The 56,122-nt window shown below is 72.1% G+C and carries 58 protein-coding genes, 2 tRNA genes and 1 pseudogene (1 of these 61 cut by a window edge); 23 read left to right on the top strand and 38 right to left on the bottom strand.

Features of this window, described 5'->3' with window-relative positions; translation table 11 throughout:
• Positions 1–21: 21 nt before the first annotated feature.
• From RB614_RS31780 to rsmD, 9 genes are all read right to left on the bottom strand, one after another.
• Positions 22–1,734, bottom strand: a complete 1,713-nt coding sequence (locus RB614_RS31780) for an IS1182 family transposase (RefSeq protein WP_308716377.1) — start codon at positions 1,732–1,734, stop codon at positions 22–24.
• Between the two features lie 322 nt (positions 1,735–2,056).
• Entirely contained in the window at positions 2,057–2,920 is an 864-nt protein-coding gene (gene mutM, locus RB614_RS31785) for a bifunctional DNA-formamidopyrimidine glycosylase/DNA-(apurinic or apyrimidinic site) lyase (protein WP_308716378.1), read from the bottom strand.
• Entirely contained in the window at positions 2,904–3,662 is a 759-nt protein-coding gene (gene rnc, locus RB614_RS31790; RefSeq protein WP_308716379.1) for a ribonuclease III, read from the bottom strand. Before rnc ends, mutM begins: the two co-directional genes overlap by 17 nt.
• Positions 3,655–4,584 (bottom strand): phosphate acyltransferase PlsX, encoded by a 930-nt coding sequence (locus tag RB614_RS31795; protein WP_308716455.1) that lies wholly within the window; start codon positions 4,582–4,584, stop codon positions 3,655–3,657. Before RB614_RS31795 ends, rnc begins: the two co-directional genes overlap by 8 nt.
• A gap of 96 nt (positions 4,585–4,680) precedes the next feature.
• Positions 4,681–4,854: a 50S ribosomal protein L32 gene (rpmF, locus tag RB614_RS31800; RefSeq protein WP_173055984.1), complete on the bottom strand. Its 174-nt coding sequence runs from the start codon at positions 4,852–4,854 to the stop codon at positions 4,681–4,683.
• A gap of 12 nt (positions 4,855–4,866) precedes the next feature.
• Positions 4,867–5,442, bottom strand: a complete 576-nt coding sequence (locus RB614_RS31805; protein ID WP_308716380.1) for a YceD family protein — start codon at positions 5,440–5,442, stop codon at positions 4,867–4,869.
• Between the two features lie 59 nt (positions 5,443–5,501).
• Entirely contained in the window at positions 5,502–5,999 is a 498-nt protein-coding gene (locus RB614_RS31810; protein WP_308716381.1) for an ATP synthase subunit B family protein, read from the bottom strand.
• Between the two features lie 142 nt (positions 6,000–6,141).
• Complete coding sequence (gene coaD, locus RB614_RS31815) at positions 6,142–6,618, bottom strand: pantetheine-phosphate adenylyltransferase (protein ID WP_308716382.1); 477 nt, start codon at positions 6,616–6,618, stop codon at positions 6,142–6,144.
• Positions 6,615–7,178: a 16S rRNA (guanine(966)-N(2))-methyltransferase RsmD gene (gene rsmD, locus RB614_RS31820; protein ID WP_308716383.1), complete on the bottom strand. Its 564-nt coding sequence runs from the start codon at positions 7,176–7,178 to the stop codon at positions 6,615–6,617. Before rsmD ends, coaD begins: the two co-directional genes overlap by 4 nt.
• A 308-nt stretch (positions 7,179–7,486) precedes the next feature.
• Between rsmD and RB614_RS31825 the strand changes: the two genes are divergently transcribed.
• Positions 7,487–8,527 (top strand): hypothetical protein, encoded by a 1,041-nt coding sequence (locus RB614_RS31825; protein ID WP_308716384.1) that lies wholly within the window; start codon positions 7,487–7,489, stop codon positions 8,525–8,527.
• Positions 8,528–8,618: 91 nt separating this feature from the next.
• On the opposite strand, the gene recG is transcribed toward RB614_RS31825, so the two are convergent.
• From recG to RB614_RS31845, 4 genes are all read right to left on the bottom strand, one after another.
• Positions 8,619–10,808 carry an ATP-dependent DNA helicase RecG gene (recG, locus tag RB614_RS31830; RefSeq protein WP_308716385.1) on the bottom strand — a complete coding sequence of 730 codons (2,190 nt, stop codon included), beginning with the start codon at positions 10,806–10,808 and terminating at the stop codon, positions 8,619–8,621.
• Entirely contained in the window at positions 10,805–12,382 is a 1,578-nt protein-coding gene (locus RB614_RS31835) for a DAK2 domain-containing protein (RefSeq protein WP_308716386.1), read from the bottom strand. The genes recG and RB614_RS31835 overlap by 4 nt, the downstream gene beginning before the upstream one ends.
• Positions 12,383–12,573: 191 nt before the next feature.
• Complete coding sequence (rpmB, locus tag RB614_RS31840) at positions 12,574–12,765, bottom strand: 50S ribosomal protein L28 (RefSeq protein WP_173041788.1); 192 nt, start codon at positions 12,763–12,765, stop codon at positions 12,574–12,576.
• A 98-nt stretch (positions 12,766–12,863) separates the two neighbouring features.
• Positions 12,864–13,799 (bottom strand): thiamine-phosphate kinase, encoded by a 936-nt coding sequence (locus tag RB614_RS31845; protein WP_308716387.1) that lies wholly within the window; start codon positions 13,797–13,799, stop codon positions 12,864–12,866.
• A 91-nt stretch (positions 13,800–13,890) separates the two neighbouring features.
• Between RB614_RS31845 and RB614_RS31850 the strand changes: the two genes are divergently transcribed.
• Both RB614_RS31850 and RB614_RS31855 read left to right on the top strand, forming a co-directional pair.
• Entirely contained in the window at positions 13,891–14,124 is a 234-nt protein-coding gene (locus RB614_RS31850) for an Lrp/AsnC ligand binding domain-containing protein (RefSeq protein ID WP_173056002.1), read from the top strand.
• Positions 14,125–14,688 carry a DUF3515 family protein gene (locus tag RB614_RS31855; protein ID WP_308716388.1) on the top strand — a complete coding sequence of 188 codons (564 nt, stop codon included), beginning with the start codon at positions 14,125–14,127 and terminating at the stop codon, positions 14,686–14,688.
• A gap of 1,037 nt (positions 14,689–15,725) precedes the next feature.
• Here the strand turns inward: RB614_RS31855 and RB614_RS31860 are convergent.
• The gene (locus RB614_RS31860) at positions 15,726–16,826 is read right to left on the bottom strand and encodes a D-alanine--D-alanine ligase family protein (RefSeq protein ID WP_308716389.1); all 1,101 of its coding nucleotides are present in this window, start codon (positions 16,824–16,826) and stop codon (positions 15,726–15,728) included.
• Positions 16,827–16,880: 54 nt separating this feature from the next.
• Between RB614_RS31860 and RB614_RS31865 the strand changes: the two genes are divergently transcribed.
• Positions 16,881–17,471 (top strand): protein-tyrosine phosphatase family protein, encoded by a 591-nt coding sequence (locus RB614_RS31865; protein ID WP_308716390.1) that lies wholly within the window; start codon positions 16,881–16,883, stop codon positions 17,469–17,471.
• Positions 17,472–17,478: 7 nt separating this feature from the next.
• Here the strand turns inward: RB614_RS31865 and RB614_RS31870 are convergent, their stop codons facing one another.
• Positions 17,479–17,763, bottom strand: a complete 285-nt coding sequence (locus RB614_RS31870) for a hypothetical protein (RefSeq protein ID WP_308716391.1) — start codon at positions 17,761–17,763, stop codon at positions 17,479–17,481.
• 89 nt (positions 17,764–17,852) lie between these two features.
• Between RB614_RS31870 and RB614_RS31875 the strand changes: the two genes are divergently transcribed.
• Both RB614_RS31875 and RB614_RS31880 read left to right on the top strand, forming a co-directional pair.
• Positions 17,853–18,089, top strand: a complete 237-nt coding sequence (locus RB614_RS31875; RefSeq protein ID WP_173041778.1) for a helix-turn-helix domain-containing protein — start codon at positions 17,853–17,855, stop codon at positions 18,087–18,089.
• Positions 18,089–18,673: pseudogene (locus RB614_RS31880) on the top strand (Clp protease N-terminal domain-containing protein); the annotation flags it as partial. The gene RB614_RS31875 and the pseudogene RB614_RS31880, both read left to right, overlap by 1 nt.
• Before the next feature lie 27 nt (positions 18,674–18,700).
• Here the strand turns inward: RB614_RS31880 and RB614_RS31885 are convergent.
• Genes RB614_RS31885 through RB614_RS31895 form a run of 3 tightly spaced genes read right to left on the bottom strand, consistent with a single transcriptional unit; the run spans position 18,701 to position 21,512 of the window.
• The gene (locus tag RB614_RS31885; protein WP_308716393.1) at positions 18,701–19,813 is read right to left on the bottom strand and encodes a cystathionine gamma-lyase; all 1,113 of its coding nucleotides are present in this window, start codon (positions 19,811–19,813) and stop codon (positions 18,701–18,703) included.
• Positions 19,810–20,805 (bottom strand): NAD(P)H-dependent glycerol-3-phosphate dehydrogenase, encoded by a 996-nt coding sequence (locus RB614_RS31890; protein WP_308716394.1) that lies wholly within the window; start codon positions 20,803–20,805, stop codon positions 19,810–19,812. The genes RB614_RS31885 and RB614_RS31890 overlap by 4 nt, the downstream gene beginning before the upstream one ends.
• Positions 20,802–21,512, bottom strand: coding sequence for a lysophospholipid acyltransferase family protein (locus RB614_RS31895; RefSeq protein WP_308716395.1), 711 nt, complete (start codon positions 21,510–21,512; stop codon positions 20,802–20,804). Before RB614_RS31895 ends, RB614_RS31890 begins: the two co-directional genes overlap by 4 nt.
• Before the next feature lie 133 nt (positions 21,513–21,645).
• Between RB614_RS31895 and cofC the strand changes: the two genes are divergently transcribed.
• From cofC to RB614_RS31935, 8 genes are all read left to right on the top strand, one after another.
• Positions 21,646–22,278: a 2-phospho-L-lactate guanylyltransferase gene (cofC, locus tag RB614_RS31900; protein ID WP_308716396.1), complete on the top strand. Its 633-nt coding sequence runs from the start codon at positions 21,646–21,648 to the stop codon at positions 22,276–22,278.
• 31 nt (positions 22,279–22,309) lie between these two features.
• A complete protein-coding gene (locus tag RB614_RS31905) occupies positions 22,310–22,507 on the top strand; it encodes a cold-shock protein (protein WP_308716397.1) in 198 nt (65 codons plus the stop codon).
• A gap of 55 nt (positions 22,508–22,562) precedes the next feature.
• Positions 22,563–24,821: an RNA degradosome polyphosphate kinase gene (locus tag RB614_RS31910; protein WP_428983150.1), complete on the top strand. Its 2,259-nt coding sequence runs from the start codon at positions 22,563–22,565 to the stop codon at positions 24,819–24,821.
• A 9-nt stretch (positions 24,822–24,830) separates the two neighbouring features.
• Complete coding sequence (locus tag RB614_RS31915; RefSeq protein ID WP_308716398.1) at positions 24,831–26,360, top strand: CYTH and CHAD domain-containing protein; 1,530 nt, start codon at positions 24,831–24,833, stop codon at positions 26,358–26,360.
• A complete protein-coding gene (locus RB614_RS31920) occupies positions 26,348–27,238 on the top strand; it encodes an NUDIX hydrolase (RefSeq protein WP_308716399.1) in 891 nt (296 codons plus the stop codon). Before RB614_RS31915 ends, RB614_RS31920 begins: the two co-directional genes overlap by 13 nt.
• A gap of 65 nt (positions 27,239–27,303) precedes the next feature.
• Positions 27,304–28,428 (top strand): sensor histidine kinase, encoded by a 1,125-nt coding sequence (locus RB614_RS31925; RefSeq protein WP_308716400.1) that lies wholly within the window; start codon positions 27,304–27,306, stop codon positions 28,426–28,428.
• Positions 28,421–29,158, top strand: coding sequence for a response regulator (locus tag RB614_RS31930; protein ID WP_308716401.1), 738 nt, complete (start codon positions 28,421–28,423; stop codon positions 29,156–29,158). Before RB614_RS31925 ends, RB614_RS31930 begins: the two co-directional genes overlap by 8 nt.
• A gap of 61 nt (positions 29,159–29,219) precedes the next feature.
• A complete protein-coding gene (locus tag RB614_RS31935; RefSeq protein ID WP_308716402.1) occupies positions 29,220–31,307 on the top strand; it encodes an MMPL family transporter in 2,088 nt (695 codons plus the stop codon).
• Between the two features lie 57 nt (positions 31,308–31,364).
• On the opposite strand, the gene RB614_RS31940 is transcribed toward RB614_RS31935, so the two are convergent.
• The 3 genes from RB614_RS31940 to leuC all read right to left on the bottom strand — a co-directional run bounded on the left by RB614_RS31940 (position 31,365) and on the right by leuC (position 34,103).
• On the bottom strand, positions 31,365–31,874 hold the full coding sequence (locus tag RB614_RS31940) for an HU family DNA-binding protein (RefSeq protein WP_308716457.1): 510 nt from the start codon (positions 31,872–31,874) through the stop codon (positions 31,365–31,367).
• 177 nt (positions 31,875–32,051) lie between these two features.
• A complete protein-coding gene (gene leuD / locus RB614_RS31945; RefSeq protein WP_308716403.1) occupies positions 32,052–32,639 on the bottom strand; it encodes a 3-isopropylmalate dehydratase small subunit in 588 nt (195 codons plus the stop codon).
• A gap of 15 nt (positions 32,640–32,654) precedes the next feature.
• Positions 32,655–34,103, bottom strand: coding sequence for a 3-isopropylmalate dehydratase large subunit (gene leuC / locus RB614_RS31950; protein WP_308716404.1), 1,449 nt, complete (start codon positions 34,101–34,103; stop codon positions 32,655–32,657).
• A 49-nt stretch (positions 34,104–34,152) separates the two neighbouring features.
• Between leuC and RB614_RS31955 the strand changes: the two genes are divergently transcribed.
• Complete coding sequence (locus RB614_RS31955) at positions 34,153–34,839, top strand: IclR family transcriptional regulator (RefSeq protein WP_173159014.1); 687 nt, start codon at positions 34,153–34,155, stop codon at positions 34,837–34,839.
• Positions 34,840–35,337: 498 nt separating this feature from the next.
• Here the strand turns inward: RB614_RS31955 and RB614_RS31960 are convergent.
• The 3 genes from RB614_RS31960 to RB614_RS31970 form a co-directional block, all read right to left on the bottom strand.
• Positions 35,338–35,410: transfer RNA gene (locus RB614_RS31960), tRNA-Glu, on the bottom strand.
• Positions 35,411–35,500: 90 nt separating this feature from the next.
• Positions 35,501–35,572, bottom strand: a tRNA-Gln gene (locus RB614_RS31965).
• Between the two features lie 77 nt (positions 35,573–35,649).
• On the bottom strand, positions 35,650–36,426 hold the full coding sequence (locus RB614_RS31970) for a fumarylacetoacetate hydrolase family protein (protein ID WP_308716405.1): 777 nt from the start codon (positions 36,424–36,426) through the stop codon (positions 35,650–35,652).
• Between the two features lie 23 nt (positions 36,427–36,449).
• Here RB614_RS31970 and RB614_RS31975 point away from each other — a divergent pair, with 23 nt between their 5' ends.
• A complete protein-coding gene (locus RB614_RS31975) occupies positions 36,450–37,289 on the top strand; it encodes a 3-methyladenine DNA glycosylase (RefSeq protein WP_308716406.1) in 840 nt (279 codons plus the stop codon).
• On the opposite strand, the gene arfB is transcribed toward RB614_RS31975, so the two are convergent.
• Both arfB and RB614_RS31985 read right to left on the bottom strand, forming a co-directional pair.
• Entirely contained in the window at positions 37,252–37,683 is a 432-nt protein-coding gene (gene arfB / locus RB614_RS31980; RefSeq protein ID WP_308716407.1) for an alternative ribosome rescue aminoacyl-tRNA hydrolase ArfB, read from the bottom strand. The genes RB614_RS31975 and arfB overlap by 38 nt on opposite strands.
• Before the next feature lie 4 nt (positions 37,684–37,687).
• Positions 37,688–38,353 carry a hypothetical protein gene (locus tag RB614_RS31985; protein WP_308716408.1) on the bottom strand — a complete coding sequence of 222 codons (666 nt, stop codon included), beginning with the start codon at positions 38,351–38,353 and terminating at the stop codon, positions 37,688–37,690.
• A gap of 123 nt (positions 38,354–38,476) precedes the next feature.
• On the opposite strand from RB614_RS31985, the gene RB614_RS31990 reads away from it, so the two are divergent.
• Together RB614_RS31990 and RB614_RS31995 are read left to right on the top strand one after the other, a co-directional pair.
• Positions 38,477–39,538, top strand: a complete 1,062-nt coding sequence (locus RB614_RS31990) for a pectate lyase family protein (protein WP_308716409.1) — start codon at positions 38,477–38,479, stop codon at positions 39,536–39,538.
• 10 nt (positions 39,539–39,548) lie between these two features.
• Positions 39,549–40,568: a pectate lyase family protein gene (locus RB614_RS31995; protein ID WP_308716410.1), complete on the top strand. Its 1,020-nt coding sequence runs from the start codon at positions 39,549–39,551 to the stop codon at positions 40,566–40,568.
• Here the strand turns inward: RB614_RS31995 and RB614_RS32000 are convergent.
• The 10 genes from RB614_RS32000 to RB614_RS32045 form a co-directional block, all read right to left on the bottom strand.
• Complete coding sequence (locus tag RB614_RS32000; protein WP_308716411.1) at positions 40,561–41,745, bottom strand: sensor histidine kinase; 1,185 nt, start codon at positions 41,743–41,745, stop codon at positions 40,561–40,563. The genes RB614_RS31995 and RB614_RS32000 overlap by 8 nt on opposite strands.
• Positions 41,745–42,422 carry a response regulator transcription factor gene (locus RB614_RS32005; RefSeq protein WP_308716412.1) on the bottom strand — a complete coding sequence of 226 codons (678 nt, stop codon included), beginning with the start codon at positions 42,420–42,422 and terminating at the stop codon, positions 41,745–41,747. Before RB614_RS32005 ends, RB614_RS32000 begins: the two co-directional genes overlap by 1 nt.
• 9 nt (positions 42,423–42,431) lie before the next feature.
• Positions 42,432–43,313, bottom strand: a complete 882-nt coding sequence (locus tag RB614_RS32010) for a S1C family serine protease (RefSeq protein WP_308716413.1) — start codon at positions 43,311–43,313, stop codon at positions 42,432–42,434.
• Between the two features lie 11 nt (positions 43,314–43,324).
• Positions 43,325–44,284: a VWA domain-containing protein gene (locus RB614_RS32015; protein ID WP_308716414.1), complete on the bottom strand. Its 960-nt coding sequence runs from the start codon at positions 44,282–44,284 to the stop codon at positions 43,325–43,327.
• Positions 44,281–45,261 (bottom strand): DUF58 domain-containing protein, encoded by a 981-nt coding sequence (locus RB614_RS32020; protein ID WP_308716415.1) that lies wholly within the window; start codon positions 45,259–45,261, stop codon positions 44,281–44,283. The genes RB614_RS32015 and RB614_RS32020 overlap by 4 nt, the downstream gene beginning before the upstream one ends.
• A gap of 34 nt (positions 45,262–45,295) precedes the next feature.
• Positions 45,296–46,321, bottom strand: coding sequence for an AAA family ATPase (locus RB614_RS32025; RefSeq protein WP_428983151.1), 1,026 nt, complete (start codon positions 46,319–46,321; stop codon positions 45,296–45,298).
• Positions 46,318–46,530 carry a hypothetical protein gene (locus tag RB614_RS32030; RefSeq protein WP_308716416.1) on the bottom strand — a complete coding sequence of 71 codons (213 nt, stop codon included), beginning with the start codon at positions 46,528–46,530 and terminating at the stop codon, positions 46,318–46,320. Before RB614_RS32030 ends, RB614_RS32025 begins: the two co-directional genes overlap by 4 nt.
• Before the next feature lie 380 nt (positions 46,531–46,910).
• Positions 46,911–47,936 carry a glycoside hydrolase family 11 protein gene (locus RB614_RS32035; RefSeq protein ID WP_308716417.1) on the bottom strand — a complete coding sequence of 342 codons (1,026 nt, stop codon included), beginning with the start codon at positions 47,934–47,936 and terminating at the stop codon, positions 46,911–46,913.
• A 364-nt stretch (positions 47,937–48,300) separates the two neighbouring features.
• Positions 48,301–48,708, bottom strand: coding sequence for a TIGR03668 family PPOX class F420-dependent oxidoreductase (locus tag RB614_RS32040; RefSeq protein WP_308716418.1), 408 nt, complete (start codon positions 48,706–48,708; stop codon positions 48,301–48,303).
• Between the two features lie 11 nt (positions 48,709–48,719).
• Positions 48,720–49,670, bottom strand: a complete 951-nt coding sequence (locus RB614_RS32045) for a GNAT family N-acetyltransferase (protein ID WP_308716419.1) — start codon at positions 49,668–49,670, stop codon at positions 48,720–48,722.
• A 92-nt stretch (positions 49,671–49,762) separates the two neighbouring features.
• Between RB614_RS32045 and RB614_RS32050 the strand changes: the two genes are divergently transcribed.
• A complete protein-coding gene (locus RB614_RS32050) occupies positions 49,763–50,722 on the top strand; it encodes an endonuclease/exonuclease/phosphatase family protein (RefSeq protein ID WP_308716420.1) in 960 nt (319 codons plus the stop codon).
• Here the strand turns inward: RB614_RS32050 and cimA are convergent.
• On the bottom strand, positions 50,696–52,288 hold the full coding sequence (cimA, locus tag RB614_RS32055; RefSeq protein ID WP_308716421.1) for a citramalate synthase: 1,593 nt from the start codon (positions 52,286–52,288) through the stop codon (positions 50,696–50,698). The two genes, RB614_RS32050 and cimA, sit on opposite strands and share 27 nt — an antisense overlap.
• Before the next feature lie 253 nt (positions 52,289–52,541).
• On the opposite strand from cimA, the gene RB614_RS32060 reads away from it, so the two are divergent.
• The 4 genes from RB614_RS32060 to RB614_RS32075 all read left to right on the top strand — a co-directional run bounded on the left by RB614_RS32060 (position 52,542) and on the right by RB614_RS32075 (position 55,679).
• On the top strand, positions 52,542–52,904 hold the full coding sequence (locus tag RB614_RS32060; protein WP_308716422.1) for a PRC-barrel domain-containing protein: 363 nt from the start codon (positions 52,542–52,544) through the stop codon (positions 52,902–52,904).
• Positions 52,905–52,985: 81 nt separating this feature from the next.
• Entirely contained in the window at positions 52,986–53,711 is a 726-nt protein-coding gene (locus tag RB614_RS32065; RefSeq protein ID WP_308716423.1) for a tyrosine-protein phosphatase, read from the top strand.
• A 64-nt stretch (positions 53,712–53,775) separates the two neighbouring features.
• A complete protein-coding gene (locus RB614_RS32070) occupies positions 53,776–54,069 on the top strand; it encodes a hypothetical protein (RefSeq protein WP_308716424.1) in 294 nt (97 codons plus the stop codon).
• A 158-nt stretch (positions 54,070–54,227) separates the two neighbouring features.
• Positions 54,228–55,679 carry a hypothetical protein gene (locus RB614_RS32075; RefSeq protein ID WP_308716425.1) on the top strand — a complete coding sequence of 484 codons (1,452 nt, stop codon included), beginning with the start codon at positions 54,228–54,230 and terminating at the stop codon, positions 55,677–55,679.
• 93 nt (positions 55,680–55,772) lie between these two features.
• Here RB614_RS32075 and RB614_RS32080 read toward each other — a convergent pair whose 3' ends face one another.
• Positions 55,773–56,122 carry the end of a branched-chain amino acid aminotransferase gene (locus tag RB614_RS32080; protein WP_308716426.1) on the bottom strand. It continues 748 nt past the right edge of the window, so the window shows 350 of its 1,098 coding nt (coding positions 749–1,098); its start codon lies beyond the right edge, outside the window — the gene reads right to left on this strand; it ends in the stop codon at positions 55,773–55,775.

The following is a 56,122-nucleotide window of genomic DNA, read 5'->3' on the forward strand; positions in this document are numbered from 1 at the left end:
GACTCTGCTGGCGAATTGGTGTTAGGCGGCGAGGTCGTATTGGAGTTGGGCGAAGCGGCTGTGGCGGGTTGGGTGGAGTGGGTGGCCGGTGATCCAGGCGTCGGCGCGGGCGATGTTGATGGCGGTGGCGGTGAGGAGGCTGTTTAGGTGGGTTTTGGGTTGTCCGGTGTAGCGGGTTCGGCGTAGTCGGTAGGCGCGGACGGCTTGGGAGATGGTGCCTTCGACGCCGGCGCGGGTGGCGTAGCGGCGCTGCCAGGTGGTGGTTTGTTGGTCGGTGCGGGCTTGGGTGAGGGCTTGTTGTTGTTCGCGGGGGGCGAGGCTGATGCTGCGCGCCCCTGAGGTGTTGCGGGTGCATTTGGGCCGGTCGGGGCAGGGCATGCAGTCGGTGCGGGAGAACAGCACGGTGGTCTTGCCGGGTTGGCTGGGGTGTTGTTTCCAGCTGATGCTGGTGGCGCCGGCTGGGCAGGTGGCCTGCTGCTGGTCCCAGTCGATGGTGAAGGTGGGCAGGGTGTGGCCGCCGTCGGTGTGGGCTTGCCAGGAGGCGTCGGGCAGGACCGGGCCGGTCAGGGTGATGCCGTGGTTACGGCGGGCGGTGATGAGTAGTTCGGCGTCGATGTAGCCGGCGTCGACCAGATGTTCGTCCGGGGTCAGGTCCCGGGCCGCCTGGGCTTGGTGGATCTGGTCGGTGACCTGCACGTCGCAGACGGTGGCGGCGGTGGTCAGCACGGCGGTGATCAGGTGCGGGTGGTCGTCGGTGCAGGTCTCGCAGAGGTGGACCTTGTAACCCTCCCAACCGTGCCCGCGTTTCATCCCGTACCGGGCGTCGGTGTCATACGCAGAGACGATCCTGTCGGCGGCGGGGGCTAACCCGTCCTCCTTCGGCTCACGCAGCCGCGCCCCGCGCTCGTCGCGGTAGAACTGCTGGATCCACACGGTCCGTAGGGTCTGCACGGCCGACAGTTCCGCCGCCCAGGCAGGCGCGTCCGGCCGGGACAACGCTCCGGCCAGCGTGTATCCATCCTCGGCGATGGTTTGTGTGAGGGTGACACGTTCGGTCTCGCTCTTGGGTAGCCGCCACTGGTCGATCCGGGGCCCGTACCGCTCATACCAATCGGTCGGCACCCAGCCCGCCAACCACGGCCCGGCCACCCCCGCGAGGGCCTCCAACGCCGCCCGCAGCGTCTCACCAACCAGTTCCAGGCGGTTCAACGACCGGACCGCGGCCAGCACATGCGTCGAGTCGCTGCGCTGACGACGGGCCCCGCCCAACATGCCCGCCTCGCGCAGGATGCCCAACACCCGATCGAAGATCAACCGTTCGGCGGCGTCCGCATCGACCAGCCGGGACCGGAACTCACTCAACACCGAGGCGTCGAACCCGGCATCGTCCAACTCCAGACCGAGCAGGTACTTCCAGTCGATCCGGCCCCGGACCATGTCAGCAGCCTGCCGATCGGTCAGGTTCTCCATGAACTGCAACACCGACACCAACGCCAGCCGCGCCGGCGACAGCCCGGGCCGACCCCGCACCGCGAACAACTCCCCAAACTCGCGATCATCAAAACGAACCCGCAGCTCATCACGCATCCGCAGGTACACATTCCCCCGCCGGAACGCAGCCCGAGCCAGCCGCGCGGTCTGCTCCGGAACCCCACGATCCTCACCAGGCCGCAGCGACACCACGCCACCATCCACAATCGACACCAGACCAGACCCGCAATCCTGGACCAGCACCAAGACCAGCACCCGCAGACACGCCACAAATTCGCCAGCAGAGTCCTACAAGGGCACCTGCGTACCACGATCTACCCGAAGCCAGCCGACGCCGACGCCGATCAAGGGCCGCCACCCGCCCCGGTGCCGCCTGCTTCCTTGCGGGGACCCGGCCAAGCGAAATCATCCGATGTGGACAAGCCTGACCCGGACTCCGAAAGGTCTCCAGATCTCAAGCTTTCCGGTCGGAGAGGGCGCCGGGTCGGGTTGTGAAGCGCGGAGGGTGAGGCCGCGGGAGCGACGGTCCTGACCACGGCGGACATCGCGGCAGCTCAGATCCTTCTCAGGAGGTCGCCCTGACGGGGCGGCGGGGGCGGGGCTGGCACCTCGGGCAGGAGAAGGAGGAGCGGTTCATGAACGCCTCGCGGCGGATCGGGGTGCCGCAGCGGTTGCAGGGCTCGCCCTCGCGGCCGTAGACGTTGAGCGAGCGGTCGAAGTAGCCGCTCTCCCCGTTCACGTTGACATAGAGGGCGTCGAAGCTGGTGCCGCCGGCGACCAGCGCCTCGGAGAGCACCTCGCGGACGTGCCCGAGCAGCCGCGCGGCCGCCGGCTTGGTGATCGCGTCCGTGGGGCGGGCACCGTGCAGTTTGGACCGCCACAGCGCCTCGTCCGCGTAGATGTTGCCGACGCCGGAGATCAGCGTCTGGTCCAGCAGCGCCCGCTTCACCTCGGTGTGCTTGCGGCGCAGGTTGGCCACGAAGTCGGCGTCGGAGAAGAGCGGGTCCATCGGGTCGCGGGCGATGTGCGCGATCTCCGCGGGCAGCTCGGCCCCGCCCGGCGAGACGGAGAGGCCGCCGAACGTGCGCTGGTCGACGAAGCGCAGCTCGGGGCCGCCGTCGGCGAAGCGGAACCGGATCCGCAGGTGTGCCTCGTCCGGCGCGTCGCCGGGCTGGAAGAGCAGCTGGCCGGACATGCCGAGGTGGCCGATGATCGCGTCACCGGAGTCGAGCGGCAGCCACAGGTACTTGCCGCGCCGGCACACGTCGATCACCGTGTGGCCGGCCAGCACCGCGGCGAAGTGGTCGGCGCCGGGCAGGTGCCGGCGGATGGCCCGCGGGTGGCGTACCTCCACCGAGGCGATCCGCCGTCCGGTCACCCACTTGGCCAGCCCCTGGCGGACCGTCTCGACCTCAGGCAGCTCCGGCATCGTGCCCTCCCGCTGGCTGCTCCCCGGCCACCTCGCCAAACTTCGTCGAGAGCGTGCGGTACGCCGCCTCGGCCGCCCGCTGCTCGGCCTCCTTCTTGCTGCGCCCCTCGGCCCCGCCGTACCGGTCGCCGGCCACCACCACCCACGCGGTGAACGTCTTCGCGTGGTCCGGCCCGGCCTCGTCGATCCGGTACTCCGGCACGCCCAGCCCCAGCGAGGCGGTCAGCTCCTGCAGGCTCGTCTTCCAGTCCAGCCCCGCGCCCCGGCCGGCCGACTCCGCCATCAGCGGGTCGAAGAGGCGATGGATCACCTCGGAGGCGATGTCCAGGCCGTACTGGAGGTAGATCGCGCCGAGCAGCGCCTCCAGCGTGTCGGCGAGGATGCTCGCCTTGTCCCGCCCGCCGGTGGTCTCCTCGCCCTTGCCCAGCAGCAGGTACGGCCCCAGCCCGGCCGGGCCCAGCCCGCGCGCCACGTCGGCCAGCGCGCGCATGTTGACCACGCTCGCGCGCAGCTTGGCGAGCTGCCCTTCGGGCAGGTCCGGGTGGTTGTGGAAGAGCGCGGTCGTGATCACCACCCCGAGCACCGAGTCGCCGAGGAACTCCAGCCGCTCGTTGGTCGGCAGCCCCCCGTTCTCGTACGCGTACGAGCGGTGGGTCAGGGCCCGTTCCAGCAGCTCCGGGTCGAGGGCGACGCCGAAGGCCGCCTCCAGGTGGTCGGCCGGCGGCCGCTTGCGCTTATCCATGGCTCACCCCTAGCAGCGTGGCGATCTCGGTAGCCGCGGCGCGGCGGTGCAGATGTGCGGCGAGCGCGATGCCCGAGGCGACGTCCGCCCCGGTCGCGGCGCCATGGCAGACGATGACGACGCCGCCGACCCCGACGAGCGCCGCGGCTCGCGGCGGCGTCCCGACGTGGTCCGGCGGGCATCGTGTGTACGTGCCCTCGATGCCCTTGAGCAGCACGTTTCCGGTGAACCCATCGGCGACGACGACGTCGGCGCGCTCACCCAGCGACACTTCGTAGCCCTCGACGAGCCCGACGTAGCGGGCCTCGGAGGGGAGGGTCTGCGCCGCGATGAACGGGTCGGCGGCGCGCCGCGCCCGGTCTCCCTTGCCCGGCTCGGTGCCGATCGACAGCAGGCCGACCCGGGGACGCTTCACCTGGTGGACGGTGGCCGCGTACGCGGCGCCGAGCGCGGCGTGGCGGGCCAGGGTCCCCGGCCGGGCCTCGAACGAGGCGCCCACGTCGAGCAGGACCACCGGGCCGGACGCGGCCGGCAGCGTGGCGACGAGCGCCGGACGGCGTACCCCGATCCAGCGCCCCAGCCCGAGCACGGCGGCGGTGACGGTCGCGCCGCTGGCCCCGGCCGAGACGAGCGCGTCGGCGGCGCCTTCCGCGACCGCCGCGACGGCCGCGCGGACGGTGGTGTCGGGGCGTTTGGCGCCGGTCGGCGCGTCGGCCATGCCGACCACGGCGCGCACCGGGCGCGTCGAGACGCGGCCCCGCTCGGCCGGTGGGAGCGCGCCAACCACCTCGCCGGCCACTTCCGGTGGGCCGACGAGCAGGAGGTGAAGGTCGGGGTCGGCGCTGCATGCCCGCAGAGCGCCGTCAACCACGACGGCGGGTGCCCCGTCCCCGCCGAGGAGGTCAACGGCGATCCGCGCGATGCCCGGTTCTACGGGAACGCCGGCCGGGCTGTGCCGACCGGCGGCTGGAACCGGAGCTTCCCGACCCGGGGTCGGGTGTTTCACGCGCGGCTCGGGTCAGACCTCGAGGACCTGACGGCCGTTGTACGTGCCGCAGACGGTGCACGCCGCGTGCGGGAGCTTCGGCGAGCGGCACTGCGGGCACGCCACCGTCGCCACCGCCGTGGCCTTCCACTGCGCCCGGCGCGACCGGGTGTTGCTGCGCGACATCTTCCGCTTCGGGACGGCCACGGTTCCTACTCCTTATTTGCCGTTCGTCTTGTTACGCGAGTGCAGTTGAGACAGGGCCGCCCACCGGGGGTCGACCTGCTCGTGGCTGTGGTCAGCCGGCAGCTCGTCCCAGTGCACCCCGCACTCGGGGCACAGCCCTGGGCAGTCGTCTCTGCACAGCGGGTTGGTCGGCAGTGCGAGCACCAACGCATCCCGCAGCGCCGGCTCCAGGTCGACCAGGTCACCCTGAAGCCGGCCGACCTCGTCCTCGTCGGTCGTCTCGTCCGTGGTGCTGTGCTCGTACGCATACAGCTCCTGGAGCGGGACGACCACCGAGTCGCTGATCGGGCGCAGGCACCGGCCGCACTCGCCCGCCAGTGGAGCGGACGCGGTGCCGGAGACGAGCACGCCCTCGGAGACCGACTCCATCCTCAGGTCGAGGGTGAGATCGGCGCCTTCGGGCACCCTGATCAGCTCCAGCCCGAGGTCTGCCGGGGCCGGCACCACCCGATTGACCGTACGCATCGCACCAGGCCGGCGCGGCAGCTCCCTCGTGTCGAGGACCAGCGGCGACCTGGGGTCGAGGTGGGTCGGCGAGTGATTGGGCATAGTCAGATCTCGGCCTGGTAGGAGGCCGACGGTCTACGGTACCTTGGCGGCTCGCAGTATCAAAATGGGAGCGGCCGCTCGTTTTCCTCCCCGGTAAAGGTGCCGATCTCGCGGAGCGCGTGCATCTTGTCGCGGCCCCGCTCGATCGAGGCGAGGGCCCGGGTGAGGAACTGCTCGAAGTTGGCCAGGGCGGTGTCGACGTAGTCGTCGACCTCTTCGCGCAGGCGCTGGGCCTCGGCGCGGGCCTCGGCGATGATCCGGGCGCCCTCGTGCTCGGCGGAGACGGTGATCTCGTTCACCGAGACGAGCCGGGCGTGCTCGGCCTCGCCCTCGCTGATGATCCGGTCAGCCTCGCGACGGCCGGCGTCGATGATCTTGTCGCGCTCGTCGAGCAGCGCCGTGGCCCGCCGCAGCTCGCTGGGGAGCTCGGCGCGGAGCTGGTCGAGGGCGTTGATCATCTCACCGCGATCGACCATGCAGTTGGTGCGCGACATGGGGACCGAGCGGGCGGCCTCCACAATGGCGATGATCTCGTCGATGCGGTCGAGCGGGTCCACTGGCGCCTCACTCCTGTCGTTCCACAGCCGACCCTCACATGATGAGGGTGCTCACCTCATGATGCGGCCCCGGGGCCGAAAGGTACGCCCACTGGCAGTCCGCCGGGCGCGTCGCCTCCGCGCCGGTCGGTGCGCCGCCCGCTCAGGTGGGGATTCGCTCGGCGAGGCGGGCGGCCACGACGTCAGGCACGTGGGCGGAGACGTCGCCGCCCCACTTCGCCACCTCCTTGACGAGGCTCGACGAGAGGAACGAGTAGAGCGGGTTGGTCGGCATGAAGAGGGTCTCGACGCCGGCCAGCCCGATGTTCATCTGCGCCATCTGCAGCTCGTAGTCGAAGTCGCTCACCGCGCGCAGGCCCTTGACCACCACGGCGGCGTCGTGCGTACGGCAGAAGTCGACCAGCAGCCCCCGGAAGGAGAGGACCCGCACGTTGTCGTACCCCTTGACGACCTCGCGCAGCATCTCGATGCGCTCGTCCTCGGTGAAGAGGCCGGTCTTGGACTGGTTGATCAACACGCCGACGATGACCTCGTCGAAGAGCCGGCTGGCCCGGCCGACGATGTCCAGGTGCCCGTTGGTGACCGGGTCGAACGAGCCGGGACACACCGCACGTCTCATGATCGGCGACCGTACCAAAGCGTTGTCTCCCCATACCGTCGGCTGTGCGCGCCGGTGATTCCTTTCACCCAGGTCAGCGCCCCTGAGCGGGTGGCACGCTCGATCACGACCACGGCGTCCGCGGCGAGCCAGCCGCCGTCGACGAGCGCGGCCTGCACGGTGGCGATCTCCTCGTCGGGTACCGCGTACGGCGGATCGGCGAAGACGACGTCGTAGCCGCCCCCCTCGGGTGCATCCACCAGCGCGGCGCTCACCTTGGCCGTCACCAGGCGGGCGGCGGAGCCGACGCCGAGCGCCGCGATGTTTTGCCGGACGACGCGGGCGACCCGCGGGTCGGACTCCACCAGCAGCACGTGGGACGCGCCGCGGGAGAGCGCCTCGAGGCCGACCGCGCCCGAGCCCGCGAACAGGTCGGCGACCCGCGCCCCGTCCAGGTCCACCATGGACTCCAGGGTGCTGAAGAGCGCCTCGCGCACCCGGTCGGAGGTGGGGCGCGTGCGGTCGCCGGCCGGCGCCGCGATCCGGCGGCCGCCGAGGGTGCCGGACACGATGCGGGTCATGGGGGTGACGCTACGCTACCCGGCCGCCGTGTCACACCAGTCACTCCACTACACACAGGTATCACCCCGTCTCGCTCCGGCCATCGAAGGTCACGAGTTCACAACGGCATGCTTAGTTCGGCTTCAATTCCTCTGCACCACTTCAGGAACCGCTAAGGTCGTGCGCTGTGCCGGCAGCGTCCTTGGCGGCACGACGACCTGGGGAGGCGTCGGGAGGGTCGCGGCTGGATATCGCCGCGACCGGCTCTTGCCATGCCTGAGCCCAGGCCGCGCCCTGAGAAGAAGCCCCCCTTTGTTCAGGAGTTCGCGTGAACCGTAGCAAGCTGCGGCGATCGATCGCCGTCGTCGGAGCGGCCGTCCTCGGCCTCATGACGGCCGTCGCCGTGTCCTCCCCAGCCAGCGCCCACCACCCCGTCGTCTCCGGCAAGGGTGGCTGCGTGATCGACGGCAAGTGGGAGGCCACTTGGACCGTCATCAACAGCGAGCAGGATCTCGAAGGCAAGATCGTCGCGGTCGAGCCGGGCCCCATCGAGGGCATCGCCGTCGACGCCACCCTGCCCAAGGCGGGCGACGGCCCGCTGACCGGCACCCAGACCGTCACCGGCGAAGACGCGGTCACCCTCAAGGTCACCGTGCGTTGGCTGCGCAACGGCCGGGTCATCGAGGCGACCAAGCAGGGCGTCGCCAAGCCGAGCAAGAAGTGCGCCGCGGCCGGCTTCGAGCCGGAGTGCGACGGCAGCGTCGTCGTCACCCTCGACAACACCAAGGGCAAGAAGGCGACCCGCCTGACCGTGGCGGCGAAGGACTTCGAGGAGACCCAAGAGGTGCCCGCCGGCGAGACCAAGACCGGCATCGTCGTGCCGGCCGGCGCCGGCGAGATCACCGTCAGCCAGGGCGAGAAGGTCGTCGCGAAGTACACCTGGGTGAGCCCGGGCGACTGCGGCGAGCCCAAGGGCGAGGTCGAGTCCACCTGTGACGAGCTGATCTTCACCTTGGAAAACCCGGAGGACGGGCGCGCCATCACCGCCACCTTCACCCCCAACACGGGCGAGGCGCAGACCGTGACCGTCGCGCCCGGTGAGACCAAGCAGGTCAAGTTCCCGGCCTCCGAGGGTCTCGAGGTGGTCGTCAGCTCCGAGGGCGCCGACGACGCGACCTTCGCCTGGGAGCAGCCCGAAGACTGCGAGACCCCGCCTCCGCCCCCGCCGGGTGCGGGCGGCGGCGGCCCCGAGCTGCCGGTGACCGGTGTCGCGGCTGGCGGCATCGCCGGCGGCGCGCTGGTGCTGCTGGCCATCGGCGCGGTGCTCTTCTTCGTGGCCCGCCGGCGGCGGACGACCTTCACCGCCTGAGCCGTATCGCGTTCCACCCCTCCGCGGCCCGCGACGACACCCCCCGGTCGTCGCGGGCCGCACCCGTCTTCAGACCGTTGGGGGCGCGCGGTCAGCCCTTCTCCAGGTACTCCGCGCGCTCCTCGTCGACCAGCGCGGCCACCGAGGCGGCCAGCGCGGGGTGGCGCTCCAGCTCCGGGTCTTCCTCCACCAGCGAGATCGCCTCGATCCGGGCCTCGTTGATGAGCTTGGTGTCGTGCAGCAGCGACAGCAGCCGCAGGTGCGAGCGGCGCCCCGACTGGGTGGCGCCGAGCACGTCGCCCTCGCGGCGCTGCTCCAGGTCGATCTCGGCCAGCCGGAAGCCGTCGGTGGTGCCCGCGACCGCGTCCAGGCGCTCGCGCGCGGGGGTGCCCTCCGGCGCCTCGGTCACCAGCAGGCAGAGTCCGGGCGCCGAGCCGCGCCCCACCCGGCCGCGGAGCTGGTGCAGCTGGGAAACGCCGAAGCGCTCGGCGTCGAGCACCACCATGACGGTCGCGTTGGGCACGTTGACCCCGACCTCGACCACCGTCGTGGCCACCAGCACGTCGATCTGGCCCCCGGCGAACGCGCGCATCACGGCGTCCTTCTCGTCGGCGGGCAGCTTGCCGTGCAGCACCCCGATCCGCAGGCCGTGCAGCGGGCCCTCGGCGAGCAGCGGAGCCACGTCGAGCACCGCGACCGGCGGCCGCTTGCCGTTGTCGTCCGTCCCCATCGGAGCGTCCTCATCGGACGCCCCGGACGAGCCGTCGCCGATCCGGGGACACACCACGTACGCCTGGTGGCCGGCCGCCGCCTCCTCGCGGATCCGCTTCCACGCCCGCTCCAGGAACGCCGGCTTTTCCGCGGCCGGCACCACGTGCGAGGCGATCGGCGAGCGGCCCTGGGGCAGCTGGGACAGCGTGGAGACCTCCAGGTCGCCGTAGACGGTCATGGCCACCGTGCGCGGGATCGGCGTCGCCGTCATCACCAGCACGTGTGGCGGCTGCTCGGCCTTGGCGCGCAGGGCGTCGCGCTGCTCCACGCCGAAGCGGTGCTGCTCGTCGACGACCACCAGGCCGAGGTCGGCGAAGTCGACGCCCTCGTACAGCAGGGCGTGCGTGCCCACCACGATGCCCGCCCGGCCGGCCGCGATCTCCTCCAGCGCCCGCCGGCGGGCCGCCGCGCCGAGCGAGCCGGTGACCAGCGTGACCCGGGTGGCGCCGTCGGCCGAGTCGAGCTCGCCGGCCCGGCCGAGCGGCCCGAGCAGCTCGGCGATCCCGCGGTAGTGCTGGGCGGCGAGCACCTCGGTGGGTGCGAGCATCGCGGCCTGGCCGCCGGCGTCGACCACCTGGAGCATCGCGCGGACGGCCACGAGCGTCTTGCCCGAACCCACCTCGCCCTGCAGCAGCCGGTGCATCGGGTGCGGGGTGGAGAGGTCGCGGGCGATCTCCTCGCCGACCGTGTGCTGGCCGTCGGTCAGCTGGTACGGCAGCGTGGCGTCGAAGGCCGCGAGCAGCCCGCCCTCCCCGCGCGGCCGGGGACAGGCCGGCCAGGCGGCGGCGCGGTGCTTGCGCTGCACCAGCGTGAGCTGCACCGCGAATGCCTCGTCCCACTTGAGCCGCCGCCGCGCCCGGTACAGGTCCTCTTTGGACGACGGCCGGTGGATCTCGCGGAGGGCGGTGGCGATGCCGACCAGGTTGCCGTGGGCGCGCACGCCGGCGGGGAGCGGGTCCTCCGGCGGGGTCACCACCTCCAGCAGTACGCGCACCGACCGGGCGATCGTCCACGTGGGCACCTTGGCGGCCGCCGGGTAGACCGGGATCAGCGCGCCGGCGAACTCCTCGATCTCCTCCGACGCCTCCCCCTCGTCGGCGAGCAGCACGTACTGCGCGCTGTTGAGCTGCCGCTTGCCCCGGAACTCGGTCACCTTGCCGGCGAACAGCCCCCACCGCCCGGGGCGCAGCTCCTTTTCCCGCCACACCTGGCGGCGCCCGAAGTACGTGAGCATGAGCTGCCCGCCGCCCCCGTCGCCGACCGTCACCTCCAGCATCTCGTCGGCGCCGCCCCGGATGCGGCGGCGGTTGGTGACGCGCACCTGGGCCATCACGGTGACGTCTTCGCCGACCTCGAGCGAGCGGATGTCGGTGTGATCGCCACGCTCGTCGTACCGCCGGGGGAAGTGGTAGAGCAGATCGCCCGCGGTGTGCAGGTCGAGGTGGGTGGCGAGGGCCTTGGCCGTATTGGCCCCGAGCACCTTGGTCAGTGGCGTGTCGATGTCTGTCATTCGATCCCTACCAGAAGTGGGTAGGTGGGTTGGCCGCCGTCGTAGACCTGCACCTCCACGAACGGCCAGCGCTGCGCGAGGTGGTCGCGCAGCTCGTCGCCGAGGCTGGGCGGGGCGTCGGCGCCGAGCAGCAGGGTGGCCAGCTCGCCGCCCCCGCCGAGCATGCGGTCGAGCAGGTCGCGGCAGGTCTGGGCGAGGTCGGTGCCGATGACGTGCACCTCGTCTTCGACGAGCGCGAGCACGTCGCCGGGGCGGCAGCGGCCGGCCATGGTGAGCGCCTCGCGGCCGGCGTAGCAGACCGCCGCGTAACGGCAGGCGCCCGCCGCCTCGGCCATCGCGATCACGTCGTCTTCGAAGCCCCGGCCGGTGTCGCGCACGGCGAGCGCGGCCAGCGCCTGCACCGGCGAGCGGGTGGGCACCACGCTCACCCGCACGCCCCCGGCCTGCGCCTCGCGCGCCGCGGCGCCGGCGACCGCCTGGGTGTCCGGGTCGTCAGGGAGCACCACCACGTGCCCGGCCCGGGTGGCGAACACGGCGTCCAGCAGCTCGGCCGTCGACGGGTTGGCCCCGATCACCCGCGCCCCCTCGGCGCTGAAGAGCCCGACCAGCCCGGCGCCGGCCGCGACCACCACCGCGCCCCGCCCGTCCGGGTCGAGGGCCGGCGGCGCGGCCTGGTCTTCGAAGCGGGTCACCGTGATCCGGTGTGGCCGCCCCGCCTCCACCCCGGCCTCGATGGCGGCGCCGACGTCGTTGACGTGGACGTGCACGTTCCACACCGGCTCCTCGCCCACCACGACGAGCGAGTCGCCCAGCCCGGCCAGGGTCGCCCGCAGGCGGGCCACGGCGGCGGAGTCGGCGTCGAGGAGGTATTGCACCTCGTACCCGTACTCGGAAGATCCTGTCTCCCGGACGGCGGTGACCGGGCCGCGGACGCTGACCGGCGCGGACGCCACCGCCTGGCCGGTCACCACCGCGACCAGCGCGTCGAGGAGGACGCAGAGGCCCCGCCCGCCGGCGTCGACGACGCCGGCGCGGGCCAGCGCGGGCAGCTGCTCGGGCGTGCGGGCCAGCGCGCGGGCGGCGGCCCCGGCGGCCGAACGCGCCACCGCGTCGAGGTCGTCGGAGCCGGTCGCCGTGGCCCCTTCGGCGGCGGCTGAGGCGACGGTCAGGATCGTCCCCTCGACCGGCTTGGCCACGGCCGCCCGCGCCGCCGCGGCCGCCTCACCGAGTGCGCCGGCGAGCGCCCGCCCGCGCACCGTGACCACGTCGGCGAGCGCGTCGGCCATGCCGCGCAGGATCTGGGAGACGATCACGCCCGAATTGCCCCGCGCGCCGAGCAGCGCGCCGCGCGACATCAGCCGCAGCACACCGCCGCTGTCCTCGCCCCCGTTGACCGCGTCGTTGGCGATCGCCTGCTGGGCCGAGGCGACGGTGAGGACAAGGTTGGTGCCGGTGTCACCGTCGGGCACGGGGTAGACGTTGAGCTGGTCGATCTCGTGCTGGTGCAGGCGCAACGACTCCAGCCCGGCCGCGCACCACCGGCGCACGGCCTCCGCGTCGAACGTGTCCAGCACGCGATGAGCCTACTGTCGCCCACCGACACCCGCCGCGCGTCAGCGCCGGTGATCGAAGCTCCGTTCAAGTCGTTAGAACGACTTCAGGGGAGCTTTGATCACCGGAGGGCGGCGGTGGCTGGGCACGCACGTAGCCGCCGGATCGAGTCGATCCGGCGGCTACGGGAAGCTGACTGTGCGGCTGCCGCGCCTCAGGCGCGGACGACCTTGCCCGCCTTGATGCACGAGGTGCAGACCTGCATCTTGCGGGTGGTGCCGCCACCGGCCGGCGTGCGGACGGTCTGGATATTGGGGTCCCAGCGCCGCTTGGTCTTCTTCTTGGACCACGGCACGTTGTGGCCGAAGCCCGGCCCCTTGCCGCAGACGTCGCACACGCTAGCCACGGAACACTCCTGGATTGTCGATCACGATGTCGCCAGCGGATGTGGTCCGGGCAACCTGACCAGGGTAGCCGATACCCCGCGGGACGAGCCAATCGGGCTCAGAAGTGCTGCCAGCCGGTCGGGCCCTTGAACGGCTTGCCGTCCACGGTCACCCCGGTCCCCTCGCGCACCGCGCCCACCACCCGCCACCGCGGTGGCAGCACCACACCCTCCGGAAACGTGGCGACCAGCGCGTGGTCCTCACCGCCGGCGAGGACCCAGGTGTACGGGTCGACGCCGAGCGCGTACGCCGCGTCGCGCATCTGCCGGGGCACGTCGAAGGCGTCCCGCCGCAGGTCGACGGCGACGCCGCTGCCCTTGGCCACGTGCCCGAGGTCGGCGAGCAGCCCGTCCGACACGTCGATCATGGCGGTGGCGCCCAGCCGGGCCGCCTCCGGGCCCGCGTCGTACGGCACCTCCGGCCGCCGGTACGCGTCCACGAGCAGCTTCGGCGTACGGAAGCCGCGGGAAAGGACGGTGTAACCCGCGGCCGCGTACCCGACCCGCCCGGACATCGCGACCACGTCTCCCGGCCGTGCCCCCGTGCGCACGACGGGCGCCCGGCCTTCCAGGTCGCCGAGCGCGGTGACCGCGATGGTGAGCGTGGGGCTGCCGGACATGTCACCGCCGACCACGGCGGCCCCCACGAGCGCGGCCTCCTCGCCGAGGCCGTCGGCCAGCTCCTCGGCCCAGTGGGCGTCGAGGTTCGCCGGTACGCAGAGCGCGACCAGCAGCGCGGTCGGGGTGGCGCCCATCGCGGCGATGTCGGCGAGGTTGGCGGCGGCGGCGCGGTGACCCACGTCCTGCGCCGAGCACCAGTCCCGCCGGAAGTGCCGCCCCTCCACCAGCACGTCGGTCGAGGCGACGACCCGCCCGTCGGCGGCCCTGACCACCGCCGCGTCGTCGCCGGGGCCCAGCAGGGTGCCCGGGCTGGTCGGTAGGCGCGCGGTGACCCGGGCGATCAGTCCGAACTCACCGGCTTTCGCCACACTCACTGCGCCTCCTGAGCACCATCGACGATCCTGTTCCGCTCCGTACGGTAGTTTCACGGTCGAGCCGCTGGCTGCGGCGGAGAGGAGGCGGATCGTGGTCCAGGCATACATCCTCATCCAGACCGAGGTCGGAAGGGCGCGTGACGTGGCCGCGGCGATCAAGGATGTCTCCGGAGTGGTACGGGTCGACGCCGTCACCGGGCCGTACGACGTGGTCGTCCTCACGGAAGCCCACACCGTCGACGAGCTCGGCAAGATGATCGTCAGCAAGGTGCAGATGGTGCCCGGCATCACGCGTACGCTCACCTGCTCGGTGGTGCACTTATAGATGGACCGCACCACCCGCCAGGCGGCGCTCTGGGCCACGGCCGTGGCGGTGCCGCTGACCCTGATCGTGGCGCTGGTCGCCATCCTCGCCACCCGACCCGACGACCCCCCGGCCGCCGCCGAGCCGAGCCCCACCGCACCCCGCCCGCAGTCCACCGCGGCCGTGGCGATGCCCGCGCCGGCACTCTCCACGCGTGCCGCCACCGTCTGCCGCGCGCTGCTGTCCCGGCTGCCCGCCTCGATCCGCGACCTGAGCCAGCGGCCGGTCACCGACGGCCCCGAGCAGAACGCCGCCTACGGCGACCCGGCCATCACCGTCTCCTGCGGCGTGCCGATGCCCGCGATACCCGCAACCGACCTCGTGTACCCGCTCAGCCGCGTCTGCTGGCACTCCGCCGACCGCCCGGACGCCACCGAGTGGACCACTGTGGACCGCGAGGTGCCGGTGCGGGTCACGGTGCCCAAGCGGTACGAGCAGCCCGGCCAGTGGACGATCGCCTTCTCCGACCCGGTGGTCGCCGCGGTCCCGTCTCTGAAGCAGATCCCCACCGGCTGCGGCCCCTGACCGCCCTCCCGTCCCTCCCGCTCCCCGCTCCTGCGCGCCGCAGCCGGAACCGGGACGTGCGTGCGCGGAGCTCTCGAGCTGCACGCACAGACGGGGCACTCGACCGCGCCCGCCCGCGGGGGCGGCGGTCCGGACCCGACGCCGCCAAGCACCCGTAAGCCCTGGACGATCCGTTCCAAGGGATGGGCTACCGCGATCTCTGTCGTGGTCCGGCCCACCTCAGTTTGACCAGGGTCAGGCGGCTGTGCACTACGGGCCCCGAGCCGGTCGCCGTTCCCATGATCGACACCGATCACCGGCCGCGCACGAACCTCGACCCCGAGTTCACGGCTCGACAGCGGACCGTCCCAGCAGATCGTGGTACCAATCCGCCCGCCCGAGGGCACCTACGTACCACGATCTCGACCGCCCCATCCGTGGTGACCGCGAGACGGCCTGACGCTCCTGAGCGTGCCCAGCTCACGACCCTGACCGAATCAGCGTGAATGGCACTGGGCCCGGACCGTTGCTCCCCCGGCCTCACCCCGCGCTCGACAACCCCGCCGGCCCCGGCTCTCGGCCCCCGGGCAGATCCGCGCCGGCAGCCTCCGGGGCCTACGACCCCCTTGGAGACCGGGCATCCCCGCGAAGGGAGCGGCCCGCCATCCATCAGATGACGGGCAAAGTCCCCAACCAACATCGCCCATCGCCGCGCCGTCCGGCCACGGATGACCGCCACCGGACCGAGCAAGCTCCTGGAATAGATCGTCTGGATCGACGAGAGCGGGCGGCCGCACTGAGTGACAGCATCGGCCCCTTGATCGGCGTCAGCGTCGGGTGGCTCCGGGTAGATCGTGGTATTTGGCTGCCCCTGGAGGGACAGCTAAATACCACGATCTGGACCCCTGGGTTGATCTCAGAGCGTCGATCATGGGACGGGTGAGTCGGCCTGTCACCCGCCGCTGCGGGTTTTGTGACGCGGAGGGTGAGGCCGCGGGAGCAACGGTCTGGACCACCGCGGACGTCGCGGTAGCTCAAGTCTTTCTGAAATGGGTCCGCTAGTGCAGGCCGGTGCCGCGGTTTTGCGCGGTGCGGATGAGGCGGCTCACCAGTTTGGGGTATTCGAGGCCGGTCTCCGCCCACATGCGGGGAAACATCGAGGTCGGCGTGAAGCCGGGCATCGTGTTGATCTCGTTGAGGTAGACGTCGAGCTCGGGGGTGACGAAGAAGTCGACCCGGGCCAGCCCGGCGCAGTCGATCGCGGTGAAGGTGCGGCAGGCGTACTCCTGGACCTGCCGGGTCACCTCCGGCGGGAGGCCGGCCGGGATGTCGTACTCGCAGGAGTCGTCGAGGTACTTCGCCTCGAAGTCGTAGAACTCGTGGCCGCCGACGACCCGCACCTCCGCCAGCAGCGACGCCTCGGGCGCGCCGCCGGTCTCCGCCTCCAGCACGCCGCACTCGATCTCGCGGCCGACGATCGCCGCCTCGACCAGCACCTTGGGGTCGATCTGGCGGGCCTCGGTCACCGCCGCGTCGAGCTCGGACCAGTCGTTGACCTTGGAGATCCCGTACGACGAGCCGGCGCGGGAGGGCTTGACGAAGACGGGCAGCCCCAGCCGCTCCTTGTCCGCCTCGGAGAGGGAGACGCCGGCGCGGAGCACCGCGTACGGCCCGACGGGGATGCCCTCGGCCGCCGCGAGCTTCTTGGTGAACTCCTTGTCCATGGCGGCGGCGGAGGCGAAGACGTTCGCCCCGACGTACGGGACGCCGGCCATCTCCAGCATGCCCTGGATCGTGCCGTCCTCGCCGTACGCCCCGTGCAGTGCCGGAAACACGACATCGACGCCGGCGAAGGCCTGGGGGCCAGCGGCCGCATCGAGCACCATGAGACCATTGGCCGTGGGATCGGCGGGGAGCACCACCGCCTTGCCGACCTCGGGCGTGATCTCCGGCAGCCGGCGGTCGGCGATGGCCAGCTGTGCCGGGTCGCCGGTGGTGAGCACCCACTGGCCGGCACGGGTGATCCCTACCGGGATGACCTCGAACTCGTCCGGGTCGAGGGCGGCCATGATGCTGCCCGCGCTCACGCACGAGATGGCGTGCTCGGTGCTGCGTCCGCCGAAGACGAGGGCTACGCGGGTCTTCCGTGGGCTGCTCACGCGGGTGACCCTACTCTGAGTGGGCGGCTTTCGCGGTCAAGGAGCGAGGAGTCCATGAGACCGACACTCCACGTGATCGAATGGCACGGACCGGGGCGGTTGGCGACGATGTCGCACCCCCGCGGCGGCGACTGGCTGGCCGACGAGATGTCCGCGCTGGTCGACGCCGACGTCGACGTGCTGGTCTCCGCGCTGACCTCGGAAGAGTCGGACCGCCTCGCGCTCAGCCAGGAGCGGGAGGCGGCCAGGGCCGCCGGCATCATCTTCGTCCCCTTCCCCATCCCCGACCGGGGCGTGCCCGAGCCCGGTCCCGCGGCCATCGAGCTCGCCATCCGGCTGGCGGCGCACGTGCGCGCCGGCCGCTTCGTGGTTACCCACTGCTTCGCCGGCATCGGCCGGGCGACACTGCTCGCCGCTGCGACGCTCGTCACGCTCGGCGCCCGGCCGGCCCACGCCCTCCACCTGATCGCCACCGCCCGCGGCGTGCACGTGCCGGACACGGACGCCCAGCGGAGGTGGCTCTTCGACTTCGCGGCGGCGCACGCCTGCTACCGGGAGCGCGCCTGGCCCGGACGGCTGGTGGCGCCCCAGCCGCGGCGGCCCGCGCGCGCGAGCGCCACCGTCAGCGGGGCCGGTCACCAGTAACGGCGGCCTACCAGTAGCGGCGGCGACCCTTCCGCTTCGGGCGGTAGTGGCCGTGGTAACCGTAGTGTCCGTGTCCGCCCTTTGACCGGTAGTGCCCGTGATAGCCGTAGTGCCCGTAGCCCGGGCCGTAGCCCTGTCCCGGGCCGTAGCCGTGCCCATGGCCGTGGCCGGTGCGGCGGTGCAGCTCGTGCTCCAGGTAGCGGGCCGCGGTGGAGTGGCCGCGACGGTGGAGCATGCGGCCGAGCTTGGCGGCGAGGATCGAGAAGAACATGCCCTTCAGGTGGCGCCTCATGTGCCAAGGATAGGGAGGGCGCGCCACGCGGACGCGGAGTTCGTCAACCAGGGTTGACGGCACCGGGTTTGTCAACGTAGGTTGACGGCATGAGTGAGGCAACCGAGCTGGCCGCGGCGGCCGGCAGCACCGATCCGCGGGTCGGACTGCGCGCCGTGCTGGCCCTCCGCCGCCTGCTGGAGACCCTGGAGGTGCTCCAGGTCGACAACGCCCGGCGGCAGGGCTGGTCCTGGCAGGAGATCGCGGACGCGCTCGACGTGACCAAGCAGGCAGTCCACAAGAAGCACGCCGGCCGGCCGCCGGTGGGCGCACGGCGGGAGGCGTGATGTTCGAGCGGTTCACCGATCGGGCCCGAGACGCGGTCAAGGGCGCCCAAGTCGAGGCGCGCGCGCTGCACCACCGCTACATCGGCACCGAGCACCTCCTGCTGGCCCTGCTCGGCGAGAGCGGCGGCCTGGCCGGGACGGTCCTGCGTGACGCCGGCGTCTTCCCCGAGCAGGTCCGCGCCGACATCCTGGCCGCGCGGCGCGACCCGCTGGGCATGGCCGACGCGGAGGCGCTGCGGGCGATCGGCATCGACCTCGACGCCGTGCGGGAAAAGGTCGAGGAGACGTTCGGCGAGGGCGCGCTGGAGGCGTCACCGACCCTCCCGCTCCGGCGGCGAGGGCTGTTTCGGCGGGTACCGGCGCCGGCGGCACCGAGCCCGGGGCACATCCCGTTCAGCCCGCGCGCCAAGAAGGTGCTGGAGCTGGCACTGCGCGAGGCCCTGCACCTCAAGCACAAGCACATCGGCACCGAGCACATCCTGCTCGGCCTGATCCGCGAGGGCGAAGGGCTGGCCGCGATGGTGCTCACCAACGCCGGCCTGCGCCTGGAAGACCTGCGCCGGCATGTGCTCGACGCGCTGGCCCGAGCCGCGTGACCGTGGCCGAGGGGGTCAGGTGGCGTCGAGGGCGGCCGTGATGTCGGCGACCAGGTCGGCGGTGTCCTCGATGCCGCAGGAGATGCGGAGGAAGCCGGGCGGGGTGTCGTCGCCCCACTGGGCGCGGCGGTCGGCGCTGGTGTGCAGGCCGCCGAAGGAGGTGGCGGCGAAGACCAGCTTGGACGCCTTGAGAAACGCGGCCACCCGTTCGGCCGAGCCCAGGTCGATCGAGACGAGCCCGGGGATCCGCCGCATCTGGCGTTCGGCGACCACATAGGACGGGTCGTCCGGCAGGCCGGGCCAGCGAACCCGCTCCACATCGGACCGGGCGGCGAGGGCGACCGCGACCGCCGCCGCGTTCGCCGACTGGCGGGCCAGGCGAAGGTCCAATGTGGCCAGCGAGCGGTGGGCCAGCCACGCGTCGAACGCGCCGGGGATCCCGCCGGTCTGGTTGCGCCAGGTGGTGATCCGCTCCAGCAGCGTCGCGTCGCGGGTGGCGGCGTACCCGAGCAGCAGGTCTGAGTGGCCGGTCAGCGCCTTGGTGCCGGAGGCGACCGAGATGTCCGCGCCGAGGTCGAGCGGGCGCTGGCCGAGCGGCGTGGCGGTGGTGTTGTCCACGGCCACGAGCGCGCCCGCCGCCTTGGCCGCCGCCGAGAGCGCCGCCACGTCGCAGACGTCGAGGCCCGGGTTGGACGGGGTCTCCAGCAGCACCAGCCGTACGCCGTCGAACGAGGGATACGGGCCGGCGGTGGGCGCGTAGGCCGCCCGTACGCCGAGCCCGTCCAGTGTGGAGGCGGCGAACGAGCGGACCGCGTAGTACCCGTCGGCGGGGAGCAGCACCGTGTCGCCGGGGCGCAGCACCGTCATCAGCACCGCCGTGACGGCCGCCTGCCCGCTCGCGAAGGCCCGCGCGTCGCCCCCCTCCAGCTCACCGATCGCCGCCTCCAGCCGGCGGCGGGTCGGGTTGTCCGGGCGGCCGTACCCGTCGCGGCCGGGGCCGGTGGTCGGGTCCAGGTGGTACGGCGCCGCGAAGACCGGGCCGGGCAGAAACGGCTGCCCCGGCTCCGGCGCGGGCAGTCCAGCGTGGACGGAGCGGGTGCCGTCCCCATAGGACCCGTCGCGACTCATTCCGGCTTCGTCTCCCGGCTCATCAGCGCGATGAGCGCGCTACGCGGGTTGACGCCCTCGTGGCAGACCAGCTCGACCTGCTCGGTGATGGGCATGTCCACGTTGTGGGTACGGGCGAGGTCGCGGATCGCCAGGCAGCTCTTCACACCCTCGGCGGTCTGCCGGGTGGCGGCCTGCGCCTGCTCCAGCGTCTCGCCCCGCCCCAGGTGCTCGCCGAACGTACGGTTGCGGGACAGCGGCGACGAGCACGTGGCGACCAGGTCACCCAGCCCGGCCAGCCCGGCGAACGTGAGCGGGTCGGCCCCCAGCGCCACGCCGAGCCGGGCGGTCTCGGCCAGGCCACGGGTGATGAGCGTGGCCTTGGTGTTGTCGCCGAGGCGCATGGCGGTGGCGATGCCGTACGCCAGGGCGATCACGTTCTTCACCGCGCCGCCGAGCTCGCAGCCGATCACGTCCTCGTTCGTGTACGGCCGGAAGTAGGGCGTGGACACCGAGCGCTGCACCAGCGTCGCCCGGACCACGTCGGTGCAGGCGACCACGGTGGCGGCCGGCTGCTCGGCGGCGATCTCGGCGGCCAGGTTGGGACCGGAGACCACCGCGACCCGGTCGGCGGGCACGGCGGCGGTCTCCACGATCACCTCGCTCATCCGCTTGGTGGTGCCTAGCTCGATCCCCTTCATCAGGGAGACCAGCGTCGCGTCGGGCTCCAGGAACGCCGCCCAGTCGGCCAGGTTGCCGCGCAGCGTCTGCGACGGTACGGCCAGCACCACCAGGTCGGCGCCGGCGATCGCCTTGCCCGCGTCGGAGGTGGCCGTGACCCGCTCGGGCAGCCGCACGGCGGGCAGGTAGTCGGGGTTGGTGCCGTACTCCCGGATGGCGGCCGCCACGGGCTCGCGCCGGGCCCAGATCGTGACGTCGGTGCCGGCGTCGGCGAGGACCTTCGCGAACGCCGTACCCCAGGAACCCGCGCCGAGCACGGCGGCGGCCGTCATGGCTTCTCCCCCTTCGCCGGCGCGAACAGCGGCGGCGGCGTCTCGCCGCGGACGCCGGCGAGCAGGTCGCGGACGCGGAGCATGATCTCGTCGGTCATCTCGTCGAGCGTGGCCCGGGTGGGCTCCGCCCCCGCCCAGCGGGACAGGTCGACCGGTGGCCCGGCGGCGATCGTGATCGGCGTGCGCGGGCGAAACCGGACCTTCTTCGTCCGGGTGTCGTAGAACCCCTGGGCACCCCACTGGGCGATCGGGATCACCGGGGCGCCGGTGGCGAGCGCGAGCCGGGCCGCGCCGGTCTTGCCCCGCATCGGCCACAGGTCGGGCTCGCGGGTGGTCGTCCCCTCCGGGTAGATGATCACCGCGCCGCCGTCCTTGATCGCCGCGGTGAGCGCCTCCAGCGACTTCGCCGCGTCGACGCTGCCCCGCTCGACCGGGATCTGCTGCACCCGCAGGATCAGCTTGCCGATCACCGGCACCTTGAAGACGCTCGCCTTGCCCAGGAAGCGCGGCCACCGGTGGGCGTCGTAGACGAAGTGCGCCATCACCAGCGGGTCGGCGTGGGAGAGGTGGTTGGGCGCCAGGATCACCCCGCCGGTGGGCGGGATGTGCTCCTGCCCGGTCCAGGTGCGCTTGGTCATCGGCGTGAGCACCGACTTGACCAGGATCACCACGAACCGGCGCAATGGCCCCAGCCGCTTTACGGCCATGTGTCGCTCCCGTCCGGCACCACCGCCGGGCGCCCGCAGCGAAATCATGCCTGCTGAACCTGGGTACGGCCAGCGCGGGCTCGCGGTGCCCCCGGGACCGGTGGTCCGGCCGGGGCGCTGGCAGGATTGTCCCGTGGAGCCGACATGGGGCGTGGTGCTGCCGGTCAAGCGCCTCGGCGCGGCCAAGAGCCGGCTGCGGGGAGCGCTCGCCGGCGTGCCGCACGAACGCCTGGCGCTGGCCCTGGCCCAGGACACCGTCGCCGCGGCGCTGGCCAGCGCAGAGGTTGCCGAGGTACTCGCGGTCACCGACGACCCGGAGGTGGGTCGGGCCCTGGCCGCCCTCGGCGCGCGGGTCGTGCCGGACGTGCCCGGCGACGGGCTCAACGCCGCGTTCGCGTACGGCGCGGGGCTGCTCGCCCACGGCCCGGTCGCCGCGCTCGCCGCCGACCTGCCGGCCCTGTGCCCGGACGACCTCTCCGAGGCGCTGCGCAAGGCGGCCGGCCCGGACCGGCACTTCGTCGCGGACGCGCCCGGCACCGGTACGGTCCTGCTCACCGCGCCGGCCGGCGTGTGGCTCGACCCGCGGTTCGGGCCCGGCTCGGCGGTCGCCCACGAGCGTTCCGGTGCGGTGCCGCTGGACGGCGACTGGCCGACCCTGCGCCGCGACGTCGACACCGCCGCCGACCTCGACGCGGCGGTCCGGCTCGGGCTCGGGCCGCACTCCGCCGAGGTGGCACAGGCGCCGAGCCGTTGCTCCTCACCCTGAACAGTTCCGGATCAGCGACTAGGCTGGAGGCATGCAGGGCACTGTCGCGACCTACGACCCCGAAACCCGTTCGGGCACGCTCCTGCTCGACGACGGCACGGAGATCGGCTACCCGCCCGAGGCGTTCGCCGCGTCGGGTCTGCGATTGCTCCGGCTGGGCCAGCGGGTGCGCATCGACCGCGACGAGTCCGGCCAGGTTAGACGCATTACGTTGCCGACGTTCGCATGATCCAACCCTGGTCGAATTCACCTCGCGTTAACCGTTCCCAGGTGATGATGATTCAGTGAGTGAGACGCCTTCCGGACACCCCCCTCAGCAGCGTCGAGCCCCCGGCGCGGTGCTCGCGTCCATCCCACTCCGCGGCCCCGACGGCCGGTTCGTGAAGGCACCCGAGGCCAGCCACCCGCCGGAGCCGCCGGAGGCCGGCACCGACGACATGGACCGCCCACCGCCGGAAGACCAGCCGCAGGGGATGTCCGACCCGCTGCCCGAAGACCGGTTCCTCAACCGGGAGCTGTCCTGGTTGGACTTCAACGCCCGGGTGCTCGCCCTGGCCGAAGACCCGGACACGCCGCTGCTGGAGCGGGCGAAATTCCTGGCGATCTTCGCGAGCAACCTCGACGAGTTCTACATGGTGCGGGTCGCCGGGTTGAAGCGCCGCCTCCAGGCCGGCCTGCCGGTGCGCGGCGGCGACCAGATCCCGCTCCGCACCCAGCTGGAGCTGATCGCGGAGAAGACGAGCGAGCTGATCGCCCGCCACTCCGGCTGTTTCGCCGAGGAGGTGCAGCCCAAGCTCGCCGCCGAGGGGATCCAGCTGGTCGGCTGGTCCGAGCTCGACGGCGCGGAGCGCGACCGGCTGCGCACCTACTTCCGGGAGGTGGTCTTCCCGGTCCTGACCCCGCTCGCGGTCGACGTCGCCCACCCGTTCCCGTACATCTCGAGCCGCTCGCTCAACCTGGCCGTGACGGTGCGCGACCCGGACGGCGGGCCGGAGCTGTTCGCCCGGGTCAAGGTGCCCAACAACGTGCCGCGCTTCGTGGTGGTGGAAAACAGCGGCCGGGTGGCCCGCTTCCTCCCGCTGGAGGAGCTCATCTCCACCCAGCTCGGCCAGCTCTTCTCCGGCATGCAGGTGGTCGAGTGCCACCTGTTCCGGGTCACCCGCAACGCCGACTTCGAGGTCGACGAGGACCGCGACGAAGACCTGCTCCAAGCCCTGGAACGGGAGCTCGCGCAGCGCCGCTTCGGCCCGCCGGTGCGGCTGGAGGTCGCCTCCACCATCTCCGACGAGATGCTCGACACGCTCGTGCACGAGCTGGACATGGACACCCACGACGTCATCCGGGTGCCCGGGCTGCTCGACCTCTCCGCGCTCTGGCAGGTGTACGACGCGGTCGACCGGCCCTCGCTCAAGGACCGCCCGTTCGTGCCGGCGACCCACCCGCGCTTCGTCGAGGGCGAGGTGCCGCGGAGCGTCTTCGCCACCCTGCGCGACGGCGACGTGCTCGTGCACCACCCGTACCACTCGTTCTCGACCAGCGTCCAGCGCTTCATCGAGCAGGCCGCGGCCGACCCCAACGTGCTGGCCATCAAGCAGACGCTGTACCGCACCAGCGGTGACTCGCCGATCGTCGACGCGCTGGTCGAGGCGGCCGACGCCGGCAAGCAGGTGGTGGTGCTGGTCGAGGTCAAGGCGCGCTTCGACGAGCAGGCCAACATCGGCTGGGCGCGCACGCTGGAGCGGGCCGGCTGCCACGTGGTGTACGGCCTCGTCGGGCTCAAGACGCACTGCAAGACCGCGCTGGTGGTGCGGCAGGAGGGCAACCAGATCCGCCGGTACTGCCACATCGGCACGGGCAACTACCACCCCAAGACCGCCCGGCTGTACGAGGACTTCGGCATGCTCACCGCCGACCCCGAGGTGGGCGCCGACGTCACCGACCTGTTCAACGTGCTGACCGGCTACAGCCGCCAGACCGCGTACCGCCGGCTGCTGGTCGCCCCGCACGGCGTGCGCGCCGGCATCGTCGGCCGCATCGAGCGGGAGATCGAGCACGCCCGGCTCGGCGGCCGCGGGCTCGTCCAGATCAAGGTGAACTCGCTGGTCGACGAGGAGGTCACCGACACGCTGTACCGGGCCTCGCAGGCCGGCGTACAGGTGGATCTGATCATCCGGGGGATGTGCATGCTCCGTCCCGGCGTGCCCGGCCTGTCGGAAAACATCCGGGTCCGTTCGATCCTCGGCCGCTTCCTGGAGCACTCGCGGATCTTCCGGTTCGGCAACAACGGCTCCACCGAGTTCTGGATCGGCTCGGCCGACCTCATGCACCGCAACCTCGACCGCCGGGTGGAGGCACTGGTGCAGGTCACCGACCCGACCGCGCGCGACGAGCTCGACCAGGTCATCGCGCTGTCGATGAGCGACGAGTGCGAGGCGTTCGAGCTGCAGCCGGACGGCACGTGGATCCGCCGCCACGGCGAGACCCACCTCCAGGAGGCCCTCCTGCGCCGCGTGCTGGGGGCATCGAAGTCCCGCACTGAGTAGGCTGATCGAATGCTGGAGGAGGAACGCAAGTACGAGGTGGAGCCGCGCTTCACGCTGCCCGATCTGACCCCGTGCCTGCCCTCCGGCGGCCGGGTCGAGGAGCGGCAGCCGGTCACCCTCACCGCCACCTACTACGACGCGGCCGACCTGCGCCTGGCGCGGGCCGGTGCCTCCCTGCGGCACCGCAAGGGCGACGCCGAGCCGTGGACGGTCAAGCTGCCCGCCGACACCCCGGGCATCCGCCACGAGATCTCCCGCGGCGGCGGCCCCGGCGCTCCCCCGGCCGACCTGCTCGCGCTCGTCACGGCGTACTCGCGGGGTGCGCAGCTCGAGCCGGCCGCGGTGGTGCGCACGCTGCGCCGGGCCTACGAGCTGCGCGACGGCAACGACCGCGTGCTCGCCGAGATCGCCGACGACGCGGTGTCGGTGCTCGACGGGCGCAAGGTGAAGTCGAAGTTCCGCGAGATCGAGGTGGAGCGCAAGGGCGGCGGCCGCAAGCTGCTCGACCGGGTCGAGGAGGCGCTGCGCGACGCGGGCGCGGTCGCCGGCGGGTTCACCCCCAAGTACGTGCGCGCGCTCGGCGACGCCGCGGCCGGCCCGCCCGACCTGGTGCGCGCCGGTGAGCTGCCACGCAAGCCACGGGCCGGCGAGGTGGTCACCGCCGCCATCCGCAAGGGCATCGACCGGGTCCTCACCCACGACCCGCTGGTGCGGCTGCGCGCCCCGGTCGGCGAAAACGACACGGCGGTACACCAGATGCGGGTCGGCTGCCGGCGGCTGCGCAGCGACCTCAAGACGTTCGGCCCGCTGGTCGACAGCGGCTGGGCCAAGCCGCTCCGCGACGAGCTGGGCTGGGTGGCCGGGCTGCTCGGCGGCGCCCGCGACGCCGAGGTGCTCCGCGCGCGGCTGCGCCGCACCGCCTCCGCCGACCCGCTCAGTCCGCCCGACGAGGCGTCCGTCGCGCGGATCGACGCCGACCTCGCGGCCCGGCACGAGGAGGCGCTGGTCGCGCTCGACGAGGGGCTCCGCTCCGACCGGTACGCCAAGCTCGTCGACAACCTCGTCGCCGCCGCCCGCGAGCCGCACCTCACCCCGCTGGCCCGGGAGCGGGCGGTCGACGTGCTGCCCAAGCTGGTGTCCCGGCCGTGGCGGACGTTCGCGCTCGGCGCCAAGGGTGTCGACGGCGCGGCCGACCTCGACCCGTACGCGCCGGACACGCAGTGGCACGCGGTGCGCATCAACGGCAAGCGCGCCCGCTACGCCGTGGAGGCGGTCGCCGGCGTGCTCGGCGGCGCGGCGCCCGAGCTGGCCAAGGCGCTCGCCGGCGTGCAGGACCTGCTCGGCGAGCACCAGGACGCGGCGACCGCCGCCGAGACGTGGCTGTCCATCGCGATGTCGGACCCCGACGACCACTCGCTCGCGGTGACCGCGGGCCGCCTCTTCGAGCGTGAGCGCACCGCGATCCGCACGGTGCGCGCCGAGTTTCCCGAGGCCTGGCGAAAGGCGGCGAAGCCCCGGATGACAGATTGGCTTCCGTAGGCCCGATCCGGGCCGCCGGCGGTGTCGTCTGGCGGCCCGGCGCCCGCGGCGGTGTCGAGGTGTGCCTGGTGCACCGGCCGCGCTACGACGACTGGTCACTGCCGAAAGGCAAGCTCCACGCCCGCGAGCATCCGCTCGCCGCCGCGGTGCGCGAGGTCGAGGAGGAGACCGGGGTACGGGCCCGGCCGCAGGTCCGCCTGCCGTCGGTGCGCTACCGGCGTGAGGGCCAGCCGAAGGTGGTCGACTACTGGTCGATGCGCACCCTCTCGGCGGCCCGCTTCTCCCCCAACTCCGAGGTCGACCGGCTGCGCTGGGTCTCGCCGGAGACGGCGGCGCGCACGGTGTCGTACGAGCACGACGCGCGCGTGCTGCGCCACTTCGCCAGCCTGCCTCGCGTCACCTCGGTGGTCGCGCTGGTACGGCACGCGCTCGCCGGCAAGCGCGGCACGTGGAGCGGGCCGGACAGCGCCCGCCCGCTCGACCAGGGCGGGCGCGCCCAGGCGCGGGCACTCGCCCCGATCCTGGCCCAGGTGGCGCCGGAGCTCGTCGTCTCGGCCACCGCCCGCCGGTGTACGCAGACGGTGGAGCCGCTGGCCGCCCGGCTCGACCTGCCGGTCGAGGTGGACTCGGTGTTCGACGAGCCGAAGCCGGGGCAGGATCCGGCCGACGTCGCTGTCGCCGCCGCCCTGCGCCTCGCCGAGCTGGCCACCGAGTGCCCCGCGGTGGTCGTGTCCAGCCAGGGCAAGGTGATCCCGCCGGCCCTCGCCCGCCTGTCCGGCCTGGGCTCCGCGAAGGCATGGGCCACGCCGAAGGGGAGCGGCTGGCTGCTCGCCTTCGCCGGCACCCACCTGGCCGGCGCGGACCGCCTGGCCGGGTGAGGGGTACCGGCGCCTCGCTCCCAGGAGGGAGGCGCCGTGTCGCCGGTGCGGGTGATACTTCGAGCGTGACCTGGCTGACGGCGCTTCGCGAGCGCACCGCAGCGGTGCCCCCGCACGTGGTCGACGTCGCGATCGCGCTGCTCTGCTACGTGCTGCTGGCGATCTCGGCGACCGGTCACAGCGAGACCCACCCGCTGGCCCTGCTGCTGGCCGCCGTGGCGACCCTGCCGCTCGTCTGGCGGCGCCGCTGGCCGCTGCCGGTGACCGCGGTGTGCGGGGTCGCCACGGTCCTGCTCACTCTGCTCTACGGGCTCGACGACCCGCCCTACAGCCAGCTCGTCGCGACCTACACGCTGGCCGCGCTCAGCGGTCCGCTGGCCCGGCTGACCGGTGCCGCCGGCACGGTCGTCGGCATCGCCCTCTCGTTCGTCGGCCACGAAGACAAGCTGGTCCAGCTGCCGATCGTCGGGCTGCTCTTCATCGGGGCGTACGCGTTGGGCACCGGCGCCCGCGCCCGGCACGACCGGATCGCGCTGCTCGAGGAGCGCAACCGGCGCCACGCCGAGGAGCGGGAGGCGGCCGCGGCCCGCGAGCGGGAGCGGATCGCCCGCGACATGCACGACATCCTCGCCCACTCGATCAGCCTCATCGCCGTGCAGGCCGAGGCGGGGCCGGTGCTCGTGCACTCCGACCCGGCGCGGGCCGAGCGGGTCTTCGACACGATCGGGCAGACCGCCCGCGAGACGCTGACCCAGCTCCGCCGTACCCTCGGGATCCTGCGCGGCGAGACCGGCAGCCGCGCGCCGCAGCCCGACCTCGACGGCCTCACCGCCCTGGCCGAGCGGGCCCGCGAGGCGGGCCTCGCGGTCGCGGTCGAGGAGCGCGGCGACAAGCGACCGCTCCCACCGGAGCTGGGGCTGGCCGCCTACCGGGTGGTCCAGGAGTCGCTGACCAACGTGGTGCGGCACGCCGGCGCCACGCGGGTGTGGATCCGGCTCGACTGGTCTCCCGACGAGCTGGGCGTGGAGGTGCGCGACGACGGCCGGGGCCAGACCGGCGGCGAGGGCCACGGCATCTTGGGCATGCGGGAGCGGGTCGGTGCGGTCGGCGGCGCGCTCCGCACCGGGCCAGGTCCCGGCGGCACCGGCTTCCAGGTCACCGCGACGCTACCGGTGCAGGCGCATGGCTGATCCGATCCGCGTCCTGGTGGTCGACGACCAGGCACTGGTGCGCGACGGCTTCAGCGTGATTCTGGAGGCTCAGCCGGACATCATGGTGGCGGGAGAGGCCGGCGACGGCGAAGAGGCCGTCAGCGCGGCGCTGGCGCTCCGCCCCGACGTGGTCCTGATGGACGTCCGGATGCCCCGGCTCGACGGCATCGGCGCGACCGCGCGCATCTGCGCCGAGACCGACGCGCGGGTGCTGGTGCTCACCACGTTCGACGTCGACGAGTACGTGTACGACGCGCTGCACGCCGGCGCCAGCGGTTTCCTGCTCAAGGACATGCGCCGCGACGAGCTGGTCGCGGCGGTCCGCACGATCGCGGCCGGCGAGGCGCTGCTCGCGCCGACCGTCACCCGGCGCCTGATCGCCGAGATGGTGCACCGCGGCCGGTCCGCGCCGGCCGGCCCGCGGCCCGAGGGGCGGCTGGCCGCGCTGACCGCGCGGGAGACCGACACGCTCCGCCTCGTGGCCCGCGGCCTGTCCAACGCCGAGATCGCGGCGGAGATGTTCGTGACCGAGCACACCGTCAAGACACACGTGAGCAACCTGCTCACCAAGCTCGGGCTCCGCGACCGCGTGCAGGCGGTCGTCCTCGCCTACGAGTCGGGCCTGGTCGTGCCCGGCACGGCCGCTGGGCCGGCTCGCCCCGGCGCTGGGCGCGAGGCGACCAGCCCGGACCATCCCTCGCGGGACTGAGCCGCGACTCCACTCCTGGCGGCGATCCGCGGGGAGGGTGTGCCGGACGAGCATCGGCACCATGCTCACCTCAGTCACAGGATTCGCGATCCGGCGGCCACGCATCGTCGTGGTGGCCTGGATTCTCGCACTGGTCGCCGGCTTCGGCATCGGCATCGGCGTCTTCGAGCGCCTCACCGCAGACATCGGCTCCGGCTCCGGCACCGAGTCGGCCCGCGGCGACGACCGCATCGACGCCACCCGGCCGGAGCAGCCCGCCCTCACCGCCGTCGTGCACGGAAAGCCGGCCGGCGACCCGGCCGTGCGGTCGCAGGTCGACGCCGCGATCGCCGACGTACGCGCGATCCCCGGCGTCGTCGAGGTCAGCCCGCCCCAGCCGTCGGCGCGCACCGGCGAAGGGCTGATCGTCAGCGTCACGCTCCGGTCGGGCGACGAGACCGAGGCGGCCGAGGCGGCGGCCGAGCGGCTGCGCGAGATCTCCGCCGCGCAGGTCGCCGTCGCCGGCGGTCCGCTCACCGAGGAGGAGTACGGCACACAGGCCGAACGGGACGTACAGCGCGCCGAGATGCTGACCACACCGGTCGTACTCGTCCTGCTGCTGCTCATCTTCGGCGGGCTGATCGCGGCCGGGCTCCCGCTGCTCGTCGCGGTGGCCGGCGTGGGCGGCACGTTCGGCATCCTCTTCGCCTTCTCCGAGGTCACCGACGTCTCCGTGTACGCCATCCAGGTCACCACGATGATGGCGGTCGGCCTCGGCGTGGACTACGCGCTGCTGATGGTGAACCGCTTCCGCGAGGAGCGCGCGGTCGACCCGGACGTACGCGGCGCCGCCACCCGCACCGCGGCGAGCGCCGGCCGCACCGTGCTCTTCGCCGGGCTCACCGTCGCGCTGGCGCTGGCCGGGCTGGTGGTCTTCGCCGACCCGTTCCTGCGCTCGATGGGCTTCGCCGGCATGGCCGTCGTACTCGTCGACATGCTCGCCGCCCTCACCCTGCTGCCCGCGCTGCTGGTGCTGCTGGGCCGCCGCATCAAGCCGGCCAAGGCTCCGCGCAACGGCAGTGGCTTCTTCGCCCGCGTGGCGCGCGGGGTGCAGCGGCGCCCGGTCGCCACGGTGCTCGTGACCGCCGTCGCGCTCATCTTCGTCGCGCTGCCCGCGCTGAACCTCCGGCTCGGCCTCGGCGATCCGCGTATGCTGCCGACCGACTCGGGTACCCGGCAGCTCTACGACGTACTCACCGTTCACTACCCGGAGGGAAACGCGCCGGAGCCGATCGAGGCCGTCGCCGCCGCACCCGCGGACGACCCGGGCGTCGCCGCGCTGCGCGAGCGGATCGCCGGCGTCGACGGTATCGCGCGGGTCGAGGCGGTGCCCGCCGGTGCGGACCTGACGGTGCTCAACGCGTACCCGGTCGACATCACCCCGTCGGACCGGACGAAGGGCGCGGTGACCGTGATCCGCGACCTGCCCGCGCCGTTCGAGGTATGGGTGACCGGCGACGCCGCGCGCCTGGTGGACTACGAGTCGATGCTGGTCGAGCGGGCGCCGTGGGCGATCGGTGTGGTGGTGCTCGGCACGCTGCTGCTGTTGTTCGCCTTCACCGGATCGGTGGTGCTGCCGCTCAAGGCCGTGCTCACCAACGTGCTCAGCATCGGCGCCGCGCTCGGCGCGGTGGTGTGGGTGTTTCAGGAGGGCAATCTGGCCGGCCTCTTCGGCACCGAGGGGTTGGGCTACCTCAACCTGACCGTGCCCGTACTGGTCGCGGCGATCGCGTTCGGGCTCTCCGTGGACTACGAGGTCTTCCTGCTCTCCCGGATCCGCGAGCGGTGGCTGGCCGGCGTACCCGCCGATCGTGCGGTGGCGGAGGGGATCCAGCGCACCGGGCGCATCATCACCTCGGCGGCGCTGCTGCTCGTGGTGGTGTTCGCCGGGTTCCTGGTCGGCGGTTTCGTACCCATCAAGGGAATCGGCCTGGGGCTCGTGCTCGCCGTCGCGCTCGACGCCACCGTGGTACGGATGCTGTTGGTACCGGCCACGATGACGCTGCTCGGCCGCTACAACTTCTGGGCGCCCGGCCCGCTGCGCCGCCTGCACAAGCGGATCGAGGTGACCGAGGAGTCGCCCGTGGAAAAGGAGACCGTGCTGGTCTGAGCCGGGCACAGAGAAGGAGGGCACCCCGTTCGCGGGATGCCCTCCTTCGCCGCTTGCTCAGCGCTTCGGCGCGGCCTTGCGGGCCGGGGCCTTCTTCGCGGGGGCCTTCTTGGCCGCCGCGCTCGCGCGGGCGGTGGTGCTCTTGGTCGCGGCCTTCTTCGCCGGGGCGGCGGCGGCCTTCTTGGTCGCCGTTGCCTTGGCGGGGGCAGCGGTCTTCTTGGCGGCCGTGGTGGCCTTGGCGGTCGTGGTCTTCGTGGCGGTGGTCTTCTTGGCGGCGGCCACCTTCGGCACCTTGCCGCTCGCGACCATCTCCTTGAAGCCGGCACCGGCGCGGAAGGCCGGGACCGAGGTCTTCTTCACCTTCACCGCCTCGCCGGTGCGGGGGTTGCGAGCTGTTCGCGCGCCGCGGACCCGCTTCTCGAAGACGCCGAAACCGGTGATCGCCACCCGATCGCCCTTGGTGACAGCCTGCTGGACTTCAGCCAGCACCGCGTCGAGCGCCGCCGTCGCCGCCTTCTTGTCCCCCAAGCGGGCGGCGAGCGCCTCGATGAGCTCGGCCTTGTTCACGTTTTCCCTCCCGTACTTAACTTCGGACTCAACTCGAGCCCATTCTGCGCGCACCGTATGCCCTTTGCCCAGTCTGAGCAAACATCCGCGCGAAAAAAGCCGTTGTGTCGTAACGGATTCGCCCCTGTCGGATGATCCGGCAGGGGCGAAAACGGCCAGGTACGGGCGCTGTGGGGACTACGAAACCACTGGCAGGAACGGGAGTCGACGCTCTTCGTAGGCGCTGATGGCGTCCTCGTGCCGCAGCGTCAGTCCAATGTCGTCCAAGCCCTCCATCAGCCGCCAGCGGCTGAAGTCGTCCATCGGAAACGACCAGACGCCGTCGTCGGCCCTGACTTCCCGGGCCGTCAGATCTACCGTGACCTGCGCGGTCGGGTCGCTCTCCACCAGGTCCCACAGGGCTTCCACAGCCTTGAGTTCGAGCTCGACCGGCAACAACCCTTCCTTCAAGGCGTTGCCCCGGAAGATGTCCCCGAAGCGCGGCGAGATGACCGCGCGGAAACCGTAGTCCCGCAACGCCCACACGGCGTGCTCGCGCGACGACCCGGTGCCGAACTCGGGGCCGGCCACCAGGATCGAAGCGCCCGCGTACGCGGGGCTGTTGAGCACGAACGCCGGATCCTCGCGCCACGCGCTGAACAGCCCGTCCTCGAATCCCGTACGGGTCACCCGCTTCAGGTAGACGGCCGGGATGATCTGGTCGGTATCCACGTTGGACCGGCGCAGCGGGAGGGCGGTGCCGGTGTGCACGGTGAACTTGTCCATGAATGAACTCACGCCCTAGTTCAGGTCGGCGGGCGCGGCGAGGCGGCCCACGACGGCGGTTGCGGCGGCGACCGGCGGCGAGACGAGGTGGGTACGCCCACCGCGGCCCTGCCGGCCCTCGAAGTTGCGGTTGGAGGTGGAGGCCGAGCGCTCACCCGGCTTGAGGGTGTCCGGGTTCATGCCCAGACACATGGAGCAGCCGGCGAACCGCCACTCCGCGCCCGCGTCCGTAAACACCTTGTCCAGCCCTTCGTGCTCGGCCGCCTCGCGCACGGCGGCGGAACCGGGCACCACGAGCATGCGTACGCCGTCGGCGACCTTGTGGCCGCGCAACACGTCGGCGGCGGCGCGCAGGTCCTCCAGGCGGCCGTTGGTGCAGGAGCCGACGAAGACCACGTCCACCGGGATGTCGCGCAGGCGCGTGCCCGGCTCCAACGCCATGTACTCCAAGGCGCGGCGGGCGGCCGAACGCTCGACCTCCTCGACGAACTCCTCCGGGTCCGGCACGGCGTCGTCGAGCGCGGCGCCCTGTCCCGGGTTGGTGCCCCACGTCACGAACGGGCTTATCCGCGCGGCGTCCAGCACCACCTCGGTGTCGAACGTGGCGCCCTCGTCGGTCGCGAGGCTCCGCCAGTGCTCGACGGCGGCGTCCCACGCCTCGCCCTGCGGCGCGTTGGGGCGCCCCTTCAGGTACGCGAACGTGGTCTCGTCCGGCGCGATCATGCCGGCCTTGGCGCCCCACTCGATGGACATGTTGCAAATCGTCATGCGCCCTTCCATGGAGAGCGCGCGGATGGCCGCACCGCGGTACTCCACCACGTGGCCGCGCCCGCCGCCGGTGCCCACCTTGGCGATCAACGCCAGCACCAGATCCTTGGCCGTGACGCCGGGGCCGAGCTCGCCCTCTACGGTCACCGCCATCGTCTTGGGACGCGCCTGCGGCAGCGTCTGCGTGGCGAGCACGTGCTCGACCTCACTCGTACCGATGCCGAACGCCAGCGCGCCGAACGCGCCGTGCGTCGCGGTGTGCGAGTCGCCGCAGACGATCGTGAGACCGGGCTGGGTGAGACCGAGCTGCGGGCCGATCACGTGCACGATGCCCTGCTGCGCGTCGCCCAGCGGGTGCAGCTTCACGCCGAACTCGGCGCAGTTGCGGCGCAGCGTCTCGATCTGCGTACGCGACGTGGGGTCGGCGATGGTCAGCAGATCGCCGCGGCGGCTGTTGAAGGCCGGATCCGCGTATCCGGTCGGGGTGTTGTGGTCTTCGGTCGCTAGCGTCAGATCCGTGCGCCGGACGGTGCGTCCGGCCATCCGCAGGCCGTCGAAGGCCTGCGGGCTGGTCACCTCGTGCAGCAAGTGAAGGTCGATGAACAGCAGATCCGGCTCACCCTCGGCGGATCGCACCACATGGGCGTCCCACACCTTCTCGGCAAGGGTCCTTGGTTTCTGCGTGTCTCCCACCATCTGGACATCCTAAATTCTGGGAGGTATGTTTCGGCTTGTGGGACACAGTATGAGCGGTGTCGGCGTTCTCGACAAGGCGGTGGTCATCCTGGCCGCCTGTGTCGACGGCGCCAGCTTGGCCGAACTCGTCGAGCGCACCAAGCTGCCCCGGGCCACCGCGCACCGGCTGGCACAGGCCCTGGAAATCCACCGGATGCTGGTGCGCGACACCCAAGGCCGGTGGCGCCCGGGGCCACGCCTGGGCGAGCTCGCCAACGCCGCACCCGACGTCCTGCTGACCGCCGCCGAGCCCCTGCTGTCCGCGCTGCGCGACGCGACCGGCGAGAGCGCGCAGCTCTACCTGCGCCGCGCCGACGAGCGCATCTGCGTGGGCGCGGCCGAGCGCGCCAGCGGCCTGCGCGACACCGTCCCGGTGGGCGCGGTGCTGCCGATGACCGCCGGCTCCGCCGCACAGGTGCTGCTCGCCTGGGAGCCGCCCGAGGCCGTGATGCCGTTGCTGCCGCGGTGCAAGTTCACCGGCCGCACGCTGGCCGAGGTCCGCCGGCGCGGCTGGGCGCAGAGCGTGGCCGAGCGCGAGGCCGGCGTGGCAAGCGTTTCCGCCCCGATCCGCGACCGCACCGGCCGGGTCATCGCCGCCATCAGCGTCTCCGGCCCGATCGAGCGCCTCGGCCGCCGCCCCGGCGACCGCCACGCGATGGCGGTGGTCCGCGCCGGCCAACGCCTCAGCGGCCTTTGACCGCCCCAATCCCGCCGCCCACCACGTTCCCGTGATCAAAGCTCCCTTCATGTCGTTCTAGCGACATGGGGGGAGCTTCGATCACAGGCAGTACCGCGACATCCGGGGTGGCACGGACCGATGCTCCCGCAGCCGCACCCCACCGCGCGCAAGGCCTTCCCTCCTTGATCGGCGTCGAGATCGGCCAGCAGCCAGCAGATCGTGGTCAGTTACTGCCCCTCCAGGGGCACCCAAGTACCACGATCACTTGCGTGATCCGAGCCGCCGCGCCGATCAAGGGAAAGCGCAGCGGGACCGGCGGCAGGCCTTTCGTAGCAAGGGCTTTCGCCGGGAGGCCGGGCCCGCGCGAGGGGTGAGCGTGACCGGCGGCGGACGGTGAGGCTGCGGGAGCGACGGTCTGGACCACGGCGGACATCGCGGTAGCTCAATGTCTGGTGAATGGCTCCTGCAACCGGAACCAGACAGGGCCCGCACCTGAGGTGCGGGCCCTGTCATCTGTAGCCCCGACCGGATTCGAACCGGCGCTACCGCCTTGAGAGGGCGGCGTCCTAGGCCGCTAGACGACGGGGCCAGGACTTTCTTTTGCTCCGCTGCCGTTGGAGGACAACGGTGCTGAACTCTACCAGAGGACCAGCACCGGCGCCTTGTCGGACATCGGCTGCTGGGGTACCAGGACTCGAACCTAGACTAACGGAGCCAGAATCCGTCGGGCTGCCAATTACCCCATACCCCATCGGCACGTGCCCAAGGGGCCGCACCGAGGGGGAACTCTACCCGACCGCACGGCCGGCACCCAAATCGACCCACGGGTCAGTCGAGCGCCACGACGGGGTTGGCCAGGTCACCGATGCCCTCGACCCGCACCACCACGTTGTCGCCGGCCATGATGGGGCTCACGCCGGCCGGGGTGCCGGTCAGGATCACGTCGCCTGGCAGGAGCGTCATGACGTGCGACACGTACGAGACCAGGGTGGGCACGTCGAAGACCAGGTCCTTGGTGCGGCCCAGCTGGCGTACCTCCTCGTTGACCTCGCAGCGCACCTCGAGGTCGCCCACGTCGAGGCCGGTGGTGATCCACGGGCCCAGCGGGCAGAACGAGTCGAAGCCCTTCGCCCGGGTGAACTGCACGTCGGCCTTCTGCAGGTCGCGGGCGGTGACGTCGTTGGCGCAGGTGTAGCCGAAGATGGCGCGCTCGGCGGCCGCGCGGTCCGCCCGCCGCGCGCCGGGTGGGCCGATGACCACCGCGAGCTCGGCCTCGTGCTCGACCTGCTTGGACTGGGGTGGGAGCCGGATCGCGTCGCGCGGGCCGATCACCGAGGTCGAGGGCTTGAGAAAGAGCAGCGGCTCCTTCGGCACCTCGTTGCCCAGCTCGGCGGCGTGGTCGGCGTAGTTGCGACCGACACACACCACCTTGCTCGGCAGGATCGGCGAGAGCAGCCGCACGTCGGCGAGGGCCCAGCGCTGGGTGGTGAACGAGATCTGCCCGAACGGGTGGCCCTCGATCTCGGCGACCGTCAGCCCGTCCGGGTCGCCCTCCACGACGCCGAACGACATCCCGCCGGCATGAACGAAACGAGCGATACGCACAACCCTCAACCTACCCTGGACGGGTGCTGGTCCTGGACGCCACCGAGTGGCGCGCCCGCCGTGCGGCGCACGAGGCGCGCGTCGACGCGTGGCTGGCGCCGCACCTGGCCCGCCGCCGGGCCGGCGTCAAGCATCCGGTCGAGGACTTCCTGTTCACGTACTACTCGTATCGCCCCGCCCAGCTGCGCCGCTGGCATCCCGGCGCCGGCGTCACGCTCAGGGACGGCGAGCCGGACCGCGACTACGTCGAGACCAGCGGCGGCGTCACGCTCGACCCGACGATCGCGAAGCGCAGGTCCACCGGGTGGATCAGGGCGCTCCTCGCGAGCACCGCGGGGCGGCCGGCGAGCTTCGGGTGCTTCGGGATGCACGAGTGGGCGATGGTCTACCGGGCCGAGGGCGTACGGCACGAGCAGGTGCCGCTGCGCCTCTCCCCCGAGCAGACGGCGCGCGTGGTGGAGGAGCGCCCGGTGCGGTGCAGCCACTTCGACGCGTTCCGCTTCTTCACGCCGGCCGCCCGCCCGCTCAACCTCCTCCAGCCGACCCGCGAGGCCCAGCACGACAACGAGCAGCCGGGCTGCCTGCACGCCAACATGGACCTCTACAAGTGGGCGTACAAGCTGTCGCCGCTGGTCGAGAGCGAGCTGGTCGCGGACGCCTTCGCGCTGGCCCGTGACATCCGGGCGCTGGACATGCGGGCCAGCCCGTACGACCTGGCCGACCTCGGCTACGCGCCGGTCAAGGTGGAGACCGCCGAGGGCCGGCACGAGTACGCGCGGGCACAGCGCGCCTTCGCGGAACGGGCGGCTCCGCTGCGCGCCCGCCTCATTGCTGCCCTCGATCGACTCGACGGCTCTTCTTGAGCTCGGAGCGGCGCCGCTTTTCGTCCAGGCGCCGCTGCTTGGCCGCGCGGCTCGGCTTGGTAGGGCGGCGCGGCGGCGGTGGCGGCGCGAGCGCCGCGCGCAGCAGCTCGACCAGGCGCTCCCGCGCGGCCTCCCGGTTGGCCAGCTGCGCGCGGTGCTCGCTCGCCGCGATCGTGAGCACCCCGTCGACCAGCCGCCCCGCCAGCCGGGCCACGGCACGGGCGCGCAGGTCGGGCGGGAGGGACGGCGAGCCGGCCACGTCGAACGAGAGCTCCACCCGGCTGTCGGCCGTGTTGACGCCCTGCCCACCGGGCCCGGACGAGCGGGAGAAGCGCTCGCGCAGCTCGCCGTCGGGGATGAGCAGGCGGTCGGTCACGCGCAGGTCGTCGGGCACGCCTCTAGTTAAGCGCGTTCACCGCCCGCGCGATGACCAGGATCACGATGAGGAACGACACGCACGACTGCACCAGCATCGCCAGCTTGGCCCAGCGGGCCAGCGGCATCGTGTCCGTGGGGCTGAACGCGGTGGAGTTGGTGAAGGCCAGGTAGAGGTAGTCGACGTAGAGCGGCCGCCACTCGTTGTGGGTGAGCTCCGGCGTGGTCATCTGCGGAAAGAGGAACTCCGGCGTGATCTTGCGGGCGTTGGCCCGGGCGGCGGGGCCGCCGCGGTCGGTGAGCCAGTACCAGACGGAGAAGACGATCACGTTGGTGAACCAGATGATCCCGCCGCTGAGCAGCACCTTGCCGGGGTCCTCCGCCGGGCCCCGGACGAGCACCAGCACCAGCCGGCCGGTGGACCAGAGCAGCGCCAGGGTGGCCGCGGCGACGAGCGCGATGCCCATCATCCGCAGCGCCGCCGACTCGCGGTCGATCCGGAACGGGTTGACGACCAGCAGGCCGAGCAGCAGCCCGACCTCGACGGCGGGAAGCACCCACTTCGGGTCGAACGCCAGCTCCTGTGGCGTGAGGAACTGCAGCGCGATGGCGAGGGCGATCGCGAGCGCCACCGGCCAGCGGTGTTCACCCTGGTGCGGGCGCTTCCAGGCAGGGGGCTGATCGGTCACGCGTCCATTGTGTACGCGATGACCGATTGACAACGCTGTAACGCCTTCCTATCGTGATTGGAAAGCGCTTTCCAGTCACGAGGGTCTGCCACCTCGCCTACACCCACGAAAGGCAGACCCCGCATGCCCCGAGCCCATGTGCTCCGGCCCGCCCTCGCCGCCGCGCTCGTCGTGGCCGGCCTGACCGTCATCGCCCCGACCGGCGCCGCGCGAGCGGCGCAAGCCACCCCGACCGCGCCGGGCGCGCCCGCCCAGGCCGCGGAGAGCGCCCCGACCGGCTTCGCCGCCGTCGACGCGCTCGGGCAGAACGGCACCACCGGCGGTGCCGGCGGCCCCACGGTCACGGTCACCACGACGGCGCAGTTCCTCGACTACATCGCCCGCTCCGGCCCCTACGTCATCCAGGTCTCCGGCACCATCACGCTGCCCACCGGCACCAGCGACGGCATGCACGACGTCACCTCGGACAAGACCATCGTCGGCCTCGGCGCGAACGCCCGCCTGGTCGGTGGCGGCCTCAACATCGGCGTACCGGTGGACGACGACGTGACGAGCCCGCCGGCGAACGCCGTACACAACGTGATCATCCGGAACGTCGCCATAACCGGCGCCACCGACGACCTGATCAACGTGCAGATGTTCAGCCACCACGTGTGGATCGACCACAACGACCTCTCGAACGGCGACGACGGCGCGGTCGACATCAAGCGCGGCTCGGACTACGTCACGGTCTCCTGGAACCGCTTCTACGACCACGACAAGACCACGCTGGTCGGGCACGACGACGACAACGCCGCGCAGGACACCGGCCGGCTGCGCGTGACGTACCACCACAACTTCTTCGACGCCTCGGACCAGCGCAACCCGCGGGTGCGCTTCTCCCCGCTCGTGCACGTCTACAACAACTACTACGACGACAACAGCTACGGCATCGCGTCGACAATGGACTCCGGGCTGTGGGTCGAGGGCAACTACTTCTACAGCGTCAACAACCCCGGCCGCGTCGACTTCAGCGGCGACCTCGGCCGGATGGTGCAGCGGGACAACATCCTCGTGGACTGCAACCACGCCATCGAGGTACGGGGCAGCGTGCCCGACCCGCGCACCTACTACCCGTACACGGCGGATCCCGCCTCCACCGTCCCGACCGTCGTGCCGGCCGGCGCCGGCGTGGGAAAGATCTGAGGTGCGTGCCATGAAGCTCCGCCTGCCCGCGATAGCCGTCGCGGCCGCCACTCTCGTCGCCTTCGTCGCCCCCACCGCGCCCGCGCGGGCGGCCGACCCGGCGCCGATCGGGTTCGCCTCGCTCAACGCCCTCGGCCAGAACGGCGTGACCGGCGGGGCCGGCGGGCGCACGGTCACCGCGACCAACGCCACCGAGTTCCTGGACTACATCGACAGCACCGAGACGCTGACGATCCAGGTGGCCGGCAAGATCGACATCACCAGCAAGCAGGGGGTACGGCCCAACAAGACGATCATCGGGGTCGGCACCTCGGGGCACATCGACGGCGGTGGGCTGGACTTCTACCGCTCGTACAACGTGATCGTGCGCAACCTGCGCTTCACCAACGCCGAGGACGACGCGGTCAACGTCGGGCAGCAGTCGCACCACATCTGGATCGACCACAACTCGTTCTCCGGCGCGGTCGACGGCTCGATCGACATCGTCCGCGGCGCCGACTACGTGACCGTGTCGTGGAACCACTTCGACCACTCCGACAAGAGCATGCTGATCAGCCACTCGGACGGGGCGTCCGGAACCGACGTCGGCCACCTGAAGGTGACCATCCACCACAACTTCTTCGACAACAGCCGGCAGCGCCACCCGCGCATCCGCTTCGGCGAGCCGGTACACGTGTTCAACAACTACTTCCTGAACAACGAGCTCTACGGTGTCGCCTCGGTGCAGCAGGCCGGCGCGGTCGTGGAGAACAACTACTTCGAGAACGTGCCGTACCCGTGCTTCTCCGCGAGCGGGTACGCGGACAGCGGGCCGGGCCGGCTCGTGCACCGGGGCAACACGTTCGTCAACTCGGGCACCTGCGAGGCGGCCGGATCCGTTGTGGAGCCGCGCACCTACTACTCGTACACGATGGACAGTGCGGCCAGCGTGCCGTCGATCGTCCGCGGCGGAGCGGGATACGGGAAACCACCCAACGAAAATGCTCCGCTTCGCTCCACATTTACGCCGGGGCCCGGGAAGATCAGCTGAGCGGTGAGACCGACGGCGCGGGCGCGTCGTCGGTGCGGTCCCGGGCCGGCAGCCAGAGCACGAACGTGCTGCCGGCCCCGAGCGTCGAGAAGACCGACACGTGACCGCCGTGCGACTCGGTGATCTGCCGCACGATGGCGAGGCCGAGACCCGTACGGCGGTCGCGGGACGGGTGCGCCCCACGCCAGAAGCGGTCGAAGACCCGGGGCTGGTCGTCGTCGGAGATGCCCGGCCCCTCGTCGGCGATGGCGAGCCAGAGCCAGCCGCCCTCCTGCCCGGTCGCCACGGCCACCGTGCCGCCCTCGGGTGACAGGCGCACCGCGTTCGACAGCAGGTTGCCCGCCGCCCGGCGCAGCGCGTCGTGGTCGCCGATGAGCATCAGGTCGCCGCGCACGTCGTACCGGATGCGCACGCCGCGGTCGGCGGCGATGGCGGTGAAGTCCTCCCCGGCCTCGCGCGCGACGGCACCGAGGTCCACGTCGGTGTCGGCGAGCGCGACCGCGTTGCGCCGCGCGGTGGCCAGCAGGTCCTCGACCAGCCGCGACATGCGCGTGGTGGCCCGGTCGATGACCCGGACCGCCCGCTCCCGCTCCGGCTCGGTGGCGTCCGGCGCGTCCATCAGCGACGCGTCGAGGTTGGCCCGGATGACCGCGAGCGGGCTGCGCAGCTCGTGCGAGGCGTCGTCGATGAGCTGCCGCTGGGCGCGGAACGCCTCGTCCAGCCGGTCGAGCATCGAGTCGATCGTGTCGCCCAGGTCGCGCAGCTCGTCCCGCGGGCCGCTGAGCCGGATCCGCCGGGACAGGTCGGTGGCCTGGATCTCCCGCGCGGTACGGGCGATCGCCCCCACCGGCCGCAGCGCCCGCCCGGAGAGCACCCAGCCGATGCCGAGGCTGGCGACGAAGAGGCCGCCGAGCGCGATCAGCGAGTAGTTGCGCATCGTCTCCAGTGTGCTGAAGTTGACCGCCGACTCGATCTCGTCGACCTCGGCCACGGTCATCGTGCCGGTGCGTACGCCGTACTTGTAGACGCCCGCCTCGTACGACTTGGTGATCGGCTTGGGGTCGGTGGTGCGCTCCACCGCGATGTACGTGACGACGAGCCCCGCCCCGGCCAGCGCGAAGAGCAGCGTCGAGTAGAGCACGGTGAGCCGAAAGCGGATCGTGCGGACAAAACGCATTACGACTCCTTCAACCGGTAGCCGCGACCCACGACCGTCTCGATCGCCTCGCCGCCCAGCTTGCGCCGCAGCGTGCCCACCGTCACCCGTACCGTCTGCGTGAACGGGTCGGCGTTTTCGTCCCACACGTGCTCGAGCAGCTCCTCCGCCGAGACCACGTGCCCCGGGCGGGTCATCAGGTACTCCAGGACGCCGAACTCCTTCGGCGTCAGGTGCAGCGCCTCCCCGCCCACGCTCGCCTCGTGCCGGGCCACGTCGAGTCGGACGTCGCCGACCTCCAGCACCGCCGTGCCGCCGCCGGTGTCGCGGCGCAGCAGCGCGCGCACCCGGGCCAGCAGCTCGGCGAGCGCGAACGGCTTCACCAGGTAGTCGTCGGCCCCCTCGTCGAGCCCGCGCACCCGGTCGTGCAGCGCGCCCCGCGCGGTCAGCATCAGCACCCGCAGGTCGCTGCCGCCCTCGACGGGCACCTCGCCGCGCCGGATCGCGTGGCACACGCCGAACCCGTCGGCGTCGGGCAGGTTGATGTCGAGCAGCATCAGGTCGTACGCGTTGACGGCCAGGCGGTCGTACGCCTGCGCCGCGTCGCCGGCCACGTCCACCGCGTAGCCGGCGCGGACCAGGCCGAGGCGCACGGCCTCGGCCAGGTCTTCTTCGTCTTCCACAACGAGCAGGCGCATGGCTCGACGCTATCCGCCGCCGCTGATGATTCGCTGCGCCGCCTGCTGGGCCTGCTCGATCGGGATGGCGAAGCCGATACCGATGTTGCCGCTGCCCTCCAGTGTGGCGATCGCGGTGTTCACGCCGACCACCTCGCCCCGGGCGTTCACCAGCGGGCCGCCGGAGTTGCCGGGGTTGATCGAGGCGTCGGTCTGGATCGCGTTGCGCCGGGCGCCGGTGTTGCCGAGCCGCACCTGGCGGTCGAGCGCGCTCACGATCCCGGCGGTGACCGTGCCGGAGAGCCCGAGCGGCGAGCCGACGGCAAGCACCGGCTCGCCCACCCGGGTGGTGCCGGGCTGCGCCAGCGCGAGAGGGCGCAGCCCGGACGACGGATCCACCCGCAGCACCGCGATGTCGCTGCCCGGGTCGCGGCCGACCACCTCGGCCGGCAGCCGCCGCCCGTCCGGGCCGACCACCGTGACCGAGCCGCCCCCCTCGACCACGTGGTTGTTGGTGATGATGTGGCCCTGGTCGTCCACCGCGAAGCCCGAGCCGCCCGAGTTTCCCACCCGGACCTGCACGACCCCGGCGAGCGCGGTCGCGGCCGCGCCGACCAGGTCGTTCGGCACGCCGCCCTGAGCCGCCGGCGGCGCCGTGGTGGCCGGCGCGGGCGGCGAGGGGGTCGGCCCGGGCGCGGCCTCGTCGTCCGCCACCACTCCGCCGGCGATCGCGCCGGACGTCGCGGAGACGGCCACCACCGCGAGGCCCGCGAGCAGCAGGCGCGGCCACCGCGCCGGGTCACGCTTGACGACCTCCCCTGGTACGCCGGGTCGCGGCGCGCCCCACGAGTCCAGGTCTGGCGAGACGAAGCCGGGCCCGCGCGGTTCACCGAGTCCCTTTAGGTCAGTCACGTCACCCTCCACTATGGAATGCGTGAGAACCAGAACATCGACGCGGCCGCCGCCGCCAGCGCGAGCACCAGCCCGACGCCGATGAACCGGGCCGAGACGTCCTGCCGCTCGGTGGTGTACCCGACCGAGCTGCCGATGTCCTCGTACACCGAGCGGAGCTCGTCGGAGGTGCCGGCCTCGTGGTACGTGCCGCCGGTCTGCGCCGCCACCGCCTCGAGCGTCTCGCCGTCCACCGGCACGCTCATCCGGCGGCCGGCCCCCTCGATGGCGCCCGACTCGGTGCCGAACGCGATCGTGTCCACCGGTACCCCGGCCGTGGTCGCCTCCGCGGACGCCTCCTCCGGGTCACGGCCGGCCGTGTTGGCGCCGTCGGAGAGTACGACCACACGGGCCGGCGGCGGCTCTTCGGCGGCCTCCGCGTCGAGCGACTGGATGGAACCCAGCGCCGCGTAGATCGCCTCGCCGATCGCCGTACCCTGCTCGCCCGCGCTCCCCTCCTCCAGCCGGTCGATGCCGTTGTACATGGCCGTCCGGTCGGTCACCGGCGCCACGAACACCGACGCGTTGCCGGCGAAGCCGACCAGCCCGACGTTGAACTCCTCGGGCAGCCCTTCGACGAAGTCGCGCGCCGCGGACTTGGCCGACGACAACCGGTCCGGCGCCACGTCGGTGGCCAACATGGACAGTGACACGTCCACCGCCACGATCACCGTGGCCCGCTCGCGCGGCACCCGCACGTCGTCGCTCGGCCGGGCGAAGCCGACCACGAGCAGCGCCATCATCGCCAGGAACAGCGTGGCCGCGACGTGCCGCCGCCACCCCGGGCGCCTGGGCGCCACCCGGTCGAGCAAGCGCAGGTTGGTAAACCGCACCGCGTACCGGCTGCGGCGGCGCTGCAACACCAGGTACAGCGCGGCTATGGCGGCTACGCCGACGAGCAGCCAGAGCCGCACCGGACTTTCGAAACTCACGATGCTCCCCCCGTTCCTCTCTTCGGTGTGGCGGCCATCGCGAGGCGGCGCTGGGCGTACACATGCCGCACGATGTCGGCCACCCAGTCCCGGTCCGTCCGAAGTGGAAGATGAGCCGCGCCGGCCCGGCGCAGTGCCCGGCGCACGGTCTCCCGCTGGGCGGCCGCCGCCGCGGCGTACCGCTCCCGCAGCCGCCGGTCGCTTGTGGACACCTCGCGCCGCTGCCCGCTCTCCGGGTCGACCAGCGTGATCAGGCCCACGTCCGGCAGCTCCAGCTCCCGCGGGTCGGCCACCTCGACGGCGAGCACCTGGTGCTTCACCGCCACCCGGCGCAGCTCCTCCTCCCAGTGCGGCCGGGCCTCGGGGTCGTCCGACTCCGGCAGGCCGTCCAGGAAGTCCGAGACCACGACCACCAGACCCCGCCGCAGCGCCGACCGCCGCAGGCCCGCGATCGCCTCACCCAGCGCGGGTGGCTGGGTTCCTTCACCCCCACGGGGTACGGCGAGCAGCGTGCGCAGCAGGCCGAGCAGGTGCGTACGCCCGGTGCGGGCCGGGAAGCGCCGGATCGCGTCGACGCCGAGCAGGTGCGCGCCGAGCCGGTTGCCTGACCCGGCGGTCAGGAAGCCGACCGCCGCGGTCGCCGCCACGGCAAGCTCCCGCTTTTCGATCTCGGCGGTGCCGAAGTCCATGCTCGGCGTGGCGTCCGCGAGCAGCCAGGTGGTCAGCTCGCGGTCCGCGTCGACCTCGCGGACGTGCGGCACGGTCGTACGCGCGGTGACCGCCCAGTCCATGCGGCGCACCTCGTCCTCGCCCGGCCGGTACTCCCGGCTGCCGGCCAGCTCGCTGCCGGCTCCGGGGAGCAGGCCGAGGTACTGGCCGTGCAGCAGCCCGTCGAGCCGCCGGGTGATGGTCAGCTCCAGCCGCCGCAGCCGCCGTTCCGGGGCCAGCTCGTGGATGGACGCGTACCCCTCGTTCATGTGGCTCCGTCCCGGTGGGCGACCCCCGCGAAGGTCATGCGGCGGCTTTCTCGGCTTGGTGCGGTGCGATCCGCGGCGGTGGCACCGCCTCGACCAGCCGGCGCACGACGGTGTCCGCGCCCACCCCGTCGGCGACCGCGTCGAACGACAGCACCAGCCGGTGCGACAGCACGTCGACCGCCAGGTCGGTGATGTCGGCCGGGAGCACGTAGTCGCGCCCCCGCAGCAGCGCCAGCGCCCGTGCCGCCGCGACGAGGCCGAGGGTGGCCCGCGGGCTCGCGCCGTACGCCAGCCGCGACTTCACGTCACCGGCGCCGAACCGCTCCGGCTGCCGCGTGGAGACGACGAGCCGCACGACGTACTCGGCGAGCGCGTGGTGCACGAACACCCCCCGCGCCAGCTCCTGCAGCCCGCGCAGGCGCGCCGGGTCGAGCACGGTGCGCGGTTCCGGCCGCGTCGTGCCCATCCGGTACAGGATGCCCAGCTCCTCCTCGTCGGTCGGGTAGTCCACCACGACCTTCATCAGGAAGCGGTCCCGCTGCGCCTCCGGCAGTTGGTAGACGCCCTCGGACTCGATCGGGTTCTGGGTCGCCAGGACCAGGAACGGGTCGGGCACCGGGTAGCTCCGCCCACCGATCGAGACCTGGCGCTCGGCCATCGCCTCCAGCAGCGCGGACTGCACCTTGGCCGGCGCGCGGTTGATCTCGTCGGCGAGTACCAGGTTGGCCATCACCGGCCCCAGCTCCACGTCGAAGGTCTCCTTCGACGACCGGTAGATCCTGGTGCCGACGATGTCCGAGGGCACCAGGTCCGGCGTGAACTGGATCCGGTTGAAGCTCCCGCCCACCGCGGTCGCCAGCGTCTGCGCGGCGAGCGTCTTCGCCACGCCGGGCACCCCCTCCAGGAGGCAGTGCCCGTCCGCCAGCAGCGCGGTGAGCAGCCGCTCGACCAGCCGATCCTGCCCGACGATCACCCGCTTGACCTCAAACAAGGCCTGTTCGAGCTGGACGTGCGGTGGCGTCGCCTCGAGGTCGGCCAGGGTGAGCGCGTTCTCGGTCACAGGTTCTCCTGAGCCGACGCGCTGCCCTCGCCGCCGTTCTTCTCCGGGCAGTCCACGGCCGACCCGCCGGCCCCGCTGCCGTCCTCCACGATCTTGACCGTCGTGCCCGCGCTCCCGCTGTCGTCGGCGGCGTACGCCACCCCACCGGCCACCGCGACCGCGGCGACCGCACCGGCGAAGCTCAGACCCACGATTGTCTTGATCCGCATTGATCTCGTCCCTCCGTCGACCCGCCACTGTGTCCGCGCCGCACTGTGTGTGCCGGCCCCCCTGTGCCGCGCGCTTGCGGACGGGCGCCCGCGTTCCGTCAGCTGGGGGGCAGCACCACGGGCGCCCGCATATGCCCATGGCACCAGGAGTGCCCGAAAAACAGCCGAAGACCGCCGAGCGACTCCTCAGCAACCAGACAGCTCACCCACCGCGCACGAGCGCCCCTCGCCCCCCCCGGCGTTAGCGACGCTCCCTAAAAGCCGTTCTCCCGACTTGACGGGAGCTTCGATCACAGCCCATCGCCCGGGTGGGTGGGGCGGGGATGTAAAGGCGCGGCGGCCCGTATGGGCCGCCGCGCCGGTGGTGGGTGCGGGATGCGTTAGCCGGTCGCGCAGGTCGCGGTCGGTGTGGTGTTGTTGCCGTTCTTGTAGAGCGTGATGCCGAAGTTGTTGCCGTTGCCGTTCGGTCTGGCGGTGAGCGTGCCGCTGGTGCCGCTGATCGAGGCGTTCCAGCTGTTTTGCAGGCTCTGGCTGCCGTTGGTGCGGATGGTCACGACCCAGTTGCTGCTGCCGCTGACCGAGAACGTCGTGTTGAAGCGGTCACTCCACTCGTCGGCGCGGCTGACGCTCACCGAGCAGCCGCCACCGCCGGGGTTGCTGGTGGTGGGCCCGGGACCGGGATTGCCGCCGCCACCGCCCTCCCGGACGGTGATGTCGGAGCTGCCGCTGCTCTGGTAGCCCTCGGTGGCCATGATCTGGTAGGCCCAGCTGGAGCCGAGGTTCATCCCGGCACGGGCCCAGGCGTCGAAGTGGTTGGCGGTGGTGATGGTGCCACCGGTGCGCTTCGACTCGCGGACGCTCCAGTACTGGTAGAACGTAGCGGTGCCGTCGATCGACGGCTGGTTGACCCGCTGGCTGCGGTAGATGCCGTACGTGCTGCCGTCGGTGGTGACGGAGCCCATCCGGGTGGCGCCGCTGCTCGGGTTGTAACTGCCGAAGTTCTCCACGACGTAGTACTCGATGAGCGGGTTGCGGGTCCAGCCGTACAGGGCGAGGTAGCTGTTGCCGTTCGGGCTGTAGCTGCCGGAGTAGGTGACCGTCCGCCGGCTACCGGTGGACCAGCCTTTGCCGCCGACCCAGTTGTTGGTGCCGCTGCCCCAGTTGCTGGAGTACCGGCCGTCGGCGCGCAGCGTCATGCTGGCGTTGCCACTGTCTTTCCAGAACGAGAAGAAGAACCCGTTGTGCGTGCCGGTGGTGTTGGAGCTGACGGTCCGGTCGGCCTCGGCGTAGGCGTTGGTCGCCATCACCGTGCCACCGACGGCCAGCACCGCGGCGCAGGCGCCGCCGATGAGCATCCTGATACGGCCGCGTCTGCGGCTGCTGGGGTGGGCGGGGACGTCGTTCATGTGGGGTGTTTCCTCCTCGTGAGCGCTGGCGGGGCGGTCAGGCACCGTGATGCGCGCCGGCGGCCGGGGGAACGGCCGCGGTGCCGGCGGCGCACGACGCGGCGGGCTGGCCGGTCGACGAGCAGAGGACCAGGTCCCGTGGGGTGACCTGGATCGACAGCAACTGATGCCTGCCGATGGCACAGTATTGTTTCGGCCCCGTCACCTTGTCAACGGTTCCCGGAACATTTACGAAACCTATCCGGGGCGGTACGCCGCTGGGGTAGCTCTTGTTGCTGGTCAGCGAGGCGGTGCCGGACGATCGTCGGCCGACCAACATTGACCGAAACTTTCGGAGAGTTTCCGGACGCCGGTGGCCACCGCGCTAGGTGGCGCTCCAGTCGCGCCAGGCGTCCACGGCCACCCGGATGACCGGACCGGGCACCTCCACGGCGCGGTACTGCTCGTACTTCTCCCGCAGCAGGCCGGCCACACGCTCCACAGTGGATGGCTCGGCGGTCACCACGGCGAGGCCGTCGGCGCGTACCCACCACAGCGCCGACCAGTCCTCGTCCCAGTGGTGCGCCAGCATGGTCACCCGCGGGTTGGCGCGGATGTTGTCCAGCCGGCGCAGCGCGCGGCTCCGCTTCGGTTTGGCGTCGACCGCCGACCACACCGTGTCGCCGTCCACCGCGAACGTCACCGGCACCACGTGCGGCGCGCCGTCACTGTCCACCGTGGCCAGTGTCGCAACCCGGGCGGCGGCGAAGCGGTGGCGGGCGGCGATGTCCACAAGACCTGACGCTACTCCGCGCCGGACTCCGGCGGCGCGCTCCAGACCATCGTCACGACGCGCTCGAAGTTCAGGTACCCCGCACGCTCGAAGGCCCGCGCCATCGGCACGTTGGCGACGTCGGTGGCGGCCCGGATGCGCGGCACCCCTTGGCCCGCCAGGAAACGGGTGGCCTCGCCGAGCAGGTCGTCGATGTATCCGTTGCCGCGGTGGGCCGGGCGCACCGCGATGTATCCGATGATGGGTCCGTAGTCGTTGCGCGCCGGGCACGCGAACCCCACCGGCTCGCCGTCCGGCAGCGTGCCGACCAGCCACCACTCGCGCGGGCTGCGGTAGTGCGCGAGCTCACGGTCGAAGTGCTCGCGCGCCGCCTCGCGCGGCGGCATCGAGCGCAGATCGTCGCGGCTGTGGGCGTCGAGCGTGCCCTCCAGCACGTCGATCATCAGCCCCACCATCTCGTCGGCGTCGCGCACCGGCCGAAACGCCAGCCGCCCGCGCGGCTCCGGCAGCGGCGTGCCCGGCCGCCACTCGAACCGCAGCCGCTCCACCAGCGGCCGCGCACCGGTGCCGGCGAGGATCGCCATCCGCTCCTCGACCGGCGCCGGTCGGTCCGCCCAGTCGGACGGCACCATGCGCAGGTACTCCGGCGGCTCCCGGCCCGCCGGCACGACCGCGGCCATGGCCGCGGCGACCAGCCGCTCACCCACCGCCCGCCGGTCCGGCACCGCCTCATCAAGATCAAAAAGATCGAGCAGCAGTGGTACGGGCTCCGACTCCCTGCCCCACCAGGCGATCCGTGCCACGACACCGTCGCCTCGGGTGGCGACCCACATCCACGCGGCACGCCGCCGGCCGATCGCGAGGTCGTCGGCCAGCTCCTCGTTGAGCACGTAGGGCAACGAGTTGAACAGCCCCAGCTCTTCCGGCCCGCTGATCGGCCGGATCGTCAGTTCGTCGGTCAAGGCTCCAGTCTCCACCGAACCCACACAGTCCCGACAACCGATTTATCCGGTTCCGTTACAGCCGAGTCGATCACTGTGGCTACCGTCGAGGCATGGCGAGAGGGTTGACGTTGCTCTGCTGGGCGGTGGCCGCACCGGGCGTCCTGTGGGCGGCCGTGCGGCTGCTGGGCGTGGAGCGCGGGCCGCTCGTGCAACTGCTCGCCTTCACCCCGTACGTGGCCGGCTGGAGCCTCGTCCCCGTCGCGCTCGCCCTCGCCCTGCGGCGCTGGTGGCCGGCGGGCGTCGCGCTCGTCGCCGCGGTGGCGCTGATCGCGGTCGTGGTGCCGCGGGCGATCGGTGGCGCGTCCCACACCGAGGGCCCCACGCTCCGCGTGCTCACCGCCAACCTGCTCGCCGGCGCGGGTGACGCGGAGACACTCGTGCGGCTGGTGCGCGAGCACGAGGTGGACGTGCTGGCGGTGCAGGAGTTCACGCCTGCGGCGGCCGAGCGCCTCGACGCGCTCGGGCTGGCCGAGCTGATGCCGCACCGGCGGCTCAACCCGATCGCCGGCACCGAGGGATCCGGGCTGTACTCCCGTTTTCCGCTCACCGGCACCGGCGTACGGCAGAACGGGGGCGGCTTCACCCAGGCGTACGGGACACTCACCGCCCCCGGCGCGGCACCGACCACAGTGGAGTCGGTGCACCCGGCGGCCCCGTACTCGCTGGGCCGGCTGAGCACCTGGGAGCGAGACCTGGACGGGCAGCCGCGGGCCACGCCCGAGGGTCCGGTGCGCATCCTCGCCGGCGACTTCAACGCCACGCTCGACCACGCGCCGCTGCGCCGGCTGATCGCCTCCGGCTACCGCGACGCCGCCGACGCGGCCGGCGCGGGGCTCACCGGCACGTGGGGGCCGTACGACGGGGATCGCATCCCGCCGGTCACCATCGACCACGTGCTGGTGGACCGCCGCGTCGGCGTACGCGACGTGTCCGTGCTGCGCCTGCCGGGCAGCGACCACCGCCCGGTCTACGCCGAGCTGGCGCTACCGCGCGGCGAGGTGGGCGGGTGAGAGCCCGTACGTGAGCGCGTCGACGAGCGCGTGCCAGCTCGCCTCGACCACGTTCTCGTGTACCCCCACCGTGGTCCAGTCACGGCCGCTGCCGTCGACGGTCTCCACGAGGACCCGCGTGACCGCGCCGCTGCCGTGGCTCCCCTCGAGGATCCGCACCTTGTAGTCGGCGAGCTCGAAGTGGGCCAGCGCCGGGTAGTGCCGGCGCAGCGCCACCCGCAGCGCCTCGTCCAAGGCGTTGACCGGGCCGTTCCCCTCGGCGGTGGCGATCACCCGCTCACCCCGTACCCGGACCTTGACGGTGGCCTCGGAGACGACCGCGCCGTCTTCGCGGTGCTCGACCTGGACCCGGTAGGACTCCAGGGCGAACGGCTTCGCGGTGCTCTCGCCGGGCAGCTCGGAGCGGACGAGCAGCTCGAAGGAGGCGTCCGCCGCCTCGAACGACCACCCGCGCGCCTCCATCTCCTTCACCCGGCCGGTGACCGTCGAGAGGGCTTCCGGATGGCCGGCCAGGTCGAGCCCGAGCTCGCGGCTCTTGAGCTCGATGCTGGCCCGGCCGGCCATCTCGGTCACCAGGATCCGCATGTCATTGCCCACAATGGACGGTTCAATGTGGTTGTACAGGACGGGATCCACTTTGATCGCGCTCGCGTGCAGCCCCGCCTTGTGAGCGAATGCCGCGGCCCCGACGTAGGCCTGGTGGGTGTCGGGGGCGATGTTGGCGATCTCGGCGATGGCGTGCGAGACGCGCACCATCTGTTCCAGGCAGCCATCCGGTAGGACGGGCAGCCCGAGCTTGAGCTGGAGGTTGGCGACGACGGCGAAGAGGTCGGCGTTGCCGGGGCGCTCGCCGTACCCGTTGGCGGTGCACTGGAAGTGCTTCACCCCCGCCTCGACCGCGGCGATCGTGTTGGCGACCGCGCAGGAGGTGTCGTTCTGGCAGTGGATGCCGAGGCGCTCCGGTCCGACGCCGAGGCGCTCGACAAGCTCGCCGATCGCGCCGGTCACCCGCGACGGCAGCATGCCGCCGTTGGTGTCGCACATCACCACGACCTCGGCGCCCGCCTCGAGCGCGGCGGAGACCACCGAGGAGGTGTACCCGGGGTCGTAGCGGTAGCCGTCGAAGAAGTGCTCGCAGTCGAGGAAGACCCCCCGCCCCTCGGCCACGAAGTGGGCGACGCTGTCGCGCACCATGGCCAGGTTTTCCGCGCCGCTGGTGCGCAGCGCCCGCTCCACGTGGCGGATGTCCGACTTGGCGACGAGACAGACGGCGGGCGTCTCGGCGTCGAGCAGGGCGCGCACCTGGGGGTCGTCGGCGACGGCGAGGCCGGCCTTGCGGGTCGCGCCGAACGCCACCAGCACCGCGTGTTTAAGGGGTAGCTCGTTGCGGGCTCTGGCAAAGAACTCGGTGTCCTTGGGCATGGCACCCGGCCAGCCGCCCTCGATGAAGCCGACGCCGAACTCGTCGAGCAGCTTCGCCACGGCGAGCTTGTCCACGACGGAGTAGCTGATCCCCTCACGCTGCGCCCCGTCACGGAGCGTGGTGTCGTACACCTGGAAGGTCATGGCTTCTTCCTCTCCTGTTCCAACAAAAAGACCCCCCGCGGTCGCGGGAGGTCTGCGCGCTCGGCGTGAGGGGTGCCGGCGCGCTAGGTGCCAATAATGAGGGCGAGGTGGGTCACGAGGAAACACTCTGCCACTGTGCCGGCACGTTTGGAAAGCAAGGTCCACATCTCGGGAAGGTGTCGCCGGGGCCTGTCTCCTGGACCTCGGTGGTGCGGCCGGGTTAGGTGAGCCTCGATATGGGGTACGTCCGGGGTTGGAAGGAGTGATAGCCGTGAACAGGTTCGACCCGTGGACGTACCGTGACGACGCCGGCGTGACCGGCGCGGACCTCGTCGGCTACAAGGTGGAGGCGACCGACGGCAGCATCGGAAAGATCGACCGGTGCAGCTACGAGGTGAGCGCCAGCTACCTGGTGGTCGACACCGGGCCGTGGATCTTCGGCAAGAAGGTCATGCTGCCGGCTGGCGTCGTCAACAACGCGGACCACGAGGACCGCAGGGTGTACGTGGACCGGACGAAGGACGAGATCAAGTCCGCGCCCGAGTTCGACGAGAACACGTACACCGAGCAGGTCTACCGGGACAAGCTCGGCTCCTACTACGGCGGTCTGTACTAGCTCGTTTCCCTCCCTCTGAAGGACCGGGGCGTCCCCTCGACGGGGGGCGCCCCGGCTGTTGTGAGGGGTTACCGTGTCGAAGTGGATCGCACGCTCCCCTTCACCACCACCTTCAACTTCCGCGACGTCGGCGGCTACCTGGGCCACGACGGCCGCCCGGTCCGCTGGCGCCGCCTCTTCCGCTCCGACTCCCTGCACCGCCTGGACGGCGGCGACACCGAGGCGTTCGCCGCGCTGGGCGTCCGCACGGTGATCGACCTGCGCCGCCCGCGCGAGGTCACCCGCGACGGCCGCGTCCCCGCGTACGTGGGGCTCGGCTACCGCCACATCCACCCCGAGCACCAGGACTGGGATGAGATCCCGTTCGAGGAGGAGGTCGGCGTCGCCCGCTACCTCGCCAACCGCTACCACGACCTGGCCGAGCAGGGCGCGGCCGGCATCTGCGCCGCGGTCGGCGTGATCGCCGACGAGGGTGCCGCCCCGGTCGTCGTGCACTGCGTGGCCGGCAAGGACCGCACGGGTGTGGTGTGCGCGCTGACGCTGTCGGCGCTCGGCGTGAGCGACCAGGACATCGCCGCGGACTACGCGCTGAGCACGGCGGCGTCGGTGCGCTTCACGGAGTTCCTGCGCAGCCGCGCGGTCCGCTTGCAGGAGGTCCCCCGCCCGTACTTCTCCTCACCCGCCGAGGCGATGCTGCTGTTTCTGCGCGAGCTCCGCGAGCGGCACGGCTCGGCCGAGGGCTACCTGCTGGCCGCCGGCATCACGCCCGAGCAGCTCAGCGCCTTGCGCACCCACCTGCTGTCCTGACCGCCCGCTGTGGGACATCCCACCGCCGATTGACGGTCCTCGGCCGGGAGGCGACGGTGAGGGAATGAGTGAGGACGTGCCGGCCGAGGTGGCCCGCCTCCGCAACGCCATCTCGTGCGAGCTGTACGCGCAACTCGCCCTCCGCGGCGAGACGATCGACCAGGCGGCCGTGCCCGAGGTCGCGTACGCGGTGGCGATGCGCCTCCGCGAGGCGTTCACGATCGAGTGGGCGCCGCGCTGGGACGACGACCCGGACGACGACGGCTCGCTGGGTCTGGACGCCGCCGTCTTCCACGCCTCCGCCGTACCGGCCGCGGACCGCTACCCGATCTTCGACCACGGCTGGCCCCGCCACTGAGCGTCTCAGAGCCTCCCGCACACACACATCCGTCCGCCTAGCGGCGGCGCGACGGCGGCGGGTCAGGGGCAGGGCGCGGGCGATGACGCCGCCTGGGAAGGTCTGCTTGATCGGGCTCCGGGGACTGGTCCCCGCGCTGACCGTATACGTTCCGACGCGTGAGCCGGTTTCCTGCCTTGTCTGTGCTCGTAGCGGCCTTGTTGGCGGGTTGCTCGGCCGGGGACGCGCAGCCTGAGCCACCGTTCCCGCCCGATTCCGGCCTGCGCCCGGTGACCATGCCCTACGGCGACGGAATCGCCTACGTCCAAGAGGAAACCAGCGCGCAACTGCTGTGCCAGGCTCTCGATCCCGCGCGGTGGCGTGACGTGCTCGGCGCACCGGTGAGCCGGACGGTCCAGAACTCCCTCGGCAGGTCGCAATGCGTTCTCGACAACGCCTCCCTGGCGATGGAGGTGAGTACCGAACTGTTCTTGCTGGACGAGATCGGTCCTGGGCTGGAGACCGTTCACGGCCACCCGGCGCGTATCGGTGCCGACAGTGAAAAGGCGATGCACGGAGCAGCTGAACTGCTGCCGGCCGCGGCAGTGGGTCTGGACTCGCGAGAAGGGATGAACCTCTACGTCCGGGTCGTGGCCAAGCAGGGTGCCGAGCCGGGGCTGCCCGGCATCGTTCGCAGGACGATCGAGGCCCTGATGCCCGCGATCCTCGACGACAGGCCGAAAACGCCCGGCTGGCCGGTGCGGTTCGAACACACCGGGCCGGTAGAGGGCGTCGCACTGCTCGATCTACCCGCTCCCGTGCAGGCCAGGGTTCTGTGTTCGGCGCTGCACGACGATTCCGGGACCGGGCCGGCCGCCCACGAGGCCGACCTTGGCCGGACAAATGCCTGCTTGGTGGTGAAGTCCGGTGAGACGCGACAGGCAAGACTCGACATCGAGTACGAACTTCGCGACAGCATGGGAGGCGAATTCACGATCGCCGGCCTTCCGGCACGCGTGAACGACGACGAGGCAAGTATCGTCCTGCGTACTGTGCCGGGAGAACCGTCCGGCACCATTTACCACCTCCTCGTGTTACGGCGGCAGGGGCTTGGCGTGGCCGCGTTGCGTGTCTGGGCCGAGGCCATCGCGTCGCTGTTGCGGGTCGGTCCGGAGACCCCGATCTCGCCGGGACCCGCGGCAGCCGGCGAGGCGAAACGGGCAACGGCGTTCGCCTGCCCACCTCGCTTCGACGCCGATCCGGCCCTGCTGCGGCAGGGGCCGGTCATCCCGGTCGATGGTGGGGAGTTCACAGTCGCGACGTTGCCAACCGGGAAGATCGTGACCTGCGACACCAGCGACCGCTCGTCCGGCGAGTACGGCCCGTATCGGTTGCCAGCCGGAGCCAAGACCGCGCCCGCCGGAACGCAGAACGTCTCGGGCAGACCGGGCCACCTCGGCTGGGGCTGGGCCGCACCCGAGGTGGCAAAGGTCGAGATCGTGTTCTCCGGCGGCCAGGTCCTTCCGGCTCAGGTGGCCGGTGGCGCGTATGCCTACTACGCCCCGAACTCGGATTTCATGGCGAGACCGACCGTGCGTGCCTACGACGCGGCGGGCAACCAGATCGGTTGACCTCGTCGTCCGGCAAGGATTTTCGAAACAGGGCCTAGGCGGCCGCCGGCCACGCGGGGGCCGGGGTGAGATCGCGGGGCGCGGAGAGTGCGGCTAGAGGACGCGGTGCACCCAGCCGAAGGGGTCGTCGGCGCGGCCGCGCTGGATGGCTACCAGCTGCTCGCGCAGCGCCATCGTGACCTCGCCCGGGCCGCCGTCGCCCATCGTGAACTCGCCGTCGGGCGTGCGGACGACGCCGATCGGGGTGATGACCGCGGCCGTGCCGCAGGCGAAGACCTCGCGGAGGCGGCCGCTGGCCGCGTCGGCGCGCCAGTCGTCGAAGCTGACCGGGCGCTCCTCGACCGTGCGTCCCTCGCGGGCGGCCAGCGCCAGCACCGAGTCGCGGGTGATGCCGGGCAGGATCGTGCCGGTCAGCGGCGGGGTGGCCATGGTGCCGTCGTCGT

The sequence above is a fragment of the Phytohabitans maris genome, assembly GCF_031085175.1.
GTDB lineage: Bacteria > Actinomycetota > Actinomycetes > Mycobacteriales > Micromonosporaceae > Phytohabitans > Phytohabitans maris.

Coding starts and splice junctions, on each gene's coding strand:
- mutM (WP_308716378.1), bottom strand. CDS start 2,920: ATGCCGGAGCTGCCTGAGGTCGAGACGGTCCGCCAGGGGCTGGCCAAG.
- rnc (WP_308716379.1), bottom strand. CDS start 3,662: ATGGATAAGCGCAAGCGGCCGCCGGCCGACCACCTGGAGGCGGCCTTC.
- RB614_RS31805 (WP_308716380.1), bottom strand. CDS start 5,442: ATGCCCAATCACTCGCCGACCCACCTCGACCCCAGGTCGCCGCTGGTC.
- coaD (WP_308716382.1), bottom strand. CDS start 6,618: ATGAGACGTGCGGTGTGTCCCGGCTCGTTCGACCCGGTCACCAACGGG.
- rsmD (WP_308716383.1), bottom strand. CDS start 7,178: ATGACCCGCATCGTGTCCGGCACCCTCGGCGGCCGCCGGATCGCGGCG.
- recG (WP_308716385.1), bottom strand. CDS start 10,808: ATGACAGACATCGACACGCCACTGACCAAGGTGCTCGGGGCCAATACG.
- RB614_RS31855 (WP_308716388.1), top strand. CDS start 14,125: ATGGACCGCACCACCCGCCAGGCGGCGCTCTGGGCCACGGCCGTGGCG.
- RB614_RS31865 (WP_308716390.1), top strand. CDS start 16,881: ATGAGACCGACACTCCACGTGATCGAATGGCACGGACCGGGGCGGTTG.
- RB614_RS31870 (WP_308716391.1), bottom strand. CDS start 17,763: ATGAGGCGCCACCTGAAGGGCATGTTCTTCTCGATCCTCGCCGCCAAG.
- RB614_RS31875 (WP_173041778.1), top strand. CDS start 17,853: ATGAGTGAGGCAACCGAGCTGGCCGCGGCGGCCGGCAGCACCGATCCG.
- RB614_RS31885 (WP_308716393.1), bottom strand. CDS start 19,813: ATGAGTCGCGACGGGTCCTATGGGGACGGCACCCGCTCCGTCCACGCT.
- RB614_RS31890 (WP_308716394.1), bottom strand. CDS start 20,805: ATGACGGCCGCCGCCGTGCTCGGCGCGGGTTCCTGGGGTACGGCGTTC.
- RB614_RS31895 (WP_308716395.1), bottom strand. CDS start 21,512: ATGGCCGTAAAGCGGCTGGGGCCATTGCGCCGGTTCGTGGTGATCCTG.
- RB614_RS31905 (WP_308716397.1), top strand. CDS start 22,310: ATGCAGGGCACTGTCGCGACCTACGACCCCGAAACCCGTTCGGGCACG.
- RB614_RS31915 (WP_308716398.1), top strand. CDS start 24,831: ATGCTGGAGGAGGAACGCAAGTACGAGGTGGAGCCGCGCTTCACGCTG.
- RB614_RS31930 (WP_308716401.1), top strand. CDS start 28,421: ATGGCTGATCCGATCCGCGTCCTGGTGGTCGACGACCAGGCACTGGTG.
- RB614_RS31935 (WP_308716402.1), top strand. CDS start 29,220: ATGCTCACCTCAGTCACAGGATTCGCGATCCGGCGGCCACGCATCGTC.
- leuD (WP_308716403.1), bottom strand. CDS start 32,639: ATGGACAAGTTCACCGTGCACACCGGCACCGCCCTCCCGCTGCGCCGG.
- leuC (WP_308716404.1), bottom strand. CDS start 34,103: ATGGTGGGAGACACGCAGAAACCAAGGACCCTTGCCGAGAAGGTGTGG.
- RB614_RS31955 (WP_173159014.1), top strand. CDS start 34,153: ATGAGCGGTGTCGGCGTTCTCGACAAGGCGGTGGTCATCCTGGCCGCC.
- RB614_RS31990 (WP_308716409.1), top strand. CDS start 38,477: ATGCCCCGAGCCCATGTGCTCCGGCCCGCCCTCGCCGCCGCGCTCGTC.
- RB614_RS31995 (WP_308716410.1), top strand. CDS start 39,549: ATGAAGCTCCGCCTGCCCGCGATAGCCGTCGCGGCCGCCACTCTCGTC.
- RB614_RS32000 (WP_308716411.1), bottom strand. CDS start 41,745: ATGCGTTTTGTCCGCACGATCCGCTTTCGGCTCACCGTGCTCTACTCG.
- RB614_RS32005 (WP_308716412.1), bottom strand. CDS start 42,422: ATGCGCCTGCTCGTTGTGGAAGACGAAGAAGACCTGGCCGAGGCCGTG.
- RB614_RS32020 (WP_308716415.1), bottom strand. CDS start 45,261: ATGAACGAGGGGTACGCGTCCATCCACGAGCTGGCCCCGGAACGGCGG.
- RB614_RS32030 (WP_308716416.1), bottom strand. CDS start 46,530: ATGCGGATCAAGACAATCGTGGGTCTGAGCTTCGCCGGTGCGGTCGCC.
- RB614_RS32035 (WP_308716417.1), bottom strand. CDS start 47,936: ATGAACGACGTCCCCGCCCACCCCAGCAGCCGCAGACGCGGCCGTATC.
- RB614_RS32050 (WP_308716420.1), top strand. CDS start 49,763: ATGGCGAGAGGGTTGACGTTGCTCTGCTGGGCGGTGGCCGCACCGGGC.
- cimA (WP_308716421.1), bottom strand. CDS start 52,288: ATGACCTTCCAGGTGTACGACACCACGCTCCGTGACGGGGCGCAGCGT.
- RB614_RS32070 (WP_308716424.1), top strand. CDS start 53,776: ATGAGTGAGGACGTGCCGGCCGAGGTGGCCCGCCTCCGCAACGCCATC.